This is a genomic window from Streptomyces sp. NPDC006174 (assembly GCF_040614075.1).
In the GTDB taxonomy this organism is placed as follows: Bacteria; Actinomycetota; Actinomycetes; order Streptomycetales; family Streptomycetaceae; genus Streptomyces.
Map to the genome: position 1 here is coordinate 56825 of NZ_JBEXTJ010000016.1, position 56272 is coordinate 113096.

Annotated in this window: 52 protein-coding genes, 1 pseudogene and 1 riboswitch (2 of these 54 cut by a window edge); of the genes and pseudogenes, 40 read left to right on the forward strand and 13 right to left on the reverse strand. The window is 71.1% G+C overall.

Translation table 11 applies throughout. The features are described 5' to 3' along the window. The 9 genes from lepB (ABZ267_RS29420) to ABZ267_RS29460 all read left to right on the forward strand — a co-directional run. On the forward strand, window positions 1-569 hold the 3' portion of the coding sequence (lepB, locus tag ABZ267_RS29420) for a signal peptidase I (RefSeq protein ID WP_356752888.1). Its footprint begins 346 nt before the window's first position; the window shows 569 of its 915 coding nt (coding positions 347-915); its start codon lies beyond the left edge, outside the window; the stop codon is at window positions 567-569. Between the two features lie 50 nt (window positions 570-619). Further along, on the forward strand, window positions 620-1372 hold the full coding sequence (gene lepB / locus ABZ267_RS29425; protein ID WP_356752725.1) for a signal peptidase I: 753 nt from the start codon (window positions 620-622) through the stop codon (window positions 1370-1372). Next, the gene (locus ABZ267_RS29430; protein WP_356752727.1) at window positions 1369-1857 is read left to right on the forward strand and encodes an NUDIX hydrolase; all 489 of its coding nucleotides are present in this window, start codon (window positions 1369-1371) and stop codon (window positions 1855-1857) included. Before lepB (ABZ267_RS29425) ends, ABZ267_RS29430 begins: the two co-directional genes overlap by 4 nt. A gap of 64 nt (window positions 1858-1921) precedes the next feature. Next, window positions 1922-2230 (forward strand): DUF2469 domain-containing protein, encoded by a 309-nt coding sequence (locus ABZ267_RS29435; RefSeq protein ID WP_003965949.1) that lies wholly within the window; start codon window positions 1922-1924, stop codon window positions 2228-2230. 163 nt (window positions 2231-2393) lie between these two features. Further along, window positions 2394-2753: a YraN family protein gene (locus ABZ267_RS29440; protein WP_356752729.1), complete on the forward strand. Its 360-nt coding sequence runs from the start codon at window positions 2394-2396 to the stop codon at window positions 2751-2753. Then, on the forward strand, window positions 2753-4375 hold the full coding sequence (locus ABZ267_RS29445) for an ATP-binding protein (protein ID WP_356752731.1): 1623 nt from the start codon (window positions 2753-2755) through the stop codon (window positions 4373-4375). The genes ABZ267_RS29440 and ABZ267_RS29445 overlap by 1 nt, the downstream gene beginning before the upstream one ends. Before the next feature lie 164 nt (window positions 4376-4539). Then, a complete protein-coding gene (gene dprA / locus ABZ267_RS29450; RefSeq protein ID WP_356752890.1) occupies window positions 4540-5616 on the forward strand; it encodes a DNA-processing protein DprA in 1077 nt (358 codons plus the stop codon). 289 nt (window positions 5617-5905) lie between these two features. Beyond that, window positions 5906-6742, forward strand: a complete 837-nt coding sequence (whiG, locus tag ABZ267_RS29455; protein ID WP_356752733.1) for an RNA polymerase sigma factor WhiG — start codon at window positions 5906-5908, stop codon at window positions 6740-6742. Window positions 6743-6838: 96 nt separating this feature from the next. Continuing rightward, complete coding sequence (locus ABZ267_RS29460) at window positions 6839-7396, forward strand: helix-turn-helix domain-containing protein (RefSeq protein WP_356752892.1); 558 nt, start codon at window positions 6839-6841, stop codon at window positions 7394-7396. Here the strand turns inward: ABZ267_RS29460 and ABZ267_RS29465 are convergent. Then, on the reverse strand, window positions 7347-8075 hold the full coding sequence (locus ABZ267_RS29465) for a M23 family metallopeptidase (protein ID WP_356752735.1): 729 nt from the start codon (window positions 8073-8075) through the stop codon (window positions 7347-7349). The two genes, ABZ267_RS29460 and ABZ267_RS29465, sit on opposite strands and share 50 nt — an antisense overlap. Window positions 8076-8427: 352 nt before the next feature. On the opposite strand from ABZ267_RS29465, the gene rpsB reads away from it, so the two are divergent. The 9 genes from rpsB (at window position 8428) to ABZ267_RS29510 (ending at window position 18325) form a co-directional block, all read left to right on the forward strand. After that, window positions 8428-9372, forward strand: a complete 945-nt coding sequence (rpsB, locus tag ABZ267_RS29470) for a 30S ribosomal protein S2 (RefSeq protein WP_356752736.1) — start codon at window positions 8428-8430, stop codon at window positions 9370-9372. A gap of 99 nt (window positions 9373-9471) precedes the next feature. Beyond that, a complete protein-coding gene (gene tsf / locus ABZ267_RS29475) occupies window positions 9472-10308 on the forward strand; it encodes a translation elongation factor Ts (RefSeq protein WP_356752738.1) in 837 nt (278 codons plus the stop codon). 161 nt (window positions 10309-10469) lie between these two features. Then, complete coding sequence (gene pyrH / locus ABZ267_RS29480) at window positions 10470-11243, forward strand: UMP kinase (RefSeq protein ID WP_356752740.1); 774 nt, start codon at window positions 10470-10472, stop codon at window positions 11241-11243. A 116-nt stretch (window positions 11244-11359) separates the two neighbouring features. Beyond that, window positions 11360-11917 (forward strand): ribosome recycling factor, encoded by a 558-nt coding sequence (gene frr, locus ABZ267_RS29485; protein WP_018509617.1) that lies wholly within the window; start codon window positions 11360-11362, stop codon window positions 11915-11917. After that, window positions 11917-13002: a phosphatidate cytidylyltransferase gene (locus ABZ267_RS29490; RefSeq protein WP_356752742.1), complete on the forward strand. Its 1086-nt coding sequence runs from the start codon at window positions 11917-11919 to the stop codon at window positions 13000-13002. The genes frr and ABZ267_RS29490 overlap by 1 nt, the downstream gene beginning before the upstream one ends. Window positions 13003-13113: 111 nt before the next feature. Then, entirely contained in the window at window positions 13114-14220 is a 1107-nt protein-coding gene (rlmN, locus tag ABZ267_RS29495; protein WP_356752744.1) for a 23S rRNA (adenine(2503)-C(2))-methyltransferase RlmN, read from the forward strand. Between the two features lie 66 nt (window positions 14221-14286). After that, window positions 14287-14403: riboswitch (TPP riboswitch) on the forward strand. A gap of 82 nt (window positions 14404-14485) precedes the next feature. Then, window positions 14486-15589: a thiamine ABC transporter substrate-binding protein gene (locus ABZ267_RS29500; RefSeq protein ID WP_356752746.1), complete on the forward strand. Its 1104-nt coding sequence runs from the start codon at window positions 14486-14488 to the stop codon at window positions 15587-15589. A gap of 95 nt (window positions 15590-15684) precedes the next feature. Further along, a complete protein-coding gene (locus ABZ267_RS29505; RefSeq protein ID WP_356752894.1) occupies window positions 15685-17298 on the forward strand; it encodes an iron ABC transporter permease in 1614 nt (537 codons plus the stop codon). 4 nt (window positions 17299-17302) lie between these two features. Next, window positions 17303-18325 carry an ABC transporter ATP-binding protein gene (locus tag ABZ267_RS29510; RefSeq protein WP_356752748.1) on the forward strand — a complete coding sequence of 341 codons (1023 nt, stop codon included), beginning with the start codon at window positions 17303-17305 and terminating at the stop codon, window positions 18323-18325. Window positions 18326-18355: 30 nt separating this feature from the next. On the opposite strand, the gene ABZ267_RS29515 is transcribed toward ABZ267_RS29510, so the two are convergent. Then, window positions 18356-18898 (reverse strand): response regulator transcription factor, encoded by a 543-nt coding sequence (locus ABZ267_RS29515; protein ID WP_356752750.1) that lies wholly within the window; start codon window positions 18896-18898, stop codon window positions 18356-18358. Beyond that, window positions 18892-19551, reverse strand: a pseudogene (locus tag ABZ267_RS29520) (ATP-binding protein); the annotation flags it as partial. The gene ABZ267_RS29515 and the pseudogene ABZ267_RS29520, both read right to left, overlap by 7 nt. 71 nt (window positions 19552-19622) lie before the next feature. Here ABZ267_RS29520 and ABZ267_RS29525 point away from each other — a divergent pair. Both ABZ267_RS29525 and ABZ267_RS29530 read left to right on the forward strand, forming a co-directional pair. After that, window positions 19623-20495, forward strand: a complete 873-nt coding sequence (locus tag ABZ267_RS29525) for a glycosyltransferase family 4 protein (RefSeq protein ID WP_356752896.1) — start codon at window positions 19623-19625, stop codon at window positions 20493-20495. A gap of 128 nt (window positions 20496-20623) precedes the next feature. After that, window positions 20624-21079 (forward strand): SRPBCC domain-containing protein, encoded by a 456-nt coding sequence (locus ABZ267_RS29530; protein ID WP_356752752.1) that lies wholly within the window; start codon window positions 20624-20626, stop codon window positions 21077-21079. Window positions 21080-21124: 45 nt separating this feature from the next. Here the strand turns inward: ABZ267_RS29530 and ABZ267_RS29535 are convergent, their stop codons facing one another. The 4 genes from ABZ267_RS29535 to ABZ267_RS29550 all read right to left on the reverse strand — a co-directional run bounded on the left by ABZ267_RS29535 (window position 21125) and on the right by ABZ267_RS29550 (window position 25077). Then, window positions 21125-22285: a hypothetical protein gene (locus tag ABZ267_RS29535; protein ID WP_356752754.1), complete on the reverse strand. Its 1161-nt coding sequence runs from the start codon at window positions 22283-22285 to the stop codon at window positions 21125-21127. Continuing rightward, window positions 22267-23004, reverse strand: a complete 738-nt coding sequence (locus tag ABZ267_RS29540) for an ATP-binding cassette domain-containing protein (protein ID WP_356752756.1) — start codon at window positions 23002-23004, stop codon at window positions 22267-22269. Before ABZ267_RS29540 ends, ABZ267_RS29535 begins: the two co-directional genes overlap by 19 nt. A 217-nt stretch (window positions 23005-23221) precedes the next feature. Then, window positions 23222-24601, reverse strand: a complete 1380-nt coding sequence (locus tag ABZ267_RS29545; protein ID WP_356752758.1) for an aspartate aminotransferase family protein — start codon at window positions 24599-24601, stop codon at window positions 23222-23224. Continuing rightward, window positions 24586-25077, reverse strand: a complete 492-nt coding sequence (locus ABZ267_RS29550) for an Lrp/AsnC family transcriptional regulator (RefSeq protein ID WP_356752759.1) — start codon at window positions 25075-25077, stop codon at window positions 24586-24588. Before ABZ267_RS29550 ends, ABZ267_RS29545 begins: the two co-directional genes overlap by 16 nt. Before the next feature lie 176 nt (window positions 25078-25253). Between ABZ267_RS29550 and ABZ267_RS29555 the strand changes: the two genes are divergently transcribed. From ABZ267_RS29555 to ABZ267_RS29565, 3 genes are all read left to right on the forward strand, one after another. Beyond that, window positions 25254-26693 carry a gamma-aminobutyraldehyde dehydrogenase gene (locus ABZ267_RS29555; RefSeq protein ID WP_356752761.1) on the forward strand — a complete coding sequence of 480 codons (1440 nt, stop codon included), beginning with the start codon at window positions 25254-25256 and terminating at the stop codon, window positions 26691-26693. Window positions 26694-26857: 164 nt separating this feature from the next. Further along, window positions 26858-28021 carry a spermidine/putrescine ABC transporter substrate-binding protein gene (locus tag ABZ267_RS29560; protein ID WP_356752763.1) on the forward strand — a complete coding sequence of 388 codons (1164 nt, stop codon included), beginning with the start codon at window positions 26858-26860 and terminating at the stop codon, window positions 28019-28021. Between the two features lie 54 nt (window positions 28022-28075). Continuing rightward, window positions 28076-28606: a hypothetical protein gene (locus tag ABZ267_RS29565; protein ID WP_356752765.1), complete on the forward strand. Its 531-nt coding sequence runs from the start codon at window positions 28076-28078 to the stop codon at window positions 28604-28606. A 1-nt stretch (window position 28607) separates the two neighbouring features. On the opposite strand, the gene ABZ267_RS29570 is transcribed toward ABZ267_RS29565, so the two are convergent. The 3 genes from ABZ267_RS29570 to ABZ267_RS29580 form a co-directional block, all read right to left on the reverse strand. Continuing rightward, a complete protein-coding gene (locus tag ABZ267_RS29570) occupies window positions 28608-29411 on the reverse strand; it encodes an SAM-dependent methyltransferase (RefSeq protein WP_356752767.1) in 804 nt (267 codons plus the stop codon). Between the two features lie 58 nt (window positions 29412-29469). Next, the gene (locus ABZ267_RS29575) at window positions 29470-30183 is read right to left on the reverse strand and encodes a glycerophosphodiester phosphodiesterase (RefSeq protein WP_356752769.1); all 714 of its coding nucleotides are present in this window, start codon (window positions 30181-30183) and stop codon (window positions 29470-29472) included. A 68-nt stretch (window positions 30184-30251) separates the two neighbouring features. After that, on the reverse strand, window positions 30252-31286 hold the full coding sequence (locus tag ABZ267_RS29580; RefSeq protein WP_356752771.1) for an adenosine deaminase: 1035 nt from the start codon (window positions 31284-31286) through the stop codon (window positions 30252-30254). A 138-nt stretch (window positions 31287-31424) separates the two neighbouring features. Here ABZ267_RS29580 and ABZ267_RS29585 point away from each other — a divergent pair, with 138 nt between their 5' ends. After that, the gene (locus ABZ267_RS29585; protein WP_356752773.1) at window positions 31425-32120 is read left to right on the forward strand and encodes a DUF4190 domain-containing protein; all 696 of its coding nucleotides are present in this window, start codon (window positions 31425-31427) and stop codon (window positions 32118-32120) included. 127 nt (window positions 32121-32247) lie between these two features. Here ABZ267_RS29585 and ABZ267_RS29590 read toward each other — a convergent pair whose 3' ends face one another. Continuing rightward, a complete protein-coding gene (locus ABZ267_RS29590) occupies window positions 32248-32796 on the reverse strand; it encodes an NADAR family protein (RefSeq protein ID WP_356752775.1) in 549 nt (182 codons plus the stop codon). 207 nt (window positions 32797-33003) lie between these two features. On the opposite strand from ABZ267_RS29590, the gene ABZ267_RS29595 reads away from it, so the two are divergent. The 11 genes from ABZ267_RS29595 to ABZ267_RS29645 all read left to right on the forward strand — a co-directional run bounded on the left by ABZ267_RS29595 (window position 33004) and on the right by ABZ267_RS29645 (window position 44192). Then, window positions 33004-34518, forward strand: coding sequence for a gamma-aminobutyraldehyde dehydrogenase (locus tag ABZ267_RS29595; RefSeq protein WP_356752777.1), 1515 nt, complete (start codon window positions 33004-33006; stop codon window positions 34516-34518). Between the two features lie 63 nt (window positions 34519-34581). Further along, a complete protein-coding gene (locus tag ABZ267_RS29600) occupies window positions 34582-35829 on the forward strand; it encodes a spermidine/putrescine ABC transporter substrate-binding protein (RefSeq protein ID WP_356752778.1) in 1248 nt (415 codons plus the stop codon). Between the two features lie 71 nt (window positions 35830-35900). Next, window positions 35901-37055, forward strand: a complete 1155-nt coding sequence (locus ABZ267_RS29605) for an ABC transporter ATP-binding protein (RefSeq protein WP_356752780.1) — start codon at window positions 35901-35903, stop codon at window positions 37053-37055. Then, window positions 37052-37993 (forward strand): ABC transporter permease, encoded by a 942-nt coding sequence (locus ABZ267_RS29610; protein WP_356752782.1) that lies wholly within the window; start codon window positions 37052-37054, stop codon window positions 37991-37993. The genes ABZ267_RS29605 and ABZ267_RS29610 overlap by 4 nt, the downstream gene beginning before the upstream one ends. Beyond that, window positions 37993-38796 (forward strand): ABC transporter permease, encoded by an 804-nt coding sequence (locus ABZ267_RS29615; RefSeq protein ID WP_356752784.1) that lies wholly within the window; start codon window positions 37993-37995, stop codon window positions 38794-38796. Before ABZ267_RS29610 ends, ABZ267_RS29615 begins: the two co-directional genes overlap by 1 nt. A gap of 38 nt (window positions 38797-38834) precedes the next feature. Then, complete coding sequence (locus ABZ267_RS29620; RefSeq protein WP_356752786.1) at window positions 38835-40235, forward strand: FAD-dependent oxidoreductase; 1401 nt, start codon at window positions 38835-38837, stop codon at window positions 40233-40235. A gap of 138 nt (window positions 40236-40373) precedes the next feature. Next, window positions 40374-40838: a hypothetical protein gene (locus ABZ267_RS29625; protein ID WP_356752788.1), complete on the forward strand. Its 465-nt coding sequence runs from the start codon at window positions 40374-40376 to the stop codon at window positions 40836-40838. Between the two features lie 117 nt (window positions 40839-40955). Continuing rightward, the gene (locus ABZ267_RS29630; RefSeq protein ID WP_356752790.1) at window positions 40956-42782 is read left to right on the forward strand and encodes a glycoside hydrolase family 18 protein; all 1827 of its coding nucleotides are present in this window, start codon (window positions 40956-40958) and stop codon (window positions 42780-42782) included. 163 nt (window positions 42783-42945) lie between these two features. Then, on the forward strand, window positions 42946-43236 hold the full coding sequence (locus tag ABZ267_RS29635) for a hypothetical protein (protein ID WP_356752791.1): 291 nt from the start codon (window positions 42946-42948) through the stop codon (window positions 43234-43236). 132 nt (window positions 43237-43368) lie between these two features. After that, window positions 43369-43803, forward strand: coding sequence for a hypothetical protein (locus ABZ267_RS29640; RefSeq protein WP_356752898.1), 435 nt, complete (start codon window positions 43369-43371; stop codon window positions 43801-43803). Further along, entirely contained in the window at window positions 43737-44192 is a 456-nt protein-coding gene (locus ABZ267_RS29645) for a hypothetical protein (protein WP_356752793.1), read from the forward strand. Before ABZ267_RS29640 ends, ABZ267_RS29645 begins: the two co-directional genes overlap by 67 nt. On the opposite strand, the gene ABZ267_RS29650 is transcribed toward ABZ267_RS29645, so the two are convergent. Continuing rightward, window positions 44146-44967, reverse strand: a complete 822-nt coding sequence (locus tag ABZ267_RS29650; protein WP_356752795.1) for a phosphatase PAP2 family protein — start codon at window positions 44965-44967, stop codon at window positions 44146-44148. The genes ABZ267_RS29645 and ABZ267_RS29650 overlap by 47 nt on opposite strands. Before the next feature lie 149 nt (window positions 44968-45116). Then, window positions 45117-46457 (reverse strand): 4-aminobutyrate--2-oxoglutarate transaminase, encoded by a 1341-nt coding sequence (gene gabT / locus ABZ267_RS29655; protein ID WP_356752796.1) that lies wholly within the window; start codon window positions 46455-46457, stop codon window positions 45117-45119. Between the two features lie 776 nt (window positions 46458-47233). On the opposite strand from gabT, the gene ABZ267_RS29660 reads away from it, so the two are divergent. From ABZ267_RS29660 to dxr, 5 genes are all read left to right on the forward strand, one after another. Next, entirely contained in the window at window positions 47234-49597 is a 2364-nt protein-coding gene (locus ABZ267_RS29660) for an ATP/GTP-binding protein (RefSeq protein ID WP_356752798.1), read from the forward strand. A 177-nt stretch (window positions 49598-49774) separates the two neighbouring features. Next, complete coding sequence (locus ABZ267_RS29665; RefSeq protein WP_356752800.1) at window positions 49775-51349, forward strand: PucR family transcriptional regulator; 1575 nt, start codon at window positions 49775-49777, stop codon at window positions 51347-51349. Window positions 51350-51535: 186 nt separating this feature from the next. Next, window positions 51536-52981, forward strand: coding sequence for an aldehyde dehydrogenase family protein (locus tag ABZ267_RS29670; RefSeq protein ID WP_356752802.1), 1446 nt, complete (start codon window positions 51536-51538; stop codon window positions 52979-52981). A gap of 239 nt (window positions 52982-53220) precedes the next feature. After that, complete coding sequence (locus ABZ267_RS29675; RefSeq protein ID WP_356752804.1) at window positions 53221-55176, forward strand: acyl-CoA dehydrogenase family protein; 1956 nt, start codon at window positions 53221-53223, stop codon at window positions 55174-55176. A 178-nt stretch (window positions 55177-55354) separates the two neighbouring features. Beyond that, window positions 55355-56272 carry the 5' portion of a 1-deoxy-D-xylulose-5-phosphate reductoisomerase gene (dxr, locus tag ABZ267_RS29680; protein WP_356752806.1) on the forward strand. Its footprint extends 336 nt past the window's final position, so only the first 918 of its 1254 coding nucleotides appear in the window; its start codon is at window positions 55355-55357; the stop codon falls past the right edge of the window.

A 56272-nucleotide genomic window follows, 5' to 3' on the forward strand; every position in this document is an offset into this window, starting at 1 on the left:
GCGAGGTCGTGGTCTTCCACGACCCGGGCGGCTGGTTGCAGGACACCGCCACACCGGAGCCCAACATCGCGCAGAAGTTCCTCAGCTTCATCGGCCTGATGCCGTCCTCCGAGGAGAAGGACCTGATCAAGCGGGTCATCGCGGTCGGCGGCGACACCGTGGAGTGCAAGGAGAACGGGCCGGTCACGGTCAACGGCAAGGCGCTCGACGAGAAGTCGTTCATCTTCCCGGGCAACACCCCGTGCAACGACGAGCCCTTCGGCCCGATCAAGGTCGAGGAGGGCCGGATCTTCGTCATGGGCGACCACCGGCAGAACTCGTTGGACTCCCGCTACCACCAGGAGCTCCCCGGCCAGGGCACCGTCTCCAACGACGAGGTCGTCGGCCGCGCGATCGTCGTCGCCTGGCCCGTGGGCCGCTGGGCGACGCTGCCGATCCCCAGCACGTTCGACCAGCCCGGGCTGAACGCGGCCGCCGCGACGGCCCCGGCCGCACTGGGAGTGGCCGGGGCACTGCCCCTCGTGTTCTGGCGGCGCCGGAGGCTGACCGCCGGCCGTACCGCCGGGTAGGGTGCCGACTCGGATCAGCGATTGTCGATCTCCGATGGGGGAGCGCTGGGATGAGCCGTACGCAACGTGACGATGACGGCCGCGGCCGGACCGGCACCATGGTGTCGGGCCTGGCCGTGGCCGTCGGCTGTGTGCTCTTCCTCGGAGGTTTCTTCTGGGCGGCGGTGGTGTACAAGCCGTACGCCGTCCCGACCGACTCCATGTCTCCCACGGTCAACGCCGGCGACCGGGTGCTCGCGGAGCGGATAGACGGCGCCGACGTCCGGCGCGGTGACGTGGTGGTCTTCACCGACAGCGCCTGGGGCGCCACCCCGATGGTGAAGCGCGTGGTCGGCGTCGGCGGGGACACGGTCGTCTGCTGCGACCGGGACGGACGCCTCACCGTCGGCGGAACCCCGGTGGAGGAGCCGTACATCGACCGCGGCCCGGCCGCCGCAGGGGCGCCGGCGCCCGCCTCGCCGCAGAACTTCTCCGCCAAGGTCCCGAAGGGCCAGATCTTCCTCCTCGGCGACGAGCGGTCCACCTCGCTGGACTCCCGGGTCCATCTGGAGGACGCCGGGCAGGGCTCCGTACCGCTGAGCGCCGTCCAGGCCCGGGTCGACGCGGTGGCCTGGCCGATGAACGGCATGATCGGCCGTCCCGCCTCCTTCGCCGCGCTGCCCGGCGGAGTCTCCGCCGACGGCCCGCTCCCGCTCCAGCTGGGCGCAGTGCTGGTGGGCGTGGTCCTCATCCTGGGCGGAGCGGCGTACGGGCCCGTCGCGGCCCGCTCCGCCCGCAGGCGGGCCACCGGACCCACGCGGTGACCGGTGCCGCACGCAGGGTCGCCCGGGTGGTGCTCCTGGACCCCGACGACCGCATCCTCCTGCTCCACGGCCATGAGCCGGGCGATCTTGCCGACGACTGGTGGTTCACGCCCGGCGGCGGCCTGGAGGGTGACGAGACCCATGAGGCGGCGGCCCGCCGCGAGCTGGCCGAGGAGACCGGGATCACCGACATCGACCTGGGCCCGGTGCTCTGGAAGCGGACCTGCTCCTTCCCGTTCGACGGGCGGCGCTGGCACCAGGACGAGTGGTACTTCCTGGCCCGTACGGCACAGACCGCCACAGCCCCGCAGGGCCTCACCGAACTCGAATTGCGCAGCGTCTCCGGTCTGAGGTGGTGGACTTCCGCCGAACTTCTCGCGGCGCGTGAGACGGTGTACCCGACCAGACTCGCCGAGCTGCTGCGCACGCTCCTCGACGAGGGTCCCCCGCGTGTTCCGTTGGTCCTCGCCGCCGAGATCGCCTGATCGTCCAGGGGCGCCGGAGGCTGACGCACAATGGGGGGACGCACGGCTGAAGGGGAAACATGCCATGAGCGCCGAGGACCTCGAGAAGTACGAGACCGAGATGGAGCTGAAGCTCTACCGGGAGTACCGCGATGTCGTCGGTCTGTTCAAATATGTGATCGAGACCGAACGGCGCTTCTACCTCACCAACGACTACGAGATGCAGGTGCACTCCGTCCAGGGTGAGGTTTTCTTCGAGGTGTCCATGGCGGACGCCTGGGTCTGGGACATGTACCGGCCCGCGAGGTTCGTCAAGCAGGTCCGCGTGCTGACCTTCAAGGACGTCAACATCGAAGAGCTCAACAAGAGCGATCTGGAACTTCCGGGAGGCTGACCCCGCGCGGCCCGCACGCCTGGGGCCGCCGACTCGTGCGATATGCGGAACAGACCCGGTCACCCGTGTGGGTGGCCGGGTTCTCCACATCGGGAAGGTTATCCACCAAGATCCACAACTTCTGTCCGGCCGGGTCAGAGTCGGTGGCGGAGGTGGTGCCGATATGAACGCACGGGGGGCACTCGGGCGGTACGGCGAGGATCTGGCGGCACGGCTGCTGACCGACGCCGGAATGGCGGTGATCGAGCGCAACTGGCGGTGTCGCGCCGGAGAGGTCGACATCGTCGCCAGGGACGGCGACGCGCTGGTCTTCTGCGAGGTGAAGACCCGCAGATCGGACGCGTTCGAGCATCCGATGGCCGCGGTCACGCCGGTCAAGGCGGACCGGCTGCGCCGGCTCGCCGAGATCTGGCTGGAGCGGCACGGCGGACCACCGGCCGGCGGGGTCCGGATCGATCTGATCGGCGTGATCGTGCCCCGGCGCGGCGCGCCCGTCACCGAGCACGCACGGGGGGTGTCCTGATGGGGTACGCACGGGCGTGTTCCGTGGCGCTGGTGGGCGTCGAAGGTGTGGTGGTGGAGGTCCAGGCGGATCTGGAGCCCGGGGTGGCGGCGTTCACGCTGGTCGGGCTGCCGGACAAGAGCCTGATCGAGAGCCGGGACCGGGTGCGGGCCGCGGTGGTCAACTCCGGGGCCGAGTGGCCGCAGAAGAAGCTCACGGTCGGACTCTCGCCGGCCTCGGTCCCCAAGAGCGGCTCGGGGTTCGATCTCGCCGTGGCGTGTGCGGTGCTCGGCGCGGCGGAGCGGATCGACCCCGCCTCCATCGCCGATGTGGTGATGATCGGCGAGCTGGGGCTGGACGGCCGGGTCCGTCCCGTACGGGGAGTGCTGCCGGCCGTCCTCGCGGCGGCCGAGGCCGGATACCAGCAGGTCGTCGTCCCCGAGCAGACGGCCGGTGAGGCGGCTCTGGTGCCGGGCGTCTCGGTCCTCGGCGTCCGGAGCCTGCGCCAGCTCATCGCCGTCCTCTGCGACGAACCGGTCCCGGACGAGCCCGCCGACGACCGGGGCCGTCCCGACGCGATGCTCGCCGGCCTCATGGTCCCGGGCACCGGCCTCGGCGCGGGCCTGGCCCCGGCCTCGGTGCGCGGCGAGGGCCACACGCCGGACCTGGCGGACGTGGCGGGACAGCCGCGCCCGCGCAAGGCCCTGGAGGTGGCGGCGGCCGGAGGACACCATCTGCTCTTCTCGGGCCCGCCGGGCGCGGGCAAGACGATGCTGGCCGAGCGGCTCTCGGCGGTCCTGCCGCCGCTGACCCGCCAGGAGTCCCTCGAAGTGACGGCGGTCCACTCCGTGGCGGGCATCCTCCCGCCGGGTGAACCGCTCGTCTCCCGGCCGCCGTACTGCGCCCCGCACCACTCGGCGACCATGCAGTCCCTGGTCGGTGGCGGCAACGGGATGCCGAGGCCGGGAGCTGTGTCGCTGGCTCACCGCGGGGTGCTTTTTCTGGACGAGGCTCCGGAATTCTCGGGCAAGGCGCTGGACGCGCTGCGGCAGCCGCTGGAGTCGGGCCATGTGGTGGTGGCACGGGCGGCGGGGGTGGTGCGGCTGCCGGCCCGGTTCCTGATGGTGCTGGCCGCCAACCCGTGCCCGTGCGGCCGGCACACCCTCACCGGCGCGGGCTGCGAGTGCCCGCCCTCGGTGGTCCGCCGCTACCAGGCCCGGCTGTCCGGGCCCTTGCTCGACCGGGTGGACCTGCGGGTCGAGGTGGAGCCGGTCGACCGGGCGGACCTGCTGGAGCAGGGCGGCCGGGGCGAGCCGACGGCGGTGGTGGCTGCGCGGGTGCGGGAGGCCAGGGCACGGGCGGCGGAGCGGCTGACCGGGACGCCGTGGACGACCAACAGCGAGGTGCCCGGCCATGAGCTGCGGACCCGTCTCCTGGCGGCTCCTGGAGCGCTGGCCGCGGCGGAACGGGACCTGGAACGCGGTCTCCTCACGGCCAGGGGCCTGGACCGGGTGCTGAGGGTGGCCTGGACGGTGGCCGACCTGAGAGGCGCTCCCCGGCCGGAGGCCCGCGACATCGCGGTGGCCCTGGAGCTGCGGACCGGCATCCAGCGAGGGGTTGCGATGGGGGCGGGGGCGCAGTGAGGAGGGTTTCGGAGCGGGGAGAGGTTACGGAGCTGGACAGGGCGGGTCCGGAGCTGCCGGGGCCAGGGTCCGGCGCGGACCGGGACCGGCCGGCAGAGGGACCGGAGCCGCCGGGAGAGTCGGCCCTCGAACCCGAGCGAGTGGCGCGGGCCGCCTTGACGCGGGTGTTGGAGCCGGGGGACGAGCGGGCCGGGGCGTGGTTGCGACAGGTCGGGGCCGTCGAACTGTTACGGGCGCTGCGCGTCGCGGACGGCACCGCGGAGAAGCTGCCGCGGATGACCGCCGTACGGCTGGAGGGCTACCGGCTCCGGGCGGCGGCGGCCGAACCCGAGCGGGACCTGGCGGCGGTGGCCGGCCTGGGCGGGCGCCTCGTCTGCCCGGGGGACCGGGAGTGGCCGAGCCAGCTCGACGACCTGGGGGACGCGCGGCCCGTCGGGCTCTGGGTGCGGGGCCGGCCGGACCTGCGGTTGTGGGCCCTGCGCTCGGTCGCGGTGGTCGGTGCGCGGGCCTGCACGCCGTACGGGGCGCATATGGCGGCGACCCTCGGCGCCGGGCTCGCGGAGCGCGGCTGGGTGGTGGTGTCGGGCGCCGCGTTCGGCGTGGACGGGGCGGCGCACCGAGGGGTCCTGGCGGTGGGCGGCGCGACGGCTGCGGTGCTGGCCTGCGGGGTCGACGTCCCTTATCCGCGCGGCCACGCGGAGTTGATCAGCCGGGTGGCTCAACAGGGCCTCGTGGTGGCGGAGTTGCCGCCGGGCGCTCATCCCACCCGCAGCCGGTTCGTCCTGCGCAACCGTGTGATCGCCGCGCTGACCAGAGGAACGGTCGTGGTGGAGGCCGAGTACCGCAGCGGCTCCCTCGTCACCGCCCGCCAGGCCCAGCGCCTCGGCCGGTTCGTGATGGGTGTGCCGGGGCCCGCCACCAGCGGACTGTCGTCCGGAGTCCATGAACTGCTGCGTGGTGAAGGGGTGCTGGTCACCGACGCGTCCGAAGTCGCCGAGTTGATCGGTGACATCGGCGACCTGGCGCCGGACCGCCGCGGCCCGGTGCTGCCGCGGGACCGGCTGGACCCGGTGGCGGCGAAAGTCCTCGACGCACTCCCGTACCACGGTCCGATCAGCCTTCGTGACCTCGCTCGCGGCGCGGGGACGTCCGTCGATGAGACGCTCGGGCGGCTGTACGAACTGCACTCACTGGGGTTCGTCGAACGCGAGGGCGACCACTGGCGGTTGACGCCTCTGTGACCCCGCGACGGCAACGCGCGGCGAGGCGGTTCTTGACCTGGAGCATTCGGGTGAAAAGGTAAGGCCGATGACCTCGCACGATCGATCGGTGACCTGCTGGGGCCGTCGCTCATCGCGATGGCCCCGCCTCCCGGCAGGCGCGGGCGGCGTGAACCGTAGAACGTCATCACGCAGCCCGGATCTCCGCTCCTGTGCGGACTGCGACACCGCAGTCACGCTACGCTCACAAGGATTCCGCCCCAGACAGAAGTCCCCCAGCACTTCACGGCAGAACGGCTCAAGGCACCACATGCCCCAGCACACCTCCGGGTCTGACCGCGCGGCAGTACCACCGGTTGCGCGTGGCACTGTGCGCCCTCCCGCCCCCTCCTCGCTCGACGAACTGTGGCGTTCGTACAAGACCACCGGCGACGAGCGGTTGCGGGAGCAGCTGATCCTGCACTACTCGCCGCTCGTCAAGTACGTCGCGGGCCGGGTGAGCGTGGGGCTGCCGTCCAACGTCGAGCAGGCGGACTTCGTCTCCTCCGGGGTCTTCGGGCTGATCGACGCCATCGAGAAGTTCGACATCGAGCGGGCCATCAAGTTCGAGACGTACGCGATCACGCGGATCCGCGGCGCGATGATCGACGAACTGCGCGCGCTCGACTGGATCCCGCGCTCCGTGCGGCAGAAGGCGCGGAACGTGGAGCGCGCCTACGCCACGCTGGAGGCGCAGCTGCGACGGACCCCGTCCGAGTCCGAGGTCGCCGCGGAGATGGGCATCGCCCTGGAGGAACTGCACGCGGTTTTCAGCCAGTTGTCCCTGGCCAACGTGGTCGCTCTGGAGGAGCTGCTGCACGTCGGCGGCGAGGGAGGCGACCGGTTGAGCCTGATGGACACGCTGGAGGACACCGCCGCCGACAATCCGGTGGAGGTCGCCGAGGACCGCGAGCTCAGACGGCTGCTCGCGCGCGCCATCAACACGCTTCCCGACCGTGAGAAGACGGTCGTGACCCTCTACTACTACGAGGGCCTGACCCTCGCGGAGATCGGCAACGTCCTCGGCGTCACCGAGAGCCGCGTCAGCCAGATCCACACCAAGTCCGTCCTCCAGCTCCGGGCCAAACTGGCCGACGCCGGACGTTGAATCTCTCCTCTCCGGCCACCCGGAGAGAGGCTGAGCCCTTCCCTCCGGCAGCCGCCGCCGTAGAGTGGATGCGTGCCCAGGATTCGAGCGGCCTCCGTGGCCGAGCACCGGACCATGCAGCGCGGCGCCCTCCTGGACGCCGCGCGCTCCCTGCTGTCCGAGGGCGGTACGGAGGCGTTGACCTTCCCCGCACTCGCCGAGCGCACGGGCCTCGCCCGGTCCTCCGTGTACGAGTACTTCCGCTCCCGTGCCGCCGTCGTCGAGGAGCTCTGCGCCGTCGACTTCCCCGTCTGGGCGGCCGAGGTCGAGAACGCGATGGAGCGCGCCGAGACGCCCGAGGCGAAGATCGAGGCGTATGTGCGCCGCCAGCTCGACCTCGTCGGCGACCGCCGCCACCGCGCGGTCGTCGCGATCTCCGCGAGCGAGCTGGACGCCGGCGCCCGGGAGAAGATCCGGGCCGCGCACGGCGGTCTGATCGCCATGATCGTCGAAGCGCTCGGCGACCTCGGCCACACGCAGCCGAGGCTCGCCGCGATGCTCCTCCAGGGCTCGGTGGACGCCGCGGTGCGCCGTATCGAGCTGAGCGTGGCGGAGGAGCCCGGCGTCATCGCGGACACCGCCGTCGCGATGATCCTGCGCGGCGTAAGCGGCTGAGCGCGTCGGTCCCCGGCACCGCCGCCTCTTCCGGCTCCGGCACCCCGAACACCGGCAGCAGCCGTGACGGGCCGCGTCGCAGCAGAGCGGGCGGCAGCAGGGAGAGCGGGTCGAGATAGGCGTCGCCCTGCCGCAGCCCCCAGTGCAGACAGCCTCCGGCGCAGTGGAACGGCCCCGCCTCCAGCAGACCGACCGCCTGCCCCGCGGCCACCTCGTCGCCCTTGGCCACCAGCGCCCGCACCGGCTCGTACGTCGTGCGCAGCCCAGGCACCCCGCTCCCGGCCAGCTCGACCACGACCACCCCGCGCCCGGCCACCCGTCCCGCGAACGAGATCCGGCCGGTGGCGGCGGCCACCACCGCGTCGCCCGGCCGGGCCGCCAGGTCGACGCCGCGATGGCCGGGCCCGTACGGGTCGGCGGGCGGCTCCCACCCCCGTAACACCGCAGGTCTCCCGGCCAGCGGCCAGACCGGCCCACCGTCCAGCTCCGCGTACGTCCCCTCGGCACCGTCCGCGCCCTCGCCGACCTCGTCCGGCCCGGTCGCGTACGAGGGCACCTCATCGGCCACCTCCGGCTCCGACGGAACTTCCTCCCCGGTCCGCACCGCCGGAAGAAGCCGCGGCGCAGCGGGAGGCGGCGACAGCGCGGCCGCCGACAGCACAACAGCCAGCAACACCATCGGCAGGCCCCACCGGCGCGGGCCGGCCGTGCGGGACGGGAGTCGCGGGCATCGCGGCAATCGCTGAAATCGCATGGATCAACGCTCTCCCGGAGGACCGGATTCCGGGGATCTTGGTCCGTGCCTGTGGACTACCCGCCGGTTGTGGATATCGCCGTCACCCGGCACCCGGCGGGTCCCGTACACTTCTTACGGCGATCCGGGTCACCGGGTCGACTTCGCACGCCCCGCCACCTCCCTCCTCCGGGACGGTGGCCGCGCTCCTCGGTCCCTTGTGGCACGGCGCGTCGGGGCGTCAGGCGCGAACGCAAACCTGCGGTCGCGATAACCGAGCACCTCAAGGAGTACGGCCATGGCCGTCGTCACGATGCGGGAGCTGCTGGAAAGCGGCGTCCACTTCGGTCACCAGACCCGTCGCTGGAACCCGAAGATGAAGCGCTTCATCTTCACCGAGCGCAACGGCATCTACATCATCGACCTGCTCCAGTCGCTGTCGTACATCGACCGCGCCTACGAGTTCGTCAAGGAGACCGTCGCCCACGGCGGCTCCATCATGTTCGTGGGTACGAAGAAGCAGGCCCAGGAGGCCATCGCCGAGCAGGCGACGCGCGTCGGCATGCCGTACGTCAACCAGCGTTGGCTCGGTGGCATGCTCACCAACTTCTCCACCGTCTACAAGCGCCTTCAGCGTCTGAAGGAGCTCGAGCTCATCGACTTCGAGGACGTGGCCGCCTCCGGCCTCACCAAGAAGGAGCTCCTGGTCCTCTCGCGTGAGAAGGCCAAGCTGGAGAAGACCCTCGGTGGTATCCGCGAGATGCAGAAGGTGCCCAGCGCCGTCTGGATCGTCGACACCAAGAAGGAGCACATCGCCGTCGGTGAGGCGCGCAAGCTCCACATCCCGGTCGTCGCGATCCTCGACACCAACTGCGACCCCGACGAGGTCGACTACAAGATCCCGGGCAACGACGACGCGATCCGCTCCGTCACCCTGCTCACCCGCGTGATCGCCGACGCCGTCGCCGAGGGCCTCATCGCCCGCTCCGGTGCCGCCACCGGTGACTCGAAGCCGGGCGAGAAGGCCGCCGGCGAGCCCCTCGCCGAGTGGGAGCGCGACCTGCTCGAGGGCGACAAGAAGGACGAGACCGCGGCCGCCGCCGAGGTCCAGTCCTCCGCCGAGACCGAGAAGGTCGCCGACGCCGAGGAGCCGGCCGAGGCCGTCGCCGAGGCCGAGGCCGCCGCAGAGGCCCCGGCCGCTGCCGACGCTCCGGCCGCCGACGCGGACGCCGAGCAGGCCTGACACCCGTCACGGCTGCTGACGGCGGGGGCCGACGCCACAGGCGCGGCCCCCGCCGTTCACCCGTAGATCTTTCAGACTTCGAGAGAGACATACAGACTCATGGCGAACTACACCGCCGCTGACGTCAAGAAGCTCCGCGAGCTCACCGGCGCCGGCATGATGGACTGCAAGAAGGCGCTCGACGAGGCCGACGGCAACGTCGACAAGGCCGTCGAGGCCCTCCGTATCAAGGGTCAGAAGGGCGTCGCCAAGCGCGAGGGCCGTTCCGCCGAGAACGGTGCCGTCGTCTCCCTCATCTCCGAGGACAAGACGTCCGGCGTCCTCCTGGAGCTGAAGTGCGAGACGGACTTCGTCGCCAAGGGTGACAAGTTCCAGACCGTCGCCAACACGCTCGCCGCGCACGTCGCCGCGACCTCCCCGGCCGACATCGCCGCGCTCCTCGCCTCCGAGATCGAGCCCGGCAAGACCGTCCAGGCGTACGTGGACGAGGCCAACGCCAACCTCGGCGAGAAGATCGTCCTGGACCGCTTCGCGCAGTTCACCGGCGCCTTCGTCTCCGTGTACATGCACCGCACCATGCCCGACCTGCCCCCGCAGATCGGTGTCCTGGTCGAGCTGGACAAGGCCGACGCCGAGCTGGCCAAGGGCATCGCGCAGCACATCGCCGCCTTCGCCCCGAAGTACCTCTCCCGCGAGGACGTCCCGGCCGAGGTCGTCGAGGCCGAGCGCCGCGTCGCCGAGGAGACCACGCGCGCCGAGGGCAAGCCCGAGGCCGCCCTCCCGAAGATTGTCGAGGGTCGCGTCAACGGCTTCTTCAAGGAGGCCACGCTCCTCGGCCAGCCGTACGCGCTGGACGCCAAGAAGTCCGTCCAGAAGGTCCTGGACGAGGCCGGTGTCACCCTGAAGCGCTTCTCGCGCATCAAGGTCGGCATCTGAGTCCGTCCGGGCGAACAGCGTCGGACCCGATAGGGTCTGACGCAGTCGACGGCCGCACCTACGCCGGACGACCGCAGATCTGACGAGGAGGCCATTGCCGCTGTAGGGACACCAGACCCACCGGCAATGGCCTTCTTCGTATGTGCACGAGGAGAATTTTCATGGACATGGGCGCGGACGCCACTCAGGCCGACGACAAGCGCGACGACACGTTTTCCGGGCGCTTCATGCTGAAGCTCTCCGGCGAGGCCTTCGCCGGCGGTGGCGGCCTCGGCGTCGACCCCGACGTCGTGCACACCATCGCCCGCGAGATCGCCGCCGTCGTACGCGACGGCGCCCAGATCGCGGTGGTCATCGGGGGAGGCAACTTCTTCCGCGGTGCCGAGCTCCAGCAGCGCGGCATGGACCGGGCCCGGTCCGACTACATGGGCATGCTCGGCACCGTCATGAACTGCCTGGCGCTCCAGGACTTCCTGGAGAAGGAGGGCATCGACTCGCGCGTCCAGACTGCCATCACCATGGGCCAGGTCGCCGAGCCGTACATTCCGCTCCGTGCCGTACGGCACCTGGAGAAGGGACGCGTCGTTATCTTCGGCGCCGGCATGGGCATGCCGTACTTCTCCACCGACACGACCGCCGCCCAGCGCGCTCTGGAGATCGACGCCGAGGCGCTGCTCATGGGGAAGAACGGCGTGGACGGGGTCTACGACTCCGACCCGAAGGCCAACCCCGACGCGGTGAAGTTCGACGCGCTGGAGTACAGCGAGGTGATCACGCGCGACCTGAAGGTCGCCGACGCCACCGCCATCACGCTCTGCCGTGACAACAAGCTGCCGATCCTCGTCTTCGAGCTGACCGCCGAGGGCAATATCGCCCGCGCCGTCAAGGGTGAGAAGATCGGCACGCTCGTCAGCGACGAGAGCACCCGGGCCTGACGGCCCCCCAGGATGGACAACGGCCTGCCGGTCGGACACCGTGCAGGTGAGGACGCGACGCAGGACCCGCAGGGCCCGTCGATGACGGGTCCGATCAAGACACGCAGGAGCACGTGGTGATCGAAGAAATCCTCCTCGAAGCCGAGGAGAAGATGGAGAAGGCCGTCGTCGTCGCGAAAGAGGACTTCGCCGCGATCCGCACCGGCCGCGCGCACCCGGCGATGTTCAACAAGATCGTCGCCGACTACTACGGCGCGCTGACCCCGATCAACCAGCTGGCCTCGTTCTCGGTGCCCGAGCCGCGGATGGCCGTCGTGACGCCGTTCGACAAGACCGCGCTGCGCAACATCGAGCAGGCGATCCGCGACTCCGACCTCGGCGTCAACCCGAGCAACGACGGCAACATCATCCGGGTGACGTTCCCCGAGCTCACCCAGGACCGCCGCAAGGAGTACATCAAGGTCGCCAAGACCAAGGCCGAGGACTCCAAGATCTCGATCCGCTCCATCCGCCGCAAGGCCAAGGAAGCGCTCGACAAGCTCGTCAAGGACAAGGAGTCCGGCGAGGACGAGGTGCGCCGCGCCGAGAAGGAGCTCGACGACACCACCGCGAAGTACGTCGCGCAGGTGGACGAGCTGCTCAAGCACAAGGAAGCCGAGCTGCTCGAAGTCTGATGAACGACTCTTCCTGGGGTGCACCGCAGGGAGCCGGTTACCGGGGTGCCCCCGAGATGGGGGTCGCTCCGGCGGGTCCCGCCCACGATGCGCATGAAGCCCAGCAGACTCGGCCCATGCCCAACGTGCCGGACGTCCCCGACGCAGGTAGAGACGCACAGAGCCGCGCCAGCCGGAACGGGGACGCCGCGCACGTCGGCGGCCCCCTGTTCCGTGACGAGATGCCGCAGGAGCCCATGTCCACCCCGCTGCCGTCCCCGCCGCAGAAGAAGCGTGCGGGGCGTGATCTGCGCGCCGCCATAGGGGTCGGCGTGGGGCTCGGCGCCGTCATCGTCGCCTCGCTGTTCATCGTGAAGGCCGTCTTCGTCGGTGTCGTCGCCGTCGCCGTCGTCGTCGGCCTGTGGGAGCTCACCTCCCGGCTCCAGGAGCAGAAGGGCATCAAGGCACCCCTGATCCCGCTGGCCGTCGGCGGCGCCGCGATGGTCGTCGCCGGCTACGCGCGCGGTGCGGAGGGCGCCTGGGTCGCCATGGCCCTGACCGCGCTGGCGGTGCTGGTCTGGCGGATGACCGAGCCGCCGGAGGGATACCTCAAGGACGTCACGGCGGGCGTCTTCGCCGCGTTCTACGTACCGTTCCTGGCCACCTTCGTCGCCATGATGCTGACGGCGGACGACGGGCACTGGCGGGTTCTCGTCTTCCTCCTCCTCACGGTCGTCAGCGACACCGGGGCGTACGCGGTCGGCTGGCGCTACGGCACCCACAAGCTGGCACCCCGCATCAGCCCCGGCAAGACCCGCGAGGGCCTGCTCGGTGCCGTCGCCTTCGCGATGGTCGCCGGCGCGCTGTGCATGGAGTTCCTGATCGACGGCGGCGCCTGGTGGCAGGGCCTGCTCCTCGGCCTCGCGGTCGCCGTCAGCGCCACCCTCGGCGACCTGGGCGAGTCCATGATCAAGCGGGACCTCGGGATCAAGGACATGGGCACCCTGCTCCCCGGCCACGGCGGCATCATGGACCGGCTGGACTCGCTGCTGCCGACCGCGCCGGTGGTCTGGCTGCTGCTGGTGCTGTTCGTCGGCTCCGGCTGAGCGTCCTCATCAGGCCGCGCACCACGTCCCACCTGCACGTTCCACGAGTGAGGGTCCGTCGTCCACAGGGCGGCGGGCCCTCACCCGTCTGTCTGCGACACTGGATGAACCATGCCTAAGCCCGGAGAACTCACTTTCGTCGCGCCCCGCGGAGCCAAGAAGCCGCCGCGGCACCTCGCCGACCTCACGCCCGCCGAGCGCAAGGAAGCGGTCGCCGCGACCGGCGAGAAGCCGTTCCGCGCCCAGCAGCTCTCGCAGCACTACTTCGCGCGGTACGCGCACGACCCGGCGCAGTGGACCAACATTCCCGCCGGATCCCGGGAGAAGCTCGCCGAGGCGCTGTTCCCCGACCTGATGTCCGTGGTGCGGCACATCAGCTGCGACGACGACACCACCCGTAAGACGCTGTGGAAGCTGCACGACGGGACGCTCGTCGAGTCCGTCCTGATGCGCTACCCGGAGCGCGTCACCATGTGCATCTCCTCGCAGGCCGGCTGCGGGATGAACTGCCCGTTCTGTGCCACCGGGCAGGCCGGCCTCGACCGCAATCTGTCGACCGCCGAGATCGTGCACCAGATCGTCGACGGCATGCGCGCCCTGCGCGACGGCGACGTGCCCGGCGGTCCGGCCCGGCTCTCCAACATCGTCTTCATGGGCATGGGCGAGCCGCTCGCCAACTACAACCGTGTCGTCGGAGCCATCCGCCGGCTCACCGACCCCGAGCCGGACGGCCTCGGCCTCTCGCAGCGCGGGATCACCGTCTCCACCGTCGGCCTCGTCCCGGCCATGCTGCGCTTCTCCGACGAGGGCTTCAAGTGCCGCCTCGCCGTCTCGCTGCACGCTCCGGACGACGAGCTGCGCGACACCCTGGTCCCGGTCAACACCCGGTGGAACGTACGCGAGGTGCTCGACGCCGCCTGGGAGTACGCGGAGAAGTCCGGCCGCCGGATCTCCATCGAGTACGCCCTGATCCGGGACATCAACGACCAGGCCTGGCGCGGCGACCTGCTCGGCCGGCTGCTCAAGGGCAAGCGGGTGCACGTCAACCTGATCCCGCTCAACCCCACGCCCGGCTCCAAGTGGACCGCCTCGCGGCCCGAGGACGAGAAGGCGTTCGTCGAGGCCATCGCGGCCCACGGCGTGCCCGTCACCGTCCGGGACACCCGCGGCCAGGAGATCGACGGGGCCTGCGGGCAGCTGGCGGCCTCCGAGCGCTGAGGGCCTGCTGACCGCGAAGGGCCCGGCCGAAAACCGCCGGTGTAGCCTGGGCGGGAAATCAACTTCATATTCCGACAGGGGAGCGCCACAGCGCTGAGAGTGCGGCACCAAGGACAGGTTGGCCGCAGACCCTCTGAACCTCGCCCGGGTCATTCCGGGTAGGAAGTTCGGACCTTACTCAAGCTGTTGCGCCCTGCCCGCTTCCGGTACGTCCCGGCGGCGGGCGGGGCCGCGTCTCTTCCTGGTCACCTCCAGGAGGAATCACATGAACACCACCAAGAAGTACGCCTCGACCGCGCTCGCCGCGGCCCTCGGCGTCACCGTCCTCGCGGGCTGCGGCGGCTCCGGTGACGACACCTCGGCCGGATCCGGCGCGTCCAAGGGCAGCGGCTCCAAGACCGTCACCCTGGTCACCCACGACTCCTTCAACGCCTCGAAGGACGTGCTGAAGCAGTTCACCAAGGAGAGCGGCTACACCGTCGAGCTCCTCAAGAGCGGTGACGCCGGTGCGGCCCTCAACCAGGAGATCCTCACCAAGGGCTCTCCGCGCGGCGATGTCTTCTTCGGCGTCGACAACACCCTGCTCTCCCGCGCCCTCGACAACGGTCTCTTCACCGCGTACGAGGCCAAGGGCCTGGACCGGGTCGCGGACTCCACCGAGCAGGACGACCAGCACCGCGTCACGCCGGTCGACATCGGTGACATCTGCGTCAACTACGACAAGAAGTACTTCGCAGACGAGAAGCTCGACCCGCCGCAGACCTTCGAGGACCTGCTCAAGCCCGCGTACAGGAACCTCCTCGTCACCGAGAACGCGGCCAGCTCCTCGCCCGGCCTCGGCTTCCTCCTCGGCACCATCGCCTCCCAGGGCGAGGACGGCTACCAGGACTACTGGAAGAAGCTGAAGGCCAACGGGGTCAAGGTCGTCGACGGCTGGGAGCAGGCGTACAACGAGGAGTTCTCCGGCTCCGCCGGCGGCAAGAAGGCCAAGGCGGACCGGCCGCTCGTCGTCAGCTACGCCTCCAGCCCGCCCGTCGAGGTCCTCTACGCCGACCCGCAGCCCAAGGAGGCCCCCACCGGCGTCTCCACCGGCACCTGCTTCCGGCAGACCGAGTACGCCGGGCTGCTGAAGGGCGCGAAGAACGAGGCGGGCGGCAAGGCGCTGCTCGACTTCCTGATCAGCAAGACGTTCCAGGAGGACGTGCCGCTGAACATGTTCGTCAACCCGGTCGTGACCGACGCGAAGCTGCCGGAGATCTTCACCGAGTTCGGTGAGACCGTCGACAAGCCGGCCACCGTGGCCCCGGACAAGATCGCCGCCAACCGTGAGCAGTGGGTCCAGGCGTGGCACTCGATCGCCGTGAAGTAGACGGCCTCGTCGAAGCCGCCGGACCCGGCACCGCGTCCGGCGGCGCCCGGTCCGGCGGAGGCGGGCGGCGTGGAGCGGCGGTGCGGCTCGGCCTGATGGCCGTGCCCGTCGCGTTCTTCGCCGTCTTCTTCGCCTATCCCGTCTCCGCGATCGTCGGACGCGGGCTGAAGGCGGACGGCGTCTGGCAGTTCGGGCGGATCGGCGACGTGCTGTCCCGCCCGGACATCCTCGACGTCCTCTGGTTCACCACCTGGCAGGCCCTCGCCTCCACCGCGCTCACCTTGCTGATCGCGCTGCCCGGCGCGTACGTCTTCGCACGCTTCGACTTCCCGGGAAAGCAGGTGCTGCGCGCGGTCGTCACCGTGCCGTTCGTGCTGCCCACGGTCGTCGTCGGCACCGCGTTCCTGGCGTTGCTCGGGCGCGGTGGACTCCTGGACGAGCTGTGGGGCGTACGGCTCGACACGACCGTGTGGGCGATCCTGCTGGCGCACGTCTTCTTCAACTACGCCGTCGTCGTCCGCACCGTCGGCGGACTCTGGTCGCAGCTGGACCCGCGCCAGGAGGAGGCCGCCCGGGTCCTCGGCGCCGGACGGTTCGCCGCCTGGCGCCGGGTGACGCTGCCCGCGCTCGGCCCGGCGGTGGCGGCGGCCGCGCTGATGGTCTTCCTCTTCACGTTCACCTCGTTCGGTGTCGTGCAGATCCTCGGCGGCCCCGCCTACTCCACCCTGGAGGTGGAGGTCTACCGCCAGACCGCCCAGCTCCTCGACCTGCCGACGGCCGCCGTGCTGACCATGGTCCAGTTCGTGGCGGTCGGCGGGATCCTCGCCGTGCACGCCGTGACCGTACGCCACCGGGAACGGGCGCTGAAGCTCGTCGACCCGGCCCAGACCTCCCGCCGGCCGCACGGCGCCGGACAGTGGGCGCTGCTCGGCGGGGTGCTGCTCACCGCGCTGCTGCTGATCCTGCTGCCGCTCGGCGTACTGGTGGAGCGGTCGTTCGACGGGCCGCAGGGGTACGGTCTCGGCTACTACGAGGCCCTCCAGACCGCCGACGGCAGCGGCTCGACCTTCCTGGTACCGCCGCTGGAGGCCGTCGGCAACTCCCTCCGGTACGCGTTCGTCGCCACCCTCATCGCCCTGGTCGTCGGTGGTCTCGCGGCGGCCGCCCTGACCCGCCGGGCAGGACGGCTCGTACGCGGCTTCGACGCGCTGCTCATGCTGCCGCTCGGGGTCTCCGCCGTCACCGTCGGCTTCGGCTTCCTCATCACGCTCGACAAGCCGCCGCTCGACCTGCGGACCTCCTGGATCCTGGTCCCGCTGGCCCAGGCGCTGGTGGGCGTCCCCTTCGTCGTACGGACCATGCTCCCCGTACTCCGCGCGGTGGACGACCGGCTGCGCGAGGCCGCCGCCGTACTGGGCGCCTCGCCGCTGCGGGCCTGGCGCGAGGTCGATCTGCCGCTGGTGCGGCGGGCGGTGCTGGTCGCGGCGGGCTTCGCGTTCGCCGTGTCGCTCGGGGAGTTCGGCGCCACCGTCTTCATCGCCCGGCCCGACAACCCGACCCTGCCGGTCGCCGTCGCCCGCCTGCTGGGCCGCTCCGGCGAGCTGAACTACGGGCAGGCGATGGCCCTCAGCACCATCCTGATGCTGGTGTGCGCCATCTCGCTGCTGCTCCTCGAACGCATCCGTACCGACCGATCCGGGGAGTTCTGACGCCATGCTGAGCTTGCAGGCAGCCACCGTACGGTTCGGGAAGCGGGCCGCGCTCGACGCCGTCGACCTGGAGGTCGCCGACCACCGCATCGTCTGTGTGCTCGGCCCCAGCGGCAGCGGCAAGTCCACTCTGCTGAGGGCCGTCGCCGGACTCCAGCCCATGGACGGCGGCCGGGTGCTGCTGGCCGGCCAGGACCAGGCGGGCGTCCCGGTCCACCGGCGCGGCCTCGGCCTGATGTTCCAGGACCACCAGCTCTTCCCGCACCGCGATGTCGGCGCCAACGTCGCCTTCGGCCTGCGGATGCACGGCACCGGCCGAGCGGAGTCGGAGCGCCGGGTCCGCGAACTCCTGGACCTGGTGGGCCTCCCCGGCGCCGAACGCCGGGCGGTCGCCGCCCTCTCCGGCGGTGAGCAACAGCGCGTCGCCCTGGCCCGCGCCCTCGCCCCGCGGCCCAAGCTCCTGATGCTGGACGAGCCGTTGGGGCAGCTCGACCGCAGCCTGCGCGAACGGCTCGTCATCGAACTGCGCACCCTCTTCCAGGAGTTGGGTACGACGGTGCTCGCCGTCACCCATGACCAGGGCGAGGCGTTCGCGCTGGCCGACCGGGTCGTCGTGATGCGGGACGGCCGGATCGCCCAGGAAGGCAGCCCGCTGGACGTCTGGCAGCGCCCCGCCTCCGCGTTCGTCGCCCGCTTTCTCGGCTTCGACAACGTGACCCCGGCGACCGTGACCGGCCGGGCCGCCGCGACCGCCTGGGGCAAGGTGCCGGTGCCCGACGGCTCGCCCCAGGGCGAGGCCGACCTGCTGGTCCGCCCGGCCGGGGTGCTGATCGGCGCTCCGGAGGGCGGGCTGCGCTGCACGGTCGGCGTCCGCACCTTCCGCGGGAACCACGTGACCGTGCGGCTGACCCCCGAGAGCGCGCCGGTGCTGGAGGCCGAGTGCGCCCTGCGGGACACGCCGGACGAGGGCGCGGTGGTGGGCGTGCGCTTCGACGCGGCGGAGACGGTGGTGCTGGCGGAGGGCTAGGGCGTGCGCCACCTACCACCCCGAAGGCTCCTAGGGCGTGCGCGTGCCCGCCACCACCAGCCCCATCTCGTACGCCAGGATCACCGCCTGCGCCCGGTCCCGTAGCTCCATCTTCGCGAAGAGCCGGTTGATGTGGGTCTTCACCGTGTGGTCGGTGATGGTCAGCCGGGCGGCTATGTCCGCGTTGGACAGGCCCTGTGCGATGAGGACGAGCACCTCCGCCTCGCGCGTGGTCAGCCCCTCGACCGAGCGGGCTGGGGGCGCGCCCGCCATCAGCGCGTCGTACACATACTCGTCCAGCCCGAACGTCGTCAGCGTCAGCGTCAGCGTCAGCGCCTTCGTCGCCCCGCCCGACGTGGCGACGATCTCGCGGGCCGCGTCGATCCCGCCGAGCTTGGGCATCCGGATGTCCAACAGGGTTACATCCGGATGCAGTTCGGCCGCGCCCCGGATTGCCTGCTCGCCGTCCTCCGCCTCGCCGACCACCTCGATGTCCTCCTGGGTGTCCAGCAGACGGGAGAACGCCGTCCGGACGACCGCCTGGTCGTCGGCGACGATCACTCGGATCACCACGGGAGTTCCGCCTGGAGACAGCCGTCGGCCGGACCTCGGCCGGTGGTGAGTCGGCCGCCCAGCAGGGCGGCCCGTTCGCGCATGCCCACGAGACCGTGGCCGGCGCGCCCGGCGGGCTCCGCCGGTCGAGAGGCGGGTGGCCCCGGACCGTCGTCACCGACCCGGACCCGCAACAGCCCCGGCCGATGGTCGATCTTGACGACCGCATGTGCGCCGGGGGCGTGCCGGCGCACATTGGTCAGGGCCTCCTGCACGATCCGGTACGCCGACAGCTCCCAGGACGCCGGCAGGCGTATCTCCTCCCCGCTGATCCGCAGTTCGGCCGAGCCGTCCGCCGCGCGGTGCTGGTCAAGGAGTTCACCGAGCGCGGCCAGCGACGGCTGCGGGGCGGTGAGGGCGGGTGGTGCGTCGGTGCCCGTGCGCAGCACCCCGAGCAGTCGGCGCAGCTCCGCCATCGAGGACCGTGCCGTGCCCGCGTACGCCAGGTTCCCGTCGGTGGCGAAGCCGAGCAGCGCCGCACCGACGGTCAGGAGCCTGACGGCGGGGTGGGCGGCCCGCAGGGTCAACGAGGCCGTGCACAGGAGCACGGCAAAGGCCGTGATCACCGAACCCGGCACAAGGAGCAGCTCCACGACGGCGAAGAGCGTCAGCGCGCCACGTCATCGCCTTCCCTCCCGGCCTGACCGACGCGGTGTCCTCCGCCGCCAGCCCGCTCCCCGGCCATCTGCTGGCCACCCATGTCCCGGGCGGCCGGACCCTGGCCCTGGGTCTGTTCGGGGCCGCCGCGCCGCTCGGGCTGATGGCGGAGAGCCTGTGGCGCGAGGCCGGGATACGGCGGGCCGTCGCCACGACGCACGGGCACGAGGTGTGGTGGGCCCGTACGCCGGGGGTGCGGGCCCTGCTCCGGCGGATCGGGGACCGTACCGACGCGGTGACCTACCTCGGCGCCGCCACCCGCGCCCCCATCGCCGCCGCGCTCGGCCCGGCCGCCGCCCGCCGGATGGTGCGGCTCGAGCCGGGTGTGGACCCGGAGATCCGCGAGCGGTACGGGCTCGGGGCGCGGCCGGTGATCCTCTGCGCGGCGCGGCTCGTCCCCCGCAAGGGCCAGGACACCCTGATCCGCGCGCTCCCCGCCGTACGGCGTGCGGTGCCCGGCGCGGCACTCCTGCTGACCGGCGACGGGCCGTGTGCCCGCACCCCGCGCCGGCTCGCCGAGGGCACCGGGGCCGCCGGCCATGTGATCTTCGCCGGTGGACAGCCGCACGCGGAGATGCCCGGCCACTACGCCGCCGCCGACGTGTTGGCCATGCCTTGCCGGACCCGCAGGCGCGGCGGGATCGTCTTCCTGGAGGAGGCGGCCGCCGGGCTGCCCGTGCTGGTGGGGGACTCGGGCGGCGCGCCCGACGCCGTACGGGACGGGGAGACGGGCCATGTGGTGGACGGGCGGGATGTGGAGGCCGTCGCGGACCGGCTCGTCGGGCTGCTGCGGGACCGCGAGGCCGCCGCCGCGATGGGGGAGAAGGGCCGGGCCTGGGTCCGTGAGGCGTGGGAGTGGGGCAGCGCGTACGCCACGCTGGAGGGGCTGCTACGTCCCTGACCGGCGCGACAGGACAGGACGGGGACGCCCGGGCAAGCTGGAGACGGACCTCGAATCCCCGGACGGACCCCGAATACCCGGACGGACCCCCTGCCCCCGACCACGACCACGAGACGAGGACCCCGACCATGAACGGTGGCGCCCGCCAAGGCATCGATCTCACCCGTGTCCTGCACGCTCCGCAGCAGCGGGTCTTCGCGGCCTGGTCGTCACCGGAGGACTTTGCCGCCTGGTACGGCGGCGAGGCCGATGTTCCGCTGGACCGGGTCTCGCTGGACGTACGGCCCGGCGGTGCGTGGAGCCTGGTCATCGTCATGCCGGGCGTCGAGATGCCGTTCCACGGGGTCTACCGCGAGGTCAGCGAGCCCGACGGGCTGGTTCTCACGCTCAAGGACGGGTCCGCGCCCGAGGACGCGGAGGGCGAGATCATCACCGTCACCTTCACCGATCTCGGCGACGGCACCACGGAGCTGGCCTTCCAGCAGCGCGGCGGCAACCTCACCCCCGCCCAGTACGCGGCGGCCGAGGACGGCTGGGAGGCCTTCTTCGACGCCCTCGCCGCCCGCCTCACCACCCACCCATGACCCCCCCCGTGAGCCGCCCCACCCCTCAGCAACCCCCCCAGCCGCCTACCTGGCCAGCGGGAGCGCCGCCAGTTCCGCGATCACCCAGGTCAGCGGAGCGAACAGAGCCAGCAGGGCCGCAGCCCGCAACGCGGTCGCGGAGCGCAGTACGGAGGCGGGCGCGCCCATCCGTAGCAGGGACTGAGCCGTGTGGGCGCGGGCCTGCTTCGCCTCCAGGGCCGAGGTCAGCAGCGTCGCCACCGTGCAGCCGAGGACCAGCACCGCACCGAGCGCGGTGAGCGGGCCGTAAGGACGTTCATCGCCTCCGTACAGCGCCGAGGCGGCGATCACCGCGGCGACCACCGCGCAGACGATGCCGAGCGGGCGGCCGATCCGGCGGGCCTCGTCCATCAGGACCCGGCCCGCCAGCAGGCGTACGGCACCGGGACGCACCGCCTGGAGCGCCTTTCCGCACAGGTAGGTCAGCCCCGGCCCGGCCATGGCCAGGCCGGCCGCGGCCAGTGTCCAGCCGGCCAGCACCGCCACCGGGGTCGCGTCGAAGCGGCCCGGCAGCGGGAACGCGCTTCCCGACCCGTCCCGGGACGCGTACGCCTCGACCGCCAGCCCGGCGGCCACCAGCGCCACGCCCCAAGGCAGTCCGCCCGGCACGGGAGCGGGCTCCGGCAGCTCCTCGGGGCCGAAGGTGGCCCGGGCGGGGTCCGGCCGCGACCGCAGCGCCAGCGCGCTCGCGGTCGCCGCCGCCACCGGTACGAGAGCCAGCAGCATCAACGCGGCGGCCAGCGGCAACGGAGTGCCCGCGCCGAGGAACTCCGCCGCGCCGCCGTCGAACGGCATCCCGGTCAGATCGCCCCGCAGATGCAGGAAGAACAGCAGCGCCACCATCGAGCCGAGCGTGGTGGAGACGGCGGTCGAGACCGCGGCCAGCACCGAGAGCCGTACCGGACCGAGGCCCAGTGAGGAGAGGCCGGGCCGGGGCCGGGTGCTCGGATCCGTACGGGCCACCGCCACGGCGAACATCACGGTGGCGGTGAGCGGGACGAAGCACCACAGCAGCCGCAGCACCGAACCGGCGGAGGCGGGATGCGCGGAGGCGTACCCGAGCGAGCAGAGGAGGAGGAAGCCGACACCGGCCGATGCGGCGGCGACGAGCAGCCGCCGGACCAGGACGAGAGGATGCGTACCGCGGGTCAGACGGAGAGCGAGCACGCCGCGCTGCCCTCCGCATCGGGTTCGGCGGGGAGGGCGACGGTGGAGACGCGGCGGCCGTCCAGCAGCGGGACGGTCCGGTCGGCGAGGGCGGCGACCTCGGCGTCATGGGTGGCCAGGACCATCGTGATGCCGTGCGAGCGGGCCGCGGCGGTCAGGGTGCGCAGGAGCTGCGAGCGCTCGGCCCGGTGCAGGGTCGCGGTGGGCTCGTCGGCGAAGATGACGGTGGGCTGCGCGCAGAGTGCCCGGGCGACGGAGACGCGCTGACGTTCGGCCTGGAGGAGCGCGTGCGGGCGCTTCTTGGCGAGCGGCGCGATGTCCATGCGCTCCAGCCACTCGGTGGCGGCCCTCTTCGCGGCCCGGTGCGAGGCGCCGCGCAGCAGCAGCGGCAGCGCCGCGTTCTCCCAGGTGGTCAGCTCCGGAACGAGCTCCGGGTCGGCGCCGATCCAGCCGAACCGTTCCCTCCGCAGCTGTTCGCGCACCCGGGGAGCCATGGTGTGCACGGGGACGCTGTTGAACCAGACCTCGCCCTGTTCGGGCACCAGCCGGCCCGACAGGCAGTGCAGCAGAGTCGTCTTCCCGCTGCCGCGCGGGCCGGTCACGGCCAGGATCTCGGCGTCGCGGACGGAGACGGAGACACCGCCGAGACCGGGCGATCCGTTGTGGGAGTGGTGCAGGGAACGCGCCCAGATCACGTCGTTGTCCGGCGGGGCCACCATGGCGTACACCTCGGTTCGGATGAGTTTTCCCGTTCCCCCGTACGGGGGAACGAGGACGCGGCCGATCGGTCACTGGGCACCGTAGATAGCCGGACCGGCGTGTACGCACAGCACACGGCCCGGACGCTCCCCTTCTCACTCGAAAGGGCGCATCCGGGCCGGGCGGACCGTATGAAATGACCGCTGAATGATGATCATCCGGCGTTCATGGCGATGGTCAGAGCTTCGTCCACGCCTCCGTCAGCACCGCGCGCAGGATGCCCTCGATCTCGTCGAACGTGGACTGGTCCGAGATCAGCGGCGGCGCGAGCTGGACGACCGGGTCGCCGCGGTCGTCGGCCCGGCAGTACAGGCCGTTGTCGTACAGCGCCTTGGAGAGGAAGCCGTACAGGACGCGCTCGGTCTCCTCGTCGGTGAACGTCTCCTTGGTGGCCTTGTCCTTCACCAGCTCGATGCCGTAGAAGAAGCCGTTGCCGCGGACGTCGCCGACGATCGGCAGGTCGTGCAGCTTCTGCAGCGTGGTGAGGAAGGCGTTCTCGTTGTCCAGGACGTGCTGCGTGAGGTTCTCGCGCTCGAAGATGTCCAGGTTGGCGAGGCCGACCGCGGCGGAGACCGGGTGGCCGCCGAAGGTGTAGCCGTGCAGGAAGGTGTTGCCGCCCTTGTAGAACGGCTCGGCGATCTTGTCCGAGACGATGCAGGCACCGATCGGGGAGTAGCCGGAGGTCATGCCCTTCGCGCAGGTGATCATGTCCGGTACGTAGCCGAACTTGTCGCAGGCGAAGATCGTGCCGAGGCGGCCGAAGGCGCAGATGACCTCGTCGGAGACGAGCAGCACGTCGTACTGGTCGCAGATCTCGCGGACCCGCTGGAAGTAGCCGGGCGGCGGCGGGAAGCAGCCACCGGCGTTCTGCACGGGCTCCAGGAAGACGGCCGCGACGGTCTCGGGGCCCTCGAAGAGGATCTCCTGCTCGATCTGGTCCGCGGCCCAGCGGCCGAAGGCCTCCGGGTCGTCGCCGAAGAGCGGGGCGCGGTAGATGTTGGTGTTCGGCACCTTGTGCGCGCCGGGGACCAGCGGCTCGAAGGGGGCCTTCAGGGCCGGGAGGCCGGTGATGGACAGCGCGCCCTGCGGGGTGCCGTGGTAGGCGACGGCACGCGAGATGACCTTGTACTTGGTCGGCTGGCCCTTGAGCTTGAAGTACTGCTTGGCCAGCTTCCAGGCGGTCTCGACGGCCTCGCCGCCACCGGTGGTGAAGAAGACCTTGTTGAGGTCGCCCGGCGCGTAGTCGGCGAGACGCTCGGCCAGCTCGACGGCCTTCGGGTGGGCGTAGGACCACACCGGGAAGAAGGCGAGCTCCTGGCCCTGCTTGTACGCCGTCTCGGCGAGCTCGTGACGACCGTGGCCGGCGTTGACCACGAACAGGCCGGAGAGGCCGTCCAGGTAGCGCTTGCCCTTGTCGTCGAAGATGTACGTTCCCTCGCCACGCACGATGGTGGGAACGGGCGCGTTCTCGTAGTCCGACATGCGGGTGAAGTGCATCCACAGGTGGTCGTACGCGGTTCGGCTGAGGTCCTTGCTCACGGCTATCGGGTTCCCCACATATAGGTCTGCTTCTTGAGCTTGAGGTAAACAAAGCTCTCGGTGGAGCGCACGCCGGGAAGGGTCCGGATGCGTTTGTTGATCGTCTCCAGCAGGTGGTCGTCGTCCTCGCAGACGACCTCCACCATCAGGTCGAAGGAGCCCGCGGTCATCACCACGTACTCGCACTCGGCCATGGCCGACAGGGCTTCGGCCACCGGATCGAGGTCGCCCTCGACATTGATGCCGACCATCGCCTGGCGCCGGAATCCCACGGTGAGCGGGTCCGTGACGGCGACGATCTGCATCACGCCCTGGTCGAGCAGCTTCTGCACGCGCTGGCGCACAGCCGCTTCGGAGAGGCCGACGGCCTTGCCGATCGCGGCGTACGGACGGCGTCCGTCCTCCTGGAGCTGCTGGATGATCGCGAGGGAGACGGCATCGACCGCTGGCGGTGATCCGTTCCCGTTCCTGGAGTCTGCGCTGCGACTGGCCACACCTCCACTCTGCACCGCACTCGTCTGTCTCGCAACCCCAGATCGATGAAATTCGTTGAGTAAGTGCGTGGAAGCAACCGAATCCGAAGCCGTGGGTGGTGACCTATGTCGAAAGCGTCACCGGAACGATTAGGGTGGGAGTCTCACCCATCGGACAGCCGACAGGAGGGGTGGTCATGACCACCGAGGTGCGCCGTCTGCGCAACTACATCAACGGGGAGTTCCGGGACGCCGCGGACGGGCGGACCATCGATGTGGTCAGCCCGGTGACGGAAGAGGTCTACGCGACCTCGCCGCTCTCCGGCCAGGCCGATGTCGATGCGGCCATGGAGGCCGCCGCGGCCGCGTTCCCGGCCTGGCGCGACACGACGCCCGCCGAGCGACAGAAGGCCCTGCTCAAGATCGCGGACGCGTTCGAGGAGCGGGCGGAGGACCTGATCGCGGCCGAGTCGGAGAACACCGGCAAGCCGATCGGGCTCACCCGCAGCGAAGAGATCCCGCCGATGGTGGACCAGATCCGCTTCTTCGCCGGTGCCGCCCGTCTCCTTGAGGGCCGCTCGGCCGGCGAGTACATGGAGGGCCTGACCTCCATCGTCCGCCGCGAGCCGGTCGGCGTCTGCGCGCAGGTCGCGCCGTGGAACTACCCGATGATGATGGCCGTGTGGAAGTTCGCCCCGGCGCTCGCCGCGGGCAACACGGTCGTGATCAAGCCGTCCGACACCACCCCGGCGTCGACCGTGTTGATGGCCGAGATCATGGGTCAGATCCTGCCGAAGGGCGTCTTCAACGTCCTGTGCGGCGACCGGGACACCGGCCGCGCCATGGTCGAGCACCCGACCCCGGCGATGGCCTCCATCACCGGTTCGGTACGGGCCGGCATGCAGGTCGCCGAGTCCGCCGCCAAGGACGTCAAGCGCGTCCACCTGGAGCTCGGCGGCAAGGCGCCGGTCGTCGTCTTCGAGGACGCCGACATCGCCAAGACCGTCTCCGGCGTCTCGGAGGCGGGCTTCTTCAACGCGGGCCAGGACTGTACGGCAGCGACCCGCGTCCTGGTCCACGAGTCCATCCACGACGAGTTCGTCACCGCGCTCGCCAAGGCCGCCGCCGACACGAAGACCGGGCAGCCGGACGACGAGGACGTGGCGTACGGCCCGCTCAACAACGCCAACCAGCTCAAGCAGGTCAGCGGCTTCATCGAGCGGCTCCCCGCCCACGCCAAGGTCGAGGCGGGCGGCCACCGGGTCGGCGACAAGGGCTACTTCTACGCCCCGACCGTCGTCTCCGGCCTCGAGCAGGACGACGAGATCATCCAGAACGAGGTCTTCGGGCCCGTCATCACGGTCCAGTCGTTCACCGACGAGAAGCAGGCCGTCGCGTACGCGAACGGCGTCGACTACGCGCTCGCCTCCTCGGTCTGGACGACGAACCACTCCCGCGCCATGCGCATGTCCAAGAACCTCGACTTCGGCTGCGTGTGGATCAACACCCACATCCCGCTGGTCGCGGAGATGCCGCACGGCGGGTTCAAGAAGTCCGGCTACGGCAAGGACCTCTCGGCGTACGGTTTCGAGGACTACACGCGGATCAAGCACGTCATGACGTCCATCGAGGACTGACCGCCGCGCTGTCGAGGTGTACGGCCCCGGGCTCCGCGCCCGGGGCCGTGCGCTTTCTGGACAACGTGTGCGGGGCGGGCCCGTCCCGCTGGACGCTTGGTCCATTGCCCGCCGCCGTGGCCGAGAGGCATTCTGCGCGGGTGCCAGTGATCCCGAAGAACCCCATGTCCCGCCGTTCCCTGCTGCGCGCCCTCGGGGCCGGGGCCGCCGGGGCCTCCCTGGCCGGCTGCGGGGTGCCCGCCGCCTATGTCGAGCCGGGAGACCGGGCCGGACGCGACAGCTCCGCGACCGACCACACCCTGCACTTCGCCAACTGGCCGCTCTACATTGACACCGACGACGAGAACACCTCGAAGCGGCCCACGCTGGACGCGTTCACCGAACGGACCGGGATCTCCGTCACGTACACCGAGGAGATCAACGACAACGACGAGTTCTTCGGCAAGATCAGTCCGGCCCTGATGAACCGCCAGCAGACCGGGCGGGACCTGATCGTCATCAGCGACTGGATGGCCGCCCGCTTCGTCCGGCTCGGCTGGGTCCAGGAGATGGACCGGGCCAAGCAGCCGAACGTCGCCAAGTACCTGGACCCGCAACTGCGTTCGCCCGCCTTCGACGCCGGGCGGCGCCACAGCGTCCCGTGGCAGTCCGGGATCACCGGTATCGCGTACAACCGCAAGCGCCTCGGCCGCGAGATCCGCTCCACCAACGACCTGTGGGCCGACGACCTGCGCGGCAAGGTGACGTTGCTCTCCGGACTCGACGAGTCGTTCGCGCTGTTGATGCAGGGTGACGGCGTCGACATCACCCGGTGGACCGCCGACGACTTCCACACCATGTGCGAGCACATCGAGAAGCGCGTCCGCTCCAAGCACATCCGCCGCTTCACCGGCAACGACTACATCAAGGACCTCTCCACCGGCGACGTGCTGGCCTGTCAGGCGTACTCCGGTGATGTCATCCAACTCCAGGCGGACAACCCGGACATCGAGTTCGTCGTGCCGGAGGAGGGCGCCGAACTCTGGGCCGAGTCGCTGATGATCCCCAACCTCGCCCGCCACAAGCGCAACGCGGAGCGCCTCGTGGACCACTACTACGACCCCGAGATCGCCGCCGAACTCGCCACCTGGGTCAACTACGTCTGCCCGGTGCCCGCCGCCCGTGACGTCCTCGCCTCGTCCAAGGACGAGGACACCGCCGCGCTCGCCGAGGATCCGCTGATCTTCCCCGACGACGCGATGCGCCAACGGCTCGCCATCGCACGCGACATCACCGCCGAGGAACGGACGGACTTCGCCAAGAAGTGGAACGCCATCGTCGGGTTGTGAACCCGTACCAGGGGCGCTGTGAAGATGATGTAAAGGCGGGCGTACGCTGCGGATATGAGCGAGCGACACGCCCTCACGCGGCGTGTACGCAGGTGGTTGGTCTTCTTCATCGTCTGTCTGGTCCTGAGCGGGCTCACCGCCTTCCCGCTCGTCACCGAACTCCGCTGGGGCGAGGAACTGCTGAGGTCCACCCCGGTCCCCGAACACCTCCCGGGCCTGATGGAGTGGATCACCCGGGTCCGCGAAGGCCTCGACACCATCGAGCGGGACCAGCCCTTCATGCTGTACGGCACCGACTGGCTGGCCTTCGCCCACCTGGTCATCGCCGTCGCCTTCTACGGGCCCTACCGCGACCCGGTCCGCAACATCTGGGTCATCGAGTTCGGCATGATCGCCTGCGCCGGGATCATCCCGCTCGCGCTGATCTGCGGTCCGATCCGCGACATCCCGTTCTGGTGGACCGTGATCGACATGTCCTTCGGGGTCTTCGGCGTCATCCCGCTGCTGATCGTGCGGCGCATGATCAAGCGGCTGGAGGTGCTGGAGCGGGCACCGGCCGCCACGCCCGCTTCGGCAGCAGTCTGAGTCACGGCTTCCGGGCCACCACGCCGAACTGCGCGACCTCCGGCTCCCGCGGGTTCGTACGCCAGCGGGAGCAGGAGACGATGCCCGGCTCCAGCGGGTCGAGACCGTCCAGGAACGACGCGACCTCCTCGCGGGTCCGGGCGGTGATCGGCGGAGTGGCGTTCTCGTTCCAGAAGCGCATCGCCGCCTCGTTGCCCTCGCCGCCCAGCTCCAGCGTCGGATGGGTGAGCACCAGGTGGCTGCCGGAGGGGACGGCGGCCATCAGCGTGCGGACGATGGAGCGCGCCTCGTCCGTGTCCAGCACGAAGTTGAGGATGCCGAGCATCATCACCGCCACCGGCCGGCCCAGGTCCAGCGTGCGCCCGGCCGCCTTCAGGATGCGCTCCGGATCGTGCGCGTCCGCGTCCACGTACTCCGTCGCGCCCTCCAGCGAACCGCTCAGCAGAGCCCGTGCGTGGGCCAGCACGATCGGGTCGTTGTCGACATAGACGACCCGGGCGTGCGGCGCGGTGTGCTGGGCGATCTCGTGGGTGTTGTCGGCCGTCGGCAGGCCGGTGCCGATGTCCAGGAACTGCTCGATGCCCACGTCCCCGGCCAGGTGCCGCACCGCCCGGCCGAGGAACGCCCGGTCGGCGCGGGCCACTTCACCGATGCTCGGGTACATCCCGGTCACCTGGTCGCCGACCGCGCGGTCCACCGGATAGTGGTCCTTGCCGCCGAGCCAGTAGTTCCAGACCCGGGCGTTGTGCGCGACATCGGAACGTATCCGGGCAGGGGCCGCGGCCCGTATGCGGTTCTCACTCACGTCTGCTGCTCCTCGGTACCCGTACGGCGATACGGCACCGACCATCATGCCGGACCGATCAAGGGGCCCTGAGGTCGGAGGAGTTGGAGCGTACCTGGTGCAGCGCGTCGATCCGGTTGGTGGTGATCGAGTCGACGCCCCGCTCGATCAGCCGGCGCATCGTGCGCTTGGTGTCGGCCGTCCAGGCGGAGACGAGGAACCCGTCCCGGTGCGCCCTCTCGGCCAGTTCACGGCTGACGAGCCCGAAGCGGTAGTTCAGCCAGCGCGGCTTCACCGCCGCCAGCAGGACCGGGCGCGGCGGAGCGAGCGTGTTCCAGGTCAGCGCGATCTCGGCGGCCGGGTCCGCGGCGCGCACCCGCAGCATCGCGTCCGCGCCGGCGCAGTAGTACGCCCGGTCGCCCGCTCCGCACTCCAGGACCGTACCGACGACTTTCTTCACCGAGGCGTCCGTGGCGCCGGGCAGGTCCACCATCACCCGGTGTCCCTCGGTGGCCTCCAGCGCGTCGCGCAGGGTCGGCACCCCGCCGCCGGACAGCTCCAGCACCTCCTGGTGGGTCAGCCGGTCCAGGCGCAGGTCATGGCCCCACAGCCGCTCCAGCGTCGTGTCGTGGAGCAGCACGGGCACGCCGTCGCGGGTCACCCGTACGTCGATCTCGACCGCGTCCGCCCCCCGGTCGAGGGCGGAGCGGATCGAGGGCAGCGTGTTCTCGCGGGCCCGGTACGGATCGCCGCGGTGCGCCACGGCGGTGAAGCGGGTGGTGGTGTCGGCCATGGGGCCATTGTGACGACCGGGGGCGGCGGGCGGGGTGCCGGAGGCGGATTTCCGGGTACGTGTCAGGGTCAGCGGGCGGGGCCCCGGAGCCAGTTCGCCGTGTACGTGTCGATCTCCTCGGCCAGCTGCCGCTTGCCGGCCGGGTCCAGGAACGAGGCCTCCACCGCGTTCTTGGCGAGGCCCGCGATGCCCTGCTCGTCCAGGTTCAGCAGCCGGGCGGCGACGCCGTACTCGTTGTTCAGGTCGGTGCCGAACATCGGCGGGTCGTCGCTGTTGACCGTGACCAGCACGCCCGCCTGGACCATCTCGCGGATCGGGTGGAGCTCGATGTCGGTGACCGCGCGCGTTGCGATGTTCGACGTCGGGCAGACCTCCAGGGCGATACGGTGCTCGGCCAGGTGCTCCAGCAGCTTCGGGTCCTGGACGGCGCTGGTGCCGTGGCCGATGCGCTCGGCCCGCAGCTCGGTGAGCGCGTCCCAGATGGTCTGCGGTCCCGTGGTCTCACCGGCGTGCGGCACCGAGTGGAGGCCCTCGGCGATGGCCCGGTCGAAGTACGGCTTGAACTGCGGTCGCTCCACGCCGATCTCCGGCCCGCCGAGCCCGAACGAGACGAGCCCGTCGGGCCGCCGCTCCACCGCCAGCCGCGCGGTCTCCTCGGCGGCCTGGAGCCCGGCCTCGCCCGGGATGTCGAAGCACCAGCGCAGGATGACACCCAGCTCGGACTCGGCCGACTTGCGGGCGTCCTCGATGGCCTCCATGAAGGCCGCCTCCGGGATGCCGCGCCGGGTCGAGCTGAACGGGGTCACGGTCAGCTCCGCGTACCGGATGTTCTGCCGTGCCATGTCCCGGGCCACCTCGAAGGTGAGCAGCCGGACGTCCTCCGGGGTGCGGATCAGGTCCACCACCGAGAGGTAGACCTCGATGAAGTGCGCGAAGTCGGTGAAGGTGAAGTAGTCCGCCAGCGCCTCCGGGTCGGTCGGCACCTTGGAGTCCGGGTGCCGGGCGGCCAGTTCGGCGACGATCCGCGGCGAGGCGGACCCGACGTGGTGGACGTGGAGCTCGGCCTTGGGCAGCCCGGCGATGAAGGGGTGCGGATCGGTCATGTGTCTCTCTCCCACAATTTGGCGTGTACGTCGGCGGAGCCCCCGAAGGTGTCCGGCCGGCTGCACCGATCATCGTAGGCGGGGTGAGGTGGCGTGGAACCGGGCCGTAGCATGACGGGACCACGATGGGGGAGGCCCATGTCAGACAACACAGAGCAGCCCGGGGGCGGGGCCGCACCGCGCGATCCGTGGGCACCGCCGGACAGCAGGGTGGAGCTGGGCAAGCAGGACGCCGCTCCGCCGCCGCCCGCCGTCCACAACCAGCCGACCGTGACGTCGATGCCGAGCGCGGGGCCCGCCGCCGACGGCACCGGCCCGATACCGACGGGCGGCGGCTTCGGCCCGCCGCCCTCGGCCGTACCGCCGCCGCCGATCGGCCCGGGCGGTCCCGGCCACCAGGCGCCGCCGCCCCCGGCCACCGGGCACTACGGCTACCCGGCCCCGCCGGCGCAGCCGTACGGCGGCTATCCGGGCTACGACGCCTACGGCGGCCAGCAGCCGTGGGGGCCGCAGCCCTCGAACGGCCTCGGCACGGCCGCGCTGGTGCTCGGCATCATCTCGATCGTCGGCTTCTGCATGTACGGGGTGAACATCATCCTCGGCATCCTGGCGCTGATCTTCGGCCTCATCGGCCTCGGCCGGGCCAAGCGCGGCGAGGCCACCAACCGGGGCATGGCGATCGCCGGGATCATCACGGGCTCGGTCGGCATCGTCGTCGGGTCCGTGCTCCTCGGCTTCATCATCTGGGCCATCGCCAACGGTGACTCCAGCTTCGACGAGACCTACGACGACGACCCGTTCGCCACGTCGCTGGTCATCGAGGGCCGCGTCTAGCCACCGCCGCGTACGGCATCCGCCGCCCGGTCCGGCAGGGACCACTCCCCGCCGGACCGGGCGGCACTGCCGTATCCGTGGTCCGAATGGCCCGCAGTTCCGTGGTCCACAGGGGGCCGCAGCCGGGCTAAACCGCCCGCAGCCGCTCCCGCGCCTCCATCAGCGCGAACCCCAGCAGATTCAGCCCCTGCCACTCCTGCGGCCGCTCCACCCGCTCGTCGTCCGCCGCCAGCCCGATGCCCCAGATCCGGTCCAGCGGAGACGCCTCCACCAGCACCCGGTCGCCGGTGGAGAGCAGATAGCCGGCCAGCTCCGGGTCCTGCCCGAACTTGTGCGTGCTGCCTTCCACGACCAGGCCGAAGCGCTCCCGTATCCACACGTCGTCGTCGAAGCCGCGCACCAGCCGCCCGGCCTTCTTCGCCGCCGCCGGGCTGGTCGCCGTGACGGCCGCCTCCGCCGCCTCCGCATCGCCGAAGAGGCGCGCCTTGCCGGTCATCATCCAGTGCTCCGCGCTGGCGTATGTGACGCCGTCCACCGTGAACGGCGACGGCCACCACTGGCTCAGACAACTCGGGCCCAGCCGCCCGTCCGGGCGCGGGCGGTGGCCCCAGAACGGCAGATACTTCACCCGCTTGCCCCGCCCCACGTCGGCCACAAGCTCATCGATCGGTCCCATGGCATGTGAGTGTGGCATCCGCCACTGACACTCCGTACGGGGATTTCCGCACCGACACGACACATGGTCGACAGATTCCGTCGCGTAACCAAAAGGCAACAACGGAATCACTTGTTGGGCCTGGACCCCTCTGTCAGGATCGGCACTCAATTCACGAAGAGGCTACGCCGACCCCGCTCAGCGGGTACAGCGGCGGAGGAGAGCGTCATGAGCAACGGCTTCCAGGTTCAGGACCGCTTCGCGGAAGGTGCGCAGTACATCGGCGGCGAGCTGCTCCCGGGCACGTCCGGCCGCCACCACGACGTGGTGAACCCGGCGACCGGTGAGAGCGTCCTGCGGTACGAGCTGGCGGGCACCGACGACGTGGACGCGGCCGTCGCCGCCGCCCGGGCCGCCTTCCCCGGCTGGTCGGCCGCCACTCCCGGTGAGCGCTCCGAGGCCCTGCACCGGTTCGCCGCCGTCCTCGCCGAGCAGGCCGACGACTTCGCGTACGCCGAGTCCCTCCAGTGCGGCAAGCCGGTCAAGCTCTCCACCGAGTTCGACGTGCCCGGCACGGTCGACAACGCCGCCTTCTTCGCGGGCGCGGCCCGCCACCTGGAGGGCAAGGCCGCGGCCGAGTACGACGGCGACCACACCTCGTACGTACGCCGCGAGGCGATCGGCGTCGTCGGCTCCATCGCTCCGTGGAACTACCCGCTCCAGATGGCCGCCTGGAAGATCCTTCCGGCCGTCGCCGCGGGCAACACCATCGTCCTCAAGCCGGCCGAGCTCACTCCGCTGACCTCGCTGATGTTCGCCCAGGCCGCCACCGAGGCCGGTATCCCCGACGGTGTGATCAACATCGTCACCGGCGCCGGCAAGGAGGCGGGCGAGCACCTCGTCGGCCACCCGGACGTCGTGATGACCTCCTTCACCGGTTCCACCGCCGTCGGCAAGCGGGTCGCGGAGATCGCCACCGCCACCGTCAAGCGCCTCCACCTGGAGCTCGGCGGCAAGGCGCCCTTCGTGGTCTTCGACGACGCCGACCTGGAGGCCGCCGTCCACGGCGCGGTCGCCGGATCGCTCATCAACACCGGCCAGGACTGCACCGCCGCCACCCGCGCCTACGTCCAGCGCCCGCTCTACGACGCCTTCGTCCGCGATGTCGCCGCGCTCATGGAGACCGTCCGCCTCGGCGACCCCTTCGCCGCCACCACCGACCTCGGCCCCCTCATCAGCCACGCCCAGCGCGACCGCGTCGCCGCCTTCGTCGAGCGCGCCCGCGGCTACGCCCAGGTCGTCACCGGCGGCGAAGCGCCCGGCGGCGACCTCGCGGACGGCGCGTACTACCGGCCGACCCTAGTCGCGGGCGCCGCTCAGGACAGCGAGATCGTCCAGTCGGAGATCTTCGGCCCGGTCCTCGTGGTGCTGCCCTTCGACACCGACGACGAGGGCATCGCGCTCGCCAACGACACCCCGTACGGACTGGCCGCCTCCGCCTGGACCCGCGACCTGTACCGCGCGAACCGCGCCACCCGCGAGATCCAGGCGGGCTGTGTGTGGGTGAACGACCACATCCCGATCCTCTCCGAGATGCCGCACGGCGGATACAAGGCCAGCGGCTTCGGCAAGGACATGTCGGCGTACTCCTTCGAGGAGTACACGCAGGTCAAGCACGTCATGTACGACAACACCGCGGTCGCCCGCAAGGACTGGCACCGCACGATCTTCGGGGACCGATAGCAGCTGCCGCACCGGAAGGGCCCACGGGCCCTGCGGCCTCCCACCCGAAAGGGCATACAGCGTATGGAGAGTTACGAGCCCGAGCGCCTCTCGCCGGTCCAGCTGGCGGCCATGAGGCGTTCCCTGACCAACGGCAGGGCCGCCCTCACCCGCCGTTCCCTGCTGCGGGCCTCCGGCATGGGCGCCCTCGCGCTCGGCGGGATAGCCACCCTCGGCGCCTGCGGCATCCCGCCCGCCGGACGCGCCGAGGGAGCAGCCGCCGCCGACGACCACTCGGCCGAGGAGAAGGTGGTGAACTTCTCCAACTGGACCGAGTACATGGACGTCAGCGACGACGAGAAGACCCGTCCCACCCTCGCGGCCTTCACGAAGCGCACCGGCATCAAGGTCAAGTACACCGAGGACATCAACGACAACGTCGAGTTCTTCGGGAAGATCAAACCGCAGCTCGCGGCGGGCCAGGACACCGGACGCGACCTCATCTGCGTCACCGACTGGCTGGCCGCCCGGATCATCCGGCTCGGCTGGGCGCAGAAGCTCGACGCCTCCAACCTGCCGCACGCCTTCGCCAACGTCTCCGCCCAGTTCCGCAGCCCGGACTGGGATCCCGGCCGCGCCTACTCCTATCCGTGGACGGGCATCCCGACGGTCATCGCGTACAACAAGAAGGCGACCGGCGGCCGCAAGGTCGACTCCGTCACCCAGCTGCTCGACGATCCGAAGCTCAAGGGCCGCGTCTCCTTCCTCTCCGAGATGCGCGACTCCGTCGGCATGACCCTGCTCGACCAGGGCAAGGACCCGGGCAAGTTCACCGACGCCGACTTCGACGGCGCGATCGGCCGGCTCCAGAAGGCCGTCGACAAGAAGCAGATCCGCCGCTTCACCGGCAACGACTACACCGCCGACCTCAGCAAGGGCGACATCGCCGCCTGCGTCGCGTGGGCCGGGGACATCATCCAGCTCCAGGCCGACAACCCGGACATCGAGTACGCGATCCCGGCCGCCGGATACATCACCTCCAGCGACAGCCTCCTGGTCCCCGCACAGGCCCGGCACAAGACCAACGCCGAGAAGCTCATCGACTACTACTACGAGCCGCCGGTCGCCGCCCAGCTCGCCGCGTACATCAACTACGTCTGCCCGGTCGACGGCGTACGCGACGAACTCGCCAAGATCGACGAGTCGATGGCCTCCAACACGCTGATCCTCCCCGACAAGGAGATGGCGGCGAAGTCCCGCTCCTTCCGCTCCCTGAGCGCGGAGGAAGAGACGGCGTACGAAGAGAAGTTCGCCAAGCTCATCGGCGCCTGACCCGGCAACCGCCGGTACCTACCGGCCCCGCCTCTCTCCGAACTCCCCCGAACACACTGGGACCGCGACCCATGACACAGCAGCAGCAGACCGCGGGCGGCGATGTCCGCCTCGTCGGGATCAGCAAGACCTACAACTCCTTCACCGCCGTACAGCCGCTCGATCTGACCGTCCCGCAGGGCTCGTTCTTCGCTCTGCTCGGCGCCTCAGGCTGCGGCAAGACCACCACCCTGCGGATGATCGCCGGGCTGGAGGAGGCCACCACCGGCACGGTCTTCCTCGGCGGCAAGGACATCACCGACCTGCCGCCGTACAAGCGGCCGGTCAACACCGTCTTCCAGAGCTACGCGCTCTTCCCGCACCTGGACATCACCGAGAACGTCGCTTTCGGCCTGCGCCGGCGCGGCATCAAGTCGGTGAAGAAGCAGGTCGACGACATGCTGGAGCTGGTCCAGCTCGGCGACTTCGCCCGCCGCAAACCGCATCAGCTCTCCGGTGGCCAGCAGCAGCGCGTCGCCGTGGCCCGCGCGCTCATCAACCATCCGCAGGTCCTGCTGCTCGACGAACCGCTCGGTGCGCTCGACCTCAAGCTCCGCCGCCAGATGCAGCTGGAGCTGAAGCGCATCCAGACCGAGGTCGGCATCACCTTCGTGCACGTCACGCACGACCAGGAGGAGGCCATGACCATGGCCGACACGGTCGCGGTGATGAACGGAGGCCGCGTCGAACAGCTCGGCGCGCCCGCCGACCTCTACGAGAACCCGCGCACCACCTTCGTCGCCAACTTCCTCGGTACCTCCAACCTCATCGCGGGCGAGATCGTCTCGACCGGCGAGGACCTGGTGGTCGCGGCGGGCGGCGGGAAGCTCACGCTGCCTCGCGAGCGGTGTTCGGCGCCGACCACCAGCGGCGGCCGGCTGCTCCTCGGCATCCGGCCCGAGAAGATATCCCTGGCCCACGCGGACGACGCCGATGCCATCGCCGCAGGCCGTAACCGCGTCACCGGCCGCATCACCGACTCCAGCTTCATCGGCGTCTCCACGCAGTACGTGGTCGAGAGCCCGGCCGGAACGGCCCTCCAGGTGTACGAGCAGAACGTCGACCGGCGTACGCGACTCACTCCCGGCGCCGAGGTCGTCCTGCACTGGAACCCGGCCCACACCTTCGGCCTCGACGCCGCCCAGGACATCGACGCGGGCGCCACCAGCGTGGAGGACGCGGAGTGAGCCTCACCGAAGCGCCGACCGCGCCCTCTCCACAGCCCGAGGAGCCCCGGAAGCTCACGCTCCGCAAGCCCTCCACCCGTAAACGCCTCATCCCGTACTGGCTGCTGCTTCCCGGTATCCTCTGGCTGCTCGTCTTCTTCGCGCTGCCGCTGGTCTACCAGGCCTCCACCTCCGTACAGACCGGCTCGCTGGAGCAGGGCTTCGAGGTCACCTGGCACTTCCAGACGTACGTGGACGCGCTGCGCGAGTACTACCCGCAGTTCATCCGGTCCCTGCTGTACGCCGGCACCGCCACGATCCTCTGCCTGCTCCTCGGCTACCCGCTCGCCTACCTCATCGCCTTCAAGGCGGGCCGCTGGCGCAACCTGGTGCTGGTGCTGGTCATCGCGCCGTTCTTCACCAGCTTCCTCATCCGTACGCTGGCGTGGAAGACGATCCTCGCCGACGGCGGCGCGGTCGTGGACGTGCTCAACACGCTGCACGTCCTGGACGTCACCAGCTGGCTCGGCTGGACCGAGTCCAACCGGGTCCTCGCCACGCCGATGGCGGTCGTCTGCGGTCTGACGTACAACTTCCTGCCGTTCATGATCCTGCCGCTCTACACCTCGCTGGAGCGGATCGACGGCCGGCTGCACGAGGCGGCGGGCGACCTCTACGCCACGCCTGCCACCACCTTCCGCAAGGTGACGTTCCCGCTCTCCATGCCCGGTGTGGTCTCCGGCACCCTGCTGACCTTCATCCCGGCCAGCGGTGACTACGTCAACGCGGAGCTGCTCGGTTCCACCGACACCAAGATGGTCGGCAGCGTCATCCAGAGCCAGTTCCTGCGGGTCCTGGACTATCCGACGGCCGCCGCGCTCTCGTTCATCCTCATGGCGATCGTCCTGCTGATGGTCACCTTCTACATCCGCCGCTCCGGGACGGAGGACCTGGTCTGATGCCCGTACTGCGCTGGATACGCCGGAACCTGATCGTCATCGCGGGTCTGCTGACCCTCGCGTACATGATCCTGCCGAACGTCGTCGTGATGGTGTTCTCGTTCAACAAGCCCAACGGCCGCTTCAACTACGAGTGGCAGCGGTTCTCGCTGGACGCCTGGAAGGACCCCTGCGGTGTCGCCGACCTCTGCGGATCGCTCTCGCTCTCGCTCCAGATCGCGTTCTGGGCGACGCTCGGGGCCACCGCGCTCGGCACGGCGGTCGCCTTCGCGCTGGTCCGCTACCGCTTCCGGGCGCGCGGCGCGATCAGCTCGCTGATCTTCCTGCCGATGGCGATGCCTGAAGTCGTCATGGCCGCGTCCCTGCTCACGCTCTTCCTGAACATGGGGGCGCAGCTCGGCTTCTGGACCGTGCTGATCGCGCACATCATGTTCTGCCTCAGCTTCGTGGTGACCGCCGTCAAGGCGCGCGTCATGTCGATGGACCCGAGACTGGAAGAAGCCGCCCGCGACCTTTATGCGGGCCCCGTGCAGACTTTCGTACGGGTGACCCTTCCGATCGCCGCACCGGGAATCGCGGCGGGAGCGCTGCTCGCCTTCGCGCTCTCCTTCGACGATTTCATCATCACGAATTTCAACGCGGGCTCCACCGTCACCTTCCCCATGTTCGTCTGGGGATCGGCACAGCGCGGCACGCCCGTCCAGATCAACGTCATCGGCACCGCGATGTTCATCATTGCGGTAACGATGGTCCTCGTCGGCCAGCTCATCGCAAGCCGTCGGCGGAGCAACGCTCGAACCTGAAAGTCCTGAAGGAGTTGGAAACCATGGCCCCAGCTGCCATGAGTATCGCTGCCCCATCACTCTCCGGCGCCAAGCCGGTCTCCTACTGGCTGGACGACCCGGCCAAACCCGACGCGCTGCCGGCTCTCACCGGTGACGAGCAGACCGATCTCCTGGTCATCGGCGGTGGCTACAGCGGCCTGTGGACCGCACTCATCGCCAAGGAGCGCGACCCCGACCGGGACGTCGTCCTCATCGAGGGGCACGAGGTGGGCTGGGCCGCCTCGGGCCGCAACGGCGGTTTCTGCGCCGCCTCCCTCACCCACGGCCTGGCCAACGGCGTGGAGCGGTGGCCGGACGAGATCGCGCAGCTGGAGGAGCTGGGCGCGCGGAACCTCGACGCCATCGAGGCCGCCGTCGCCCGCTACGGCATCGACTGCGAGTTCGAGCGGACCGGCGAGATCGATGTGGCCACCGAGCCGCACCAGCTCGAAGAGCTGCGGGAATGGCACGAGGAGATCGTCAGGCTCGGCATCACCGGCGTGGACTTCCTGGACCGCGACGCGCTGCGCGCCGAGGTCGATTCACCGACCTTCCTCGGCGGCCTCTGGGACCGGAACGGCGTCGCGATGCTGCACCCGGCCAAGCTCGCCTGGGGCCTGAAGCGGGCCTGCCAGGAGCTGGGCGTACGGATCTACGAGCACACGCGGGGCCTCGACCTCGTGCGCTCCGGATCCGGGATGGCGGTGCGTACACCGTACGGTCGCATCTTCGCCCGTCGCGTCGCGCTCGGCACCAACATCTTCCCGTCGCTGGTCAAGCGGGTCCGCCCGTACACCGTGCCGGTCTACGACTACGCGCTGATGACCGAACCGCTCACGCCCGAGCAGCTGGAATCCATCGGCTGGAAGGGCCGCCAAGGACTCGGCGACAGCGCGAATCAGTTCCATTACTTCCGGCTCTCCGCGGACAACCGGATCCTGTGGGGCGGATATGACGCGATCTATCCGTACGGAGGTCGGCTCAGCGCCGATCTGGACCAGCGGCCGGAGACGTTCCTGAAACTCGCGGAGCAGTTCTTCGACTGTTTTCCGCAGCTTTCCGGAGTGCATTTCTCGCACGCCTGGGGCGGGGCGATCGACACCTGTTCGCGCTTCACGGCTTTCTTCGGTACGGCCCATCAGCGACGGGTCGCGTACGCCGCCGGATATACGGGACTCGGCGTCGGCTCCACACGTTTCGGGGCCGAGGTGATGCTCGATCTGCTCGACGGTGAGGAGACCGAGCGGACCCGGCTGGAAATGGTCCGCTCGAAGCCGATGCCGTTCCCGCCGGAGCCGTTCGCGTGGGCCGGGATCGAGATCACCAAGAGGTCTCTCGCTCACGCCGACAGCAACGGCGGGCACCGCAATCTGTGGTTGAAGACCATGGACAAGCTCGGTCTCGGCTTCGACAGCTGACACTCCGTCCAACAGTGTGACCCACTTCACTACCAACAAGTAGCCAGAACCCGCGTCATAGTTCGCGCCCGACGCTCTCTCGCACGTGTACGCACCGGCAGGACCCTGCCGGTGTTCCACGTCAACGGGAGGCCGGTCATGACTGGCTCGGAGACCAGGGCCGCGGTCGAGTGGCTCACATCGGTGGCACCGGATCCGGGCGCCTGCCGGTGGGAGTGGGAGCGCAACCCGCAGGGGACCGCGCTCCTGCCCGCCGGCAAGCGCTGGGACGTGCTGATCCTGCCGGGGGAGCTGGGTTATCCGACGCTCGACGTGCTCACCCGTCTCATCGACCGGCCCGGACCGGTCCTCGCCGACTTCGGTGAATCCCGCATGGGCTTCTTCGTCCCGCCGGGCACCGCGTCCCGCTGGCTCGGTACCGGCATCCGCGGCGCGGGCCCCGGCACCTGGATCGTCGTTCCGCATCCGGGCCGGGCGGCCGGAGGAGTGCGGTGGCTGATCCCGCCGGACGGCTCGGGGACCCTCACGGACGCGGCGCTGCTGGAGCTGGCGATGCACGAGGCGGCCGGAGCCGCCGCGCAGGACGGCCGGCAGGGAGGATGACCCGCCGCCGGAGGCCGCGCAGGGGGTGAGCTCACTGCCAGAGGTCTTGACAACCTGATTGGTCTGGACCATGTTGTGCGCACGCCACACCCAATTCCCCCCTGCACGGAGGCTGTTGTGGAACGCACCGGACCAACCGTCAGATTTTCCGGACTTCTGGCCACCTGTACGGCCGCAGTGCTCGCCGCCGGTGCCCTGGTCGCCACGGCGCCGGCGGCGAGCGCGGCGGACGTGGATGTGGCGCGCAACGGCGGTTTCGAGGCCGGTCTCGACGGCTGGAGCTGCACCGCGGGCAGCGGAGCGGCCGTCTCCACCCCCGTACGCAGCGGTACGAAGGCCCTCAAGGCGACCCCGGCGGGCAACGACAACGCCAGGTGCTCCCAGGCGGTCACGGTCAAGCCCGACTCCCGCTACACGCTGAGCGCCTGGGTGCAGGGCAGCCCGGTCTACCTCGGCGCCACCGGCACCGGCACCACCGACGTCTCCACCTGGACCCAGTCCACCGGCGCCTGGAAGCAGCTCACCACCAGTTTCACCACCGGTCCCGGCACCACCTCCGTGAACGTCTACACCCATGGCTGGTACGGCACTCCCGCCCACTACGTCGACGACCTCACCCTCGTCGGCCCCGGCGGCGACCCCGTGGTCGTCCCGGCGGTCCCGGCCGGCCTGAAGACCACCGCGATCACCTCCACCTCGGTCGCCCTCTCCTGGAACGCCGTCTCCGGCGCGACCGGCTACAACGTCTACCGAGGCGGTACGAAGGTGGCCACGGCCACCGGCCCCTCCGCCACCGTGACCGGACTGGCCGCCTCCACCGCGTACAGTTTCCAGGTCACCGCCACCAACGCGGCCGGCGAGTCCGCGAAGTCGGCCGCCGTCACCGCGACCACCACGCCGGGCGGCGGAGGCGGCGGCGACACCAAGCTCCCCGCGCGGGCGCTGGTCGGCTACCTCCACTCCAGCTTCGCCAACGGCTCCGGTTACACCCGCATGGCGGACGTGCCCGCCTCCTGGGACGTCATCAACCTCGCGTTCGGTGAGCCGACCTCCGTCACCTCCGGCGACATCCGCTTCTCGCTCTGCCCGGTCGCCGAGTGCCCGAACGTCGAGTCCGAGGCGGAGTTCAAGGCCGCCATCAAGGCCAAGCAGGCGGCGGGCAAGAAGGTGCTGATCTCCATCGGCGGCCAGAACGGCCAGGTGCAGCTCGCCTCCACCGCCGCCCGGGACGCCTTCGTCACCTCGGTCTCGAAGATCATCGACACCTACGGCCTGGACGGCCTGGACATCGACTTCGAGGGCCACTCGCTCTCGCTGAACACCGGCGACACCGACTTCCGCTCGCCGACCTCACCGGTGATCGTCAACCTGATCTCCGCGGTGAAGACCCTCAAGGCGAAGTACGGATCCGGCTTCGTCCTGACGATGGCGCCCGAGACCTTCTTCGTGCAGCTGGGCTACCAGTTCTACGGCTCCGGCCCCTGGGGCGGCCAGGACCCGCGCGCCGGCGCCTACCTGCCGGTCATCCACGCCCTGCGCGACGACCTGACCCTGCTCCACGTCCAGGACTACAACTCGGGCCCGATCATGGGCCTGGACAACCAGTACCACTCGATGGGCGGCGCGGACTTCCACATCGCCATGACCGACATGCTGCTCGCCGGCTTCCCGGTCGCGGGCAACACCAGCCGCGTCTTCCCGGGCCTGCGCCCCGATCAGGTCGCCATCGGCCTCCCGGCCTCCACCCAGGCGGGCAACGGCCACACCTCGCCGGCCGAGGTCAACAAGGCGCTCAACTGCCTGATCAAGAAGACCGACTGCGGCTCCTACCAGACCCACGGGACCTGGACCGACCTGCGCGGCCTGATGACCTGGTCGATCAACTGGGACCGGTTCAACAACTGGGAGTTCTCCCGCAACTTCGACTCGTACTTCGGTAGCTGAGGTAACCCTTCGAGGTGCCTCTGAGGTACCCACCAGACCGATGCCCGTCGCCGGGGTGAAGAGGATCGCGGCGACGGGCATCATCCATGCCGTCCTGCCCTTCCTAGGGTGATCACGACGCGGGGAAGCGCTCCCGCCCGCCGCGTTCGAGAAAGGACAGCATGTGAGTACGGGGTCACTTCTCGCGGCCGACGCCCCCGCAGGGGACGCGTTCCACACCCCGCCGGTACCCCTGCCCGACGGCACACCCGGCGACCCGATCCGCGCCCGCCTCCTGGACAACCCCGCCGCAACCGTGCCCGGCGGCGAGAACTGGCTGGTCCTCCACCGTTCCGAGGCCGCCGACGGCAGCCCGGTCACCACCTCGGGCACCATCGCCCTCCCGGACCGCACCGCCCTCCCGGACCGCACCGCCCACCCGGTCCCCGCCGGCGGCTACCCGCTGATCAGCTAAGCCCACGGCACGGTGGGCGTGGCCAACCGCTGCGCGCCCTCACGGGACCGCGGCGACACCGGCGCCTCACCCATGAACGCCTATCCGCTCAGGCTGCTCGGCCACTTCCTGGACCAGGGCTGGGCCGTCGCGATGACGGACTACGAGGCGCTGGGCACCGGTACGGCACAGCGACTGCATCCCTACCTCTGCGGCCGCTCCGAGGCGATGGGCGTCCTCGACATCGTGACGACCGCACGGAGGCTGTTCCCGGGCGAGATCGGGAAGCGGTTCGCGATCGTCGGCCATTCGCAGGGCGGCCAGGCGGCCCTGTTCGCGGCCCACCACGCTCCCGGCCGGTCGCAGGGCTCACGGGCGTCTGCGCGATCGCGCCCGCCAACCACCTCCTGGGCCTGGTCCGGGCCGGAGCCGGCCTCGACCAGACGAACTCCGGCCTCGCGTTCACACCGCTCATCCTCGCCGGTGCTCTCGGCGGCGACCCCACGATCGACCCGGAACAGGTGCTCTCACACCATGCGTTCGAGCAGTTCTGGCCCCACGTACGGCACCGCTCCCGCGCCGGACTGAGCCGCACCGACTCCTGGGGCGGCATCAAGGGCACCGAGCAGTTCCGCCCCGGCTACCCCGCAGCGCCCAACCCCGACCAGGAGAAGTTCGACCGCCAGGTGGCGGCGATGAACCCGGACCTGACCCTCACCGTCCCGGTCCGCATCGTCCAGGCCGCCGACGACGAACGCGTCCGCGCCGACCCCGCACCGCTGATGGGCACCGACGCCCTGGTCGAGGAACTCACCGTGACGAACAGCGAACGCGGGAACATCCACTACCGGCGTTACGAGCCCGGCGCCGTCCCCGCCGACGAGCCGCTCGGCATCCACTTCGCGACGATCGACCACGACATCCCGGAGCTCACCGAGTGGCTGGCGGCTCTTCTCGCCGCCGCTGCCGACGGCTGACCCACCACAGCGGCGCCAGCAGCACAGGCCCCAGGCACCAGCTCGCCAGCACGTCCAGCGGCCAGTGGTAGCCGTGCAGCACCAGACCGACGCCCGTCGCCGCCGTCAGCAGGAGAGCGGCGGCGGGCGGCATCCACGCGCGCGGCCACGCCGGCCGGTCCGCCGCGAGGAGGAGCAGCGCCGAGGCCCCGTACGCCACCGCCGCCGTCGCCGTATGGCCGGACGGGTAGTAGTTGACGGCCTCGGTCAGCGGGCCCTGCCGGGCGGTGGCCACCTTCAGTGGGATCACCAGCGCCGGGACGGCCGCCATGGTGAGGGCCGCGTATACCGGCAGCCGCCGGGCACCGCGCCAGAGCGCGTACGCCATCGCGCAGACGACCACCGGGAGCGCCACCGGCGCACCGCCGAGGTCGGAGAAGAGCTGGGTCAGAGCGGCCGGGCCGCGCTGGAAGAGGCTCTCGCCGACGCGTTCGTCCAGCCGGACCAGCGGACCGTCGGCCGCCACCTGCCAGGTGATCAGCGCGAACAGTGTCAGCAGGACGCCGAGAAAGAGAGAGGCCGGCCACCCGGGAACAGGGGGGGTTGTTCCGGGATGGCCGGCGGGACCGGGTCGCCGCGCGCCCCGGGGGGTGTGGGGCGGGCGGCCGTCCGATCGGTGAGGAGTCCCGGAGCACGAGGCTCCGGCGTCGTGCCCGAGGGCACGCCCGGAACGGTGCTGGGGAAGCCCCGACCCGGAATCACCCGCGGTTTCCCGTGGGCGATGTGTTTCTCTCATCTGCGGAAACCGTACGGCAGCGGAGGAGCGGCCGACAGCCGCAGCCGCCACCCGCCATCGCCCCCGCACACCTTCTTCACACGCCCTCACCCGGATGCCGTACGGCGGTGACGCGGGAGTACCGCCGTACGGCATCCGGGTTCGAAGGATCAGAGCGTGCCGAAAGCCTGCTCGATCACGTCGAGGCCCTCGTTGAGGAGGTCCTCACCGATCACCAGCGGCGGCAGGAAACGCAGCACGTTGCCGTAGGTGCCGCAGGTCAGGACCATGACGCCCTCGGCGTGGCAGGCCTTGGCGAGCGCGCCGGCCGCCTCCGGGTTCGGGTCCTTCGTGCCGGACTTCACCAGCTCGATCGCGATCATGGCGCCACGGCCGCGGATGTCGCCGATGATGTCGCCGTTCGGGAGCTTCGCCTGCATCTGCGCGAGGCGGTCCTTCATGACCTCCTCGATCCGCTTGGCCTTCGCGTTCAGGTCCAGCTCGCGCATCGTCTCGATCGCGCCGAGCGCACCCGCGCAGGCGACCGGGTTCCCGCCGTACGTACCGCCCAGACCGCCCGCGTGCGCGGCGTCCATGATCTCGGCGCGGCCGGTCACGGCGGAGAGCGGCAGACCGCCGGCGATGCCCTTGGCGGTGGTGATCAGGTCCGGGACGATGCCCTCGTCCTCGCAGGCGAACCACTGGCCGGTGCGGCAGAAGCCGGACTGGATCTCGTCCGCGACGAAGACGATGCCGTTGTCCTTGGCGAACTGCGCGATCGCCGGGAGGAAGCCCTTGGCCGGCTCGATGAAGCCGCCCTCACCGAGCACCGGCTCGATGATGATCGCGGCGACGTTCTCCGCGCCGATCTGCTTGGTGATCTCGTCGATGGCCTGGGCCGACGCCTCGGCACCGGCGTTCTCGGCACCGGTCGGCCAGCGGTAGCCGTAGGCGACCGGGACGCGGTAGACCTCGGGCGCGAACGGACCGAAGCCCTGCTTGTACGGCATGTTCTTCGCCGTCAGCGCCATCGTGAGGTTCGTCCGGCCGTGGTAGCCGTGGTCGAAGACGACGACGGCGGTGCGCTTGGTGTAGGCGCGGGCGATCTTCACCGCGTTCTCGACGGCCTCGGCGCCCGAGTTGAACAGCGCCGACTTCTTCGCGTGGTCGCCCGGCGTCAGCTCGGCGAGCTGCTCGCAGACCTCGACGTACCCCTCGTACGGCGTGACCATGAAACAGGTGTGGGTGAAGTCCGCGAGCTGCGCGGTGGCGCGGCGTACGACGGCCTCGGCGGAGGCGCCGACCGAGGTCACGGCGATACCGGAGCCGAAGTCGATCAGACGGTTGCCGTCCACGTCCTCGATGATCCCGCCGCCCGCGCGGGCGGTGAACACCGGCAGGGTGGAGCCCACACCTGCGGCGACGGCGGCGAGCCGGCGAGCCTGCAGCTCGACGGAGTTCGGGCCGGGGATGGCAGTGACGACGCGGCGCTCCTGCGGGATTGCGGTCATGAGGGGCTCCTGGGGGTGTTTCGGACGCTCTTCTCATCGCAGGCTAGGGGCGGGTGGCGGACCCGGGCATGCTCCGATCGGGAGTGGTGGGTGCGTGTCGTTGTCCGTCGCGGACAGGACGGTGCTTCGGACCCCGCCCAGCAGGCGCGATGCGGGTCCGGGGCGGCCTGTGGCGGCCCGGGGACGGTCACTCTTCGGGCGGGTTGCTGAACTCCCCGTGTGCGCGCACTAGATTGGCCGGGGCAGCGGACGGACCGGCAGGTCCCGGCAGGTCAAGGGGGCAGTGGTTCATGGACGACGAGGGCACGCGGGGCGTACGGGACACGAACGCGGACAGGGTGCCCGGGCCGGCGGCGCCACCGCCTCCGGCGGGGGAGCCGGGGGAGCGGTGGGCGGGGCAGCCTGCGCCTGGGCGGCCCGAGGCCGGGGAACCGCGGGGCTCGCGGTCTGCGGCCGGGGAGCCCGGTGCGCCGGAGTTCGGGCAGCCGGCCTCCGGGAAGTCGTGGGGCGATCGGACGGCCGACGGCCCGACGCCGGTGCCGCCGCCGGGCGGGCCTCCGGCGCCGCGGTCCGGGCGGTCTTCCGGAGAGCCTTGGGTGTCGGCGCCCGGCGAGTCTCCAACGCCGCGGTCCGGCCGGCCTTCCGCTGAGCCTTGGGCATCGGCGCCAGGCCAGCCTCCGGCACCGCAGTCCGGGCAGTCTTCCCCAGAGCCCTCGGCATCGGGCCGGCCGCCGGCACCGCAGTCCGGCCGGCCTGGGAGGCTTCCGGCACCAGGGATGGACCGGCCGCCGGCCGCTCAGCCCTCCGCGTGGACCTCTCCGCCGCCCCCGTCCGGACCGCCGCCCGCACGTCCCGCCACTCCGCCGCCGCCCGTCGAGCAGCCCTCCGCCGGAGCCCCGGCCCTTGACGCCTGGCTGCGTACGCCCCGTCCACCGCAGGCTCCGGGCATCTGGCGGTTCGGGTTCACACCGCGCCCGGCCGAGCAAGGCGAGGAGGTCTCCGACCGCTCGCTCCTCGTCGGCGCCCTCATCGCCCTCCTCTCCGCGCTCCTCCTCTGGTCGCTCTGGCGCAACGGCTACCTCCCGTACCGCCTCGTCCCCCTCAAGCTCTTCACCCCGGGCGAATGGTGGCATCCGGGCACTTCCGGAGGCCCGCGCACCATCGAGGGCTCCGACGCCCTCACCGTGTACGAGGCACTCCTCTTCGGGCTCCTCGCCTACGGCTGCGGCCGGATCGGCAACTTCTCCGAGCTCTTCCGACGCCACGTCGTGAGCCGTGGCCGGCCCTTCCTCGCTCTCGCGGCGGCCGTCGCGGCGGGCCTCGCCCAGCTCCTGGTCTGGAAGGAGACCCTGCCGGTCGTCCGCCCGGTGCTGGTGCTGGTCGCCGCCGTCGCGGGCGGCGAGATCTATCAGAGTCAGACCGTCGTCTACGTCATCTACGCGCTGATCGCCGCCGCCGTCCTGTATCCCTTCGCCCGCCTCGGCCGCTGGCGCGAACTGCTCGCCGCCCGCCGGGGAAGGGGAACCGCCACACCGGCCCCGGCCGACACCCCCTCGGCCCCTGTCACCGCGACCTCCGCCGACCAGTGGCCCGAGCTGCGCGCGGCGGGCTGGACCGACGCGGCGGAGACCCTCACCGCCGAGGTCCGCACCGGCCGTATGAACGACGTGGACGTGGCCCGCCTCCGCCACGCCTGGGCCCAGGCCACCGGCAGCCCCGACCGCCTCGCACCTCTCGCCGAAGCCGTCCTGCGCACCGGGGGAGCCGCCGCCCGGCACCCTTCCGGTCACCGCGACCTGCCCCGCCGCACCGCCCGCCACGACGTGCTCACCGGCCAGGTCCGCATCGGCCGCTGCGCCGAGGACCCGCACAACCCCTACGCCCGCCGCACCACCGGCCTCGCACTGGACCCGACGCTGCTCGGCACCTCGCTGCTGGCCGTCGGCCCGCCCGGCTCCGGCAAGTCCGACCGGCTGGTCCGGCCCGTCGTCGAGGCCCTCGGCCTGCGGGCCCTCGCCGGACAGGCTGCCGTACTCGCCGTCGGCGGCGCGGGCGCGCCCGTCGGCCCGGACGAGGCCTTCGACGTCGTCGTACGCGTCGGCAATCCCGCCTCCGCCCACGACCTCGACCTCTACGGCGGGACCAGCGACCCCGACGAGGCCGCCGCCGTCCTCGCGGAAGGGCTCGTCGGCGATGTCGGCAGCCTGGACAGCCGCCGCGCGGCCACCGTCCTGGCCCAGCTGCTCGGCCCGTACCGGACGGCCCACGGCCACTTCCCCTCCGTACCGGAACTGCGTGAACTCCTCGACGGGACGCCGGCCGCGCTCACCGCGCTGCGCGCCACGCTCGAGGCCGCCGGACACCACGCGATGCTCCGCGAACTGGAGGCCCGGACCCGTCAGGCCGGCGGCCCCGGCGACCCCGCACCGGCCCTCGCGGACCGGGTCGCGCTGCTCGACCGGCCCGCGTTCGCCGGGTTCTTCGCCACCGGCCCGGACGCCCGCCCGTTCGCGCTGCGTTCGCTCGGCCAGTACCCGCTGCGGGTCCGCGTCGACCTGCCGGAGCGCGGCCACGCCGAGGCCTCCCGCCTCCTCACGCGCCTCCTGCTCGCCCAGTTCACGGCCATCACCGCCGCCCGCACCGACACCACGCTCTTCGTCGGCCTGGTCCTGGACGACGCGACGCACGCGGTGACCGCCGAGACCGTACGCGGCATCCGCCGGCTGCGCTCGGTCAACGCGGGAGCCGTCCTCACCCTCCGTACCGTCGACGACGTCCCCGAGCCCCTGCACACCCCGCTGCTCGGCGCGGTCGGCTGCACGGCCGCCTTCTCCGGCATCACCACCTGGGACGGCAAGCGGTTCGCCGAGGCCTGGGGCAAGGAGTGGGTGGAGACCCGTGAGGTCGCCCAGCACACCGTCTTCGCCGACCAGCCGTTCACCCGCGCCCTGCACGCGCTGCGCAAGCTGGTGACCGGCAAGGCGGTGACGACGGACGCGGTGACCGTACGGCAGGTGGAGAAGGAGCGCTGGTCGGCCTCGGAACTGGCGTACGCGGTCCCGGCCGGGCACGCGGTGATGCGGCTGACCACGGTCGACGGCGAACACGCGCCACCGCTGCTGGTGGAGCTGGGCGGCTGAGAAGCCACCCTCGGGGACCGGGCACGACGGAGAGCGGTTACAGGAACTCTGCCGCCCTGGCAGAATCGGCGGCAGCCGTTCATACGGGACGGCGAAATCACCGACCACCGATCACCGACAGGGCCGGCGACATTCCTCGCCGGCCACGCGTCTCCGACACCGAGGGTTCCCGGTCCCATGCCCCCCACGCTCGCCTCGCTCGTCCAGCACTCGGCGCTCAAGCTCACGGTGCGGGCAGGCGCGGACCGGCTCGACACCCCGGTGCGCTGGGCCCACGCCAGCGAGCTCGCCGACCCCGTCCCGTACATGGACGGCGGCGAACTGCTCCTGGTGACCGCCACCAACCTGGACGCCGAGAACGCCGAGTCCATGCGCCGGTACGTACGGCGGCTGGCCGGAGCAGGCGTCGCCGGAGTCGGCTTCGCGGTCGGCGTGAACTACGAGGACGTCCCGGACGCGCTCGTCGAAGCCGCCGAGGAAGCGGGCCTTCCGCTCCTGGAAGTGCCGCGCCGTACGCCGTTCCTGGCCATCAGCAAGGCCGTCTCGGCCGCCATCGCCGCCGACCAGTACCGCGCGGTCACCGCCGGCTTCGAGGCCCAGCGCGAGCTGACGAAGGCCGCGCTCGCCGGTGACGGCCCGGCCGACCTGCTCGCCCGCCTCGCCGCGCACATCGACGGCTGGGCCGCGCTGTACGACACCTCCGGCGCGGTGCTCGCCGCCGCCCCGGACTGGGCCGCGCGCCGGGCCGCCCGCCTCACGCCGGACGTCGAACGCCTCCGGGACAGACCCGCGCCCGCCAGCGTCGTCGTCGGCGACAGCGAGGACCGGGTCGAACTCCAGTCGCTGGGCACCGGCCGCCGGGCACGCGGAGCGCTGGCCGTCGGTACGGGAGCGGCGCTCGGAACCGCCGAGCGGTACGCCGTGCACTCCGCCGTAGCCCTCCTCACCCTCACCACCGCCCGCTCCCGCGCACTCCAGGGCGCCGAACAGCGCCTGGGCGCCGCCGTCCTGCGCATGCTGCTGGCCGGCCAGCCCGACCACGCCCGCGCGGTCGCCGGAGACCTGTACGGCGAGCTGCTCGACGCGCCTTTCCGGCTGATCATCGCGGAGACGGCCGCGCCCGCCGCGTACGAGCTGCTCACCGAGACCATGGAGGCCGCCGCCGCCCGCTCCGGCGAGGCGCTGCTCATGGTGCCCGAGGGCGAGCGCGTGGTGATCCTGGCGGCGGACGGCGGCACGGCGGTCGCCGCCTGCGCGGCCTACGCGGAGGCCCAGGACGACCGCGCGCCGCGCGAGGGAGGCGCCGAGGACAGCGATGTGGTGGTCGGCCTCTCCGCTCCCTGCGGTCCGATCGCCGTCTCCGCCGCGTACAAGCAGGCCGAGCAGGCCCTCTCGGTGGCGCGCCGCCGAGGCAGGGCCCTGGTCGAGCACGAGGAGCTGGCGGCCGGCTCGGTCCTGCCGCTGCTCGCCGACGACGCCGTACGGGCCTTCGCCGACGGCATGCTCCGCGCCCTGTACGAGCACGACGCCAAGGGCCGCGGCGACCTCGTGGCCTCCTTGCGCGCCTGGCTCTCCCGCCACGGTCAGTGGGACGCGGCCGCCGCCGACCTCGGCGTACACCGCCACACGCTGCGCTACCGGATGCGCCGGGTGGAGGAGATCCTCGGCCGCTCGCTGGACGACCCGGACGTCCGGATGGAGCTGTGGCTCGCGCTGAAGGCGACGGAGGCGGCGACTCCGGCGGAGGGGTGAGCGACCGCCGCACCGTCTCCGACAAACCGGAGCACCGGACGTGTACGGGACTCCACCCCGGACAAACGCGATCGCCGCCTCCCGGCCCTACCGTGGGACGCGGAGTGGAGCCTCAGGGCACCCACGACCTACGTCACGACCTCCTCGTCAAAGACTTCTCACGACCTCCGAAGGGCCGGAACCTCCATGACTTCGCCCCACGCCTTCTGGGTGGCCGGCCGCCAGGCCACCGGTGCCGACAGCTTCGACGTCACCAACCCGTACGACGGGCGTCTCGTCGGCACCGTCAGCGTGCCGACCGACGCCCAGGTGGAGGAGGCCGTCGCCGCCGCCCACGCCGTACGCGACGAGTTCGCGGCGACCCCGGCGCACGTTCGGGCGGCAGCGCTCGACCACGTCGTGCGGCGGCTGGGGGAGCGCGCCGAGGAGATCGCGCAGCTGATCTCGGCGGAGAACGGCAAGCCGATCAAGTGGGCGCGCGGCGAGGTCGGCCGTGCGGTCTCGGTGTTCCGTTTCGCGGCCGAGGAGGCCCGCCGCTTCAACGGCGGCGAGGCGCAGCGCCTGGACACCGACCTCGGCGGAACGGGCCGCCTCGGCCTGACCCGCCGCTTCCCGCGCGGAGCCGTCCTCGGCATCGCGCCCTTCAACTTCCCGCTGAACCTCAGCGCCCACAAGGTCGCCCCGGCCATCGCCGTAGGCGCCCCGATCATCCTGAAGCCGGCCCCGGCCACCCCGATCTCGTCCCTCATCCTCGGCGAGCTGCTGGCCGAGACCGACCTGCCGGCGGGCTCCTGGTCCGTCCTGACGGTCCCGAACGACAAGATGCCGGCGCTGGTCCAGGACGAGCGCCTGCCGGTCATCTCCTTCACCGGCTCGGGCCCGGTCGGTTACGCGATCATGGAGTCGGTGCCGCGCAAGCACTGCACCCTGGAGCTGGGCGGCAACGGCGCGGCGGTCGTCCTCGGCGACTACACCTCGGACGAGGACCTGGACTGGGCGGCGACCCGGATCGCCACGTTCTCCAACTACCAGGGCGGCCAGTCCTGCATCTCGGTGCAGCGCGTCATCGCGGACGCCTCGGTCTACGACCGCCTCGTCCCGAAGATCGTCGCCGCCGTCGAGGCCCTGGCCACCGGTGACCCGGCCGACGCCACCACGGATGTAGGCCCGCTGGTCAGCGAGGACGCGGCGAAGCGCGTCGAGTCCTGGGTCGACGAGGCCGTCCAGGGCGGCGCCGAACTCCTCACCGGCGGCAAGCGCGACGGCGCCACGTACGCCCCGACGGTCCTGGCGGGCCTCCCGGACGACGTGCGGCTCGCCTGCGAAGAGGTCTTCGGCCCGGTCATGTCCCTCCGGAAGGTGAACGGCGAGGCGGAGGCGTTCGCCGCCGTCAACTCCTCCAAGTACGGCCTCCAGGCAGGCGTCTTCACCCACGACCTCCAGACCGCCTTCCGCGCCCACCGCGCCCTGGAGGTAGGCGGCGTGATCATCGGCGACGTCCCCTCGTACCGCGCCGACCAGATGCCGTACGGCGGAGCCAAGCAGTCCGGCGTCGGCCGCGAGGGCGTCCGCTACGCGATGGACGACTACACGTACGAACGAGTCCTGGTCCTCACGGGCCTGGCCCTGTAACACCCGGAACGACCCCGCCCGCGCCTCCGCCTGGACAGCGGGTGCGAGCGGGGACGCGAGACGGACGGCCCGAACCCACTGTGCGGGGGTTCGGGCCGTCCGCTGTGCGTACGCCAGGCTTGGTGCGGGTGCCGAACTCCGGGTAGACGGGTTACATACGGACCAGTAGGCAGCGACTAGCAGTCCGCGTGTCCAGGTGCCTGTCCGTCCTGGTGACGCGCGGCGAGGTGAGGCCCGACATGTCCGCACCACACAACACCCCCCAGGTCCCCAAAGCACCCAAGGTCACCGAGCGTGAGGCGCGCAAGGTTGCCGAGGCTGCCCGGGAGCAGGACTGGCGTAAGCCGAGCTTCGCCAAGGAGCTGTTCCTGGGGCGGTTCCGGCTCGATCTGATCCACCCGCATCCCTTGCCGCCGCCCGACGACATCCGGCGCGGTGAGGAGTTCCTGGCGCGGCTGCGGGCCTTCTGCGAGACGCATGTCGACAGTGCGCGGATCGAGCGCGAGGCCAAGATCCCCGACGAGGTGGTCAACGGGCTCAAGCAGCTCGGCGCGCTGGGCATGAAGATCGAGACCAAGTACGGCGGTCTCGGGCTCACCCAGGTGTACTACAACAAGGCGCTCGCCCTGGTCGGATCCGCGAGCCCCGCGATCGGTGCGCTGCTCTCGGCGCATCAGTCGATCGGCGTACCGCAGCCGCTCAAGATTTTCGGCACCCAGGAGCAGAAGGACGCCTTCCTGCCCCGGCTCGCCACCACCGACATCTCCGCGTTCCTGCTGACCGAGCCCGACGTCGGCTCCGATCCGGCCCGCCTCGCCACCACCGCCGTGCCCGACGGGAACGACTATCTGCTGGACGGCGTGAAGCTCTGGACCACCAATGGGGTCGTTGCCGATCTGCTCGTGGTGATGGTTCGGGTTCCTGCGTCCGACGGACACTCCGGCGGCATCACCGCCTTCGTCGTCGAGGCCGACGCACCCGGCGTCACCGTCGAGCACCGCAACGCCTTCATGGGGCTCCGCGGCATCGAGAACGGTGTCACCCGCTTCCACCAGGTCCGCGTCCCGGCCGCCAACCGCATCGGGCCCGAAGGCGCCGGGCTGAAGATCGCGCTCACCACCCTCAACACCGGCCGCCTCTCGCTGCCCGCCATGTGCGTCGGCGCCGGCAAGTGGAGTCTGAAGATCGCGCGTGAGTGGTCCGCCGTACGGGAGCAGTGGGGGCGGCCCGTCGCCAAGCATGAGGCGGTCGGCGCGAAGATCTCCTTCATCGCGGCCACCACCTTCGCTCTGGAGGCGATCGTCGACCTCTCCTCGCAGATGGCCGACGAGGACCGCAACGACATCCGTATCGAGGCCGCCCTCGCCAAGCTGTATGGCTCCGAGATGGGCTGGCTCATCGCCGACGAACTGGTCCAGATCCGCGGCGGCCGCGGTTTCGAGACCGCCGAGTCGCTGGCCGCCCGCGGCGAACGCGCCGTTCCGGCCGAGCAGATGCTCCGCGACATGCGCATCAACCGCATTTTCGAAGGCTCCACCGAGATCATGCACCTGCTGATCGCCCGCGAGGCCGTCGACGCCCACCTCAAGGTCGCCGGCGACATCATCGACCCGGAGAAGGCGCTCGCCGACAAGGCGAAGGCCGGTGCCAACGCCGCAGCCTTCTATGCCCGTTGGCTGCCTCAGCTCGTCACCGGGGCCGGGCAGCTGCCGCGTACGTACGGTGAGTTCAACCCTGCCGGCCACCGTGACCTCTCCGGGCACCTCCGGTACGTCGAGCGCTCCTCGCGCAAGCTCGCCCGCTCCACCTTCTACGCCATGTCCCGCTGGCAGGGGCGGATGGAGACCAAGCAGGGCTTCCTCGGCCGGATCGTCGACATCGGCGCCGAACTCTTCGCCATGAGCGCCGTCTGCGTCCGCGCCGAGCATCTGCGGGGCGCCGGTGAACACGGCCGGGAGGCGTACCAGCTCGCGGATGCGTTCTGCGAGCAGGCCCGCATCCGGGTCGAGGAGCTGTTCACGCGGCTCTGGTCCAACACCGACGATCTGGACCGGCGGGTGGTGGACGGCGTGCTCTCCGGTACGTACACCTGGCTGGAGGAGGGCGTCATCGACCCCAGCGGCGACGGCCCCTGGATCGCGGACGCCGACCCCGGCCCCTCCGCCGGGGAGAACCGGCACCGGCCGGTCCGCTGAGCCGCCACGCGTAAGGCATCAGCTGTGCGCCGCCGCCCGTAACGCATCAGCTGAGCCACCACCCGTAACCCGTCAAGGGGGCGCGTCCGCACACCGGGCGCGCCCCCCGCGTACCGAATCACCGCCCCACCCGGGACGCGCTGTCCCCACGCACAGCCGGAGCGGCAACAATGGGGGCATGAGCGACAGCCCCGCCCCCCTCGCCGATCCGCATCTCCTCTTCGACACCGCGGACGGCCGCCGGGATCTGGTGATCCTCGGCTCCACCGGGTCCATCGGCACCCAGGCCATCGACCTGGTCCTGCGCAACCCCGACCGCTTCCGGGTCACCGCGCTCTCGGCCGCCGGCGGCCGGACCGCCCTCCTCGCCGAGCAGGCCCACCGGCTGCGGGTGAAGACGGTCGCCGTCGCCGACCCGGGCGCGGTCACCGTCCTGCGCGAGGCGCTGCGTGAGCGGTACGGGGCCGGAGAGCCGCTCCCCGAGATCCTCGCCGGACCCGACGCGGCGGCCACGCTCGCCGCGAGCGAGTGCCACACCGTGCTCAACGGCATCACCGGCTCCATCGGCCTCGCTCCGACGCTGGCCGCGCTGAAGGCGGGCCGCACGCTCGCCCTCGCCAACAAGGAGTCGCTGATCGTCGGCGGCCCGCTGGTGAAGGCGCTCGCCGCTCCCGGCCAGATCATCCCGGTCGACTCCGAGCACGCCGCGCTCTTCCAGGCCCTGGCGGCCGGCAAACGGGCCGATGTCCGCAAGCTCGTCGTCACCGCCTCCGGCGGGCCCTTCCGGGGCCGTACGCGTGAGGAGCTGGCCGACGTCACCCGCGAGCAGGCCCTGACCCACCCCACCTGGGCCATGGGCCCGGTCATCACGGTCAACTCCGCGACGCTCGTCAACAAGGGTCTTGAGGTCATCGAGGCACACCTCCTCTACGACATCCCCTTCGACCGCATCGAGGTCGTGGTCCACCCCCAGTCGTACGTGCACTCCATGGTCGAGTTCACCGACGGCTCCACTCTCGCCCAGGCCACCCCGCCGGACATGGGCGGACCCATCGCCATCGGCCTCGGCTGGCCCGAGCGCGTCCCGGACGCGGCC

Excerpts from the sequence above, each read along its gene's own strand:
- lepB (WP_356752725.1), top strand. The coding sequence starts at position 620 with ATGAGCCGTACGCAACGTGACGATGACGGCCGCGGCCGGACCGGCACC.
- ABZ267_RS29435 (WP_003965949.1), top strand. The coding sequence starts at position 1,922 with ATGAGCGCCGAGGACCTCGAGAAGTACGAGACCGAGATGGAGCTGAAG.
- ABZ267_RS29440 (WP_356752729.1), top strand. The coding sequence starts at position 2,394 with ATGAACGCACGGGGGGCACTCGGGCGGTACGGCGAGGATCTGGCGGCA.
- ABZ267_RS29445 (WP_356752731.1), top strand. The coding sequence starts at position 2,753 with ATGGGGTACGCACGGGCGTGTTCCGTGGCGCTGGTGGGCGTCGAAGGT.
- whiG (WP_356752733.1), top strand. The coding sequence starts at position 5,906 with ATGCCCCAGCACACCTCCGGGTCTGACCGCGCGGCAGTACCACCGGTT.
- ABZ267_RS29465 (WP_356752735.1), bottom strand. The coding sequence starts at position 8,075 with ATGGTGTTGCTGGCTGTTGTGCTGTCGGCGGCCGCGCTGTCGCCGCCT.
- rpsB (WP_356752736.1), top strand. The coding sequence starts at position 8,428 with ATGGCCGTCGTCACGATGCGGGAGCTGCTGGAAAGCGGCGTCCACTTC.
- tsf (WP_356752738.1), top strand. The coding sequence starts at position 9,472 with ATGGCGAACTACACCGCCGCTGACGTCAAGAAGCTCCGCGAGCTCACC.
- pyrH (WP_356752740.1), top strand. The coding sequence starts at position 10,470 with ATGGACATGGGCGCGGACGCCACTCAGGCCGACGACAAGCGCGACGAC.
- ABZ267_RS29490 (WP_356752742.1), top strand. The coding sequence starts at position 11,917 with ATGAACGACTCTTCCTGGGGTGCACCGCAGGGAGCCGGTTACCGGGGT.
- rlmN (WP_356752744.1), top strand. The coding sequence starts at position 13,114 with ATGCCTAAGCCCGGAGAACTCACTTTCGTCGCGCCCCGCGGAGCCAAG.
- ABZ267_RS29500 (WP_356752746.1), top strand. The coding sequence starts at position 14,486 with ATGAACACCACCAAGAAGTACGCCTCGACCGCGCTCGCCGCGGCCCTC.
- ABZ267_RS29505 (WP_356752894.1), top strand. The coding sequence starts at position 15,685 with ATGGCCGTGCCCGTCGCGTTCTTCGCCGTCTTCTTCGCCTATCCCGTC.
- ABZ267_RS29510 (WP_356752748.1), top strand. The coding sequence starts at position 17,303 with ATGCTGAGCTTGCAGGCAGCCACCGTACGGTTCGGGAAGCGGGCCGCG.
- ABZ267_RS29530 (WP_356752752.1), top strand. The coding sequence starts at position 20,624 with ATGAACGGTGGCGCCCGCCAAGGCATCGATCTCACCCGTGTCCTGCAC.
- ABZ267_RS29540 (WP_356752756.1), bottom strand. The coding sequence starts at position 23,004 with ATGGTGGCCCCGCCGGACAACGACGTGATCTGGGCGCGTTCCCTGCAC.
- ABZ267_RS29555 (WP_356752761.1), top strand. The coding sequence starts at position 25,254 with ATGACCACCGAGGTGCGCCGTCTGCGCAACTACATCAACGGGGAGTTC.
- ABZ267_RS29560 (WP_356752763.1), top strand. The coding sequence starts at position 26,858 with ATGTCCCGCCGTTCCCTGCTGCGCGCCCTCGGGGCCGGGGCCGCCGGG.
- ABZ267_RS29565 (WP_356752765.1), top strand. The coding sequence starts at position 28,076 with ATGAGCGAGCGACACGCCCTCACGCGGCGTGTACGCAGGTGGTTGGTC.
- ABZ267_RS29575 (WP_356752769.1), bottom strand. The coding sequence starts at position 30,183 with ATGGCCGACACCACCACCCGCTTCACCGCCGTGGCGCACCGCGGCGAT.
- ABZ267_RS29580 (WP_356752771.1), bottom strand. The coding sequence starts at position 31,286 with ATGACCGATCCGCACCCCTTCATCGCCGGGCTGCCCAAGGCCGAGCTC.
- ABZ267_RS29585 (WP_356752773.1), top strand. The coding sequence starts at position 31,425 with ATGTCAGACAACACAGAGCAGCCCGGGGGCGGGGCCGCACCGCGCGAT.
- ABZ267_RS29590 (WP_356752775.1), bottom strand. The coding sequence starts at position 32,796 with ATGGGACCGATCGATGAGCTTGTGGCCGACGTGGGGCGGGGCAAGCGG.
- ABZ267_RS29595 (WP_356752777.1), top strand. The coding sequence starts at position 33,004 with ATGAGCAACGGCTTCCAGGTTCAGGACCGCTTCGCGGAAGGTGCGCAG.
- ABZ267_RS29600 (WP_356752778.1), top strand. The coding sequence starts at position 34,582 with ATGGAGAGTTACGAGCCCGAGCGCCTCTCGCCGGTCCAGCTGGCGGCC.
- ABZ267_RS29605 (WP_356752780.1), top strand. The coding sequence starts at position 35,901 with ATGACACAGCAGCAGCAGACCGCGGGCGGCGATGTCCGCCTCGTCGGG.
- ABZ267_RS29615 (WP_356752784.1), top strand. The coding sequence starts at position 37,993 with ATGCCCGTACTGCGCTGGATACGCCGGAACCTGATCGTCATCGCGGGT.
- ABZ267_RS29620 (WP_356752786.1), top strand. The coding sequence starts at position 38,835 with ATGAGTATCGCTGCCCCATCACTCTCCGGCGCCAAGCCGGTCTCCTAC.
- ABZ267_RS29625 (WP_356752788.1), top strand. The coding sequence starts at position 40,374 with ATGACTGGCTCGGAGACCAGGGCCGCGGTCGAGTGGCTCACATCGGTG.
- ABZ267_RS29640 (WP_356752898.1), top strand. The coding sequence starts at position 43,369 with ATGACGGACTACGAGGCGCTGGGCACCGGTACGGCACAGCGACTGCAT.
- ABZ267_RS29650 (WP_356752795.1), bottom strand. The coding sequence starts at position 44,967 with ATGAGAGAAACACATCGCCCACGGGAAACCGCGGGTGATTCCGGGTCG.
- gabT (WP_356752796.1), bottom strand. The coding sequence starts at position 46,457 with ATGACCGCAATCCCGCAGGAGCGCCGCGTCGTCACTGCCATCCCCGGC.
- ABZ267_RS29660 (WP_356752798.1), top strand. The coding sequence starts at position 47,234 with ATGGACCGGCCGCCGGCCGCTCAGCCCTCCGCGTGGACCTCTCCGCCG.
- ABZ267_RS29665 (WP_356752800.1), top strand. The coding sequence starts at position 49,775 with ATGCCCCCCACGCTCGCCTCGCTCGTCCAGCACTCGGCGCTCAAGCTC.
- ABZ267_RS29670 (WP_356752802.1), top strand. The coding sequence starts at position 51,536 with ATGACTTCGCCCCACGCCTTCTGGGTGGCCGGCCGCCAGGCCACCGGT.
- ABZ267_RS29675 (WP_356752804.1), top strand. The coding sequence starts at position 53,221 with ATGTCCGCACCACACAACACCCCCCAGGTCCCCAAAGCACCCAAGGTC.